The organism is Massilia agrisoli, assembly GCF_020831365.1.
In the GTDB taxonomy this organism is placed as follows: Bacteria; Pseudomonadota; Gammaproteobacteria; order Burkholderiales; family Burkholderiaceae_D; genus Telluria_A; species Telluria_A agrisoli.
The window spans coordinates 112084-169591 of record NZ_JAJHPV010000012.1; the positions used below are offsets into that span (position 1 = coordinate 112084).

Below are 57508 nucleotides of genomic sequence, written 5' to 3' on the forward strand. Positions count from 1 at the left end.
GCGTACTGCCAGTCGATCTCGATCGACTGGTCCAGCGCGATCATCACGCCTTCGAACCACGGCGCGCCGCACAGCACCGCATCTTCACGCACCAGCACGCGCGCACGCACGCGGACATCGTCCGGCACCAGCTTGCCCGTCAGGTCGCCGGTGCCGACGTCTTCCAGCAGCGCCGCCAGCAGGTTCTGCTCGAACGAAGCCTGCAGCTTCTCGTCAAAATCATCAAACGGGTTACGCAAGGTCGTCATGCAGGGCCAACTCCGGAGAACAGTGTGGATTCGGTCGCCAGGTCGCCGGTCGGCAGTGCCTTGGCCTTCTTCGCCGCTGCGAAATCGAGCATGCGGTCGATTGCCCGAACCGCCTGCTTGCCGATTTCAGGATCGACGAAGATCTCGTTCTTGCCGCTTTCGAGCACGTCGGCCAGGTTCTGCAGGCCGTTCATCGCCATCCACGGGCAGTGCGCGCAGCTCTTGCACGTCGCGCTGTTGCCAGCGGTCGGCGCTTCAATGAAGTGCTTGCCCGGAGCCGCCATGCGCATCTTGTGCAAGATGCCGTTGTCGGTAGCGACGATGAATTCGGTCGCGTCCAGCGTCTGCGCCGCGTTGATCAGCTGTGTGGTCGAGCCGACCACGTCGGCCATCGCCACCACGCTGGCTGGCGATTCAGGGTGCACCAGCACCTTGGCGTTCGGATGCTCGGCCTTCAGCAGCTCAAGCTCGACGCCCTTGAACTCATCGTGGACGATGCACGAACCCTGCCACAGCAGCATGTCCGCGCCGGTTTTTTTCTGGATATAGCCGCCGAGGTGCTTGTCCGGCGCCCACAGGATTTTTTTGCCCTGTGCGTGCAGGTGGGCCACGATGTCGAGGCCGATCGACGAGGTCACCATCCAGTCGGCGCGCGCCTTCACGGCCGCGCTGGTGTTCGCATACACGACCACCGTGCGGTCCGGATGCTGGTCACAGAAGGCGGCGAATTCGTCGGCCGGGCAGCCCAGGTCGAGCGAACAGGTCGCGTCCAGGTCCGGCATCAGAATGGTCTTTTCCGGGCTCAGGATTTTCGCCGTCTCGCCCATGAAGCGCACGCCTGCCACCACCAGCGTCTTGGCAGGGTGATCGCGGCCGAAGCGCGCCATCTCCAGCGAATCAGACACGCAGCCGCCGGTTTCTTCGGCCAGGTCCTGCAGGTCGCCATCAACGTAGTAGTGCGCGACGAGCACTGCTTCGCGCTCCTTCAGCAGCTTGCGGATGCGCTCCTTGAGCGCGATCTTCTCTTCTGGCGAAGGCGTGGCGGGCGTACGCGCCCACGCCTGGGCGGTGCAGCTCAGGCCACCCTGCGGGTGGTCGTACTCGACGGTCTTGATCGGAAGGACTCTCATGGTGATAACCCCATCATTGTTATTGCCAGACACCGTGGCTTAGTTAATACCCTGGCTTTGCAGGTAGTCTTCGTAGTTTCCGCGGAAGTCGATGATCTGACCATCCTTGATTTCGAGGACGCGGTTGGCCAGCGACGACACGAACTCGCGGTCGTGCGACACGAAGATGAGGGTGCCTGCGTACTTATCCAGTGCGATATTCAGCGACTCGATCGATTCCATGTCCATGTGGTTGGTCGGCTCGTCAAGCAGCATGACGTTATGACGGCCCAGCATCAGCTTACCGTACATCATGCGGCCCTTCTCGCCACCCGACAGCACCTTGACCGACTTCTTCACCTCGTCGCCGCCGAACAGCAGGCGGCCCAGGATCGAGCGCACGGCCTGGTCGTCGTCGCCTTCCTTGGTCCAGCGGCCCATCCAGTCGGTCAGGGTCAGGTCGTCCATGAATTCTTCGGTCGGATCCTGCGGCATGTAGCCGACGTTGGCGTTCTCGGCCCACTTCACCCGGCCGGTATCGGTGGTCATGCCGCACATCTCGCCGCAGATCGAACGCAGCAAGGTGGTCTTACCGGCGCCGTTAGGGCCGATGATCGCGATACGTTCGCCCGCTTCGACCATGATGCTGAAGTTCTTAAACAGCTGGACGTCGTACTTCTTCGAGATGCCTTCCACTTCCACCGCGAGGCGGTGCAGCTTCTTCTCGCCGTCGAAACGCACGAACGGATAGGCGCGCGAGGACGGCTTGATATCCTCGACCTTGATCTTGTCGATCTGCTTGGCGCGCGAGGTCGCCTGGCGTGCCTTCGACTTGTTGGCCGAGAAGCGGCGTACGAAGTCCTGCAGTTCCGCGACTTTTTCCTTGGCCTTGGCGTTGTTCGCCAGCTGCTGGTTACGCGCTTGCGTCGACGCCAGCATGTACTCGTCGTAGTTACCCGGGTAGATCTTCAGGGTGCCGTAGTCCATGTCGGCCACGTGCGTGCAGACCTGGTTCAGGAAGTGACGATCGTGCGAAATGATGATCATGGTCGAGTTGCGCTGGTTAAGCACGTCTTCGAGCCAGCGAATCGTATCGATGTCCAGGTTGTTGGTCGGTTCGTCGAGCAGCAGGATGTCCGGATTCGAGAACAGCGCCTGCGCCAGCAGCACGCGCAGCTTCCAGCCTGGCGCCACGTTGCTCATCGGGCCCTGGTGCTGGTCGATCGACACGCCTGCGCCCAGCAGCAGCTCGCCGGCGCGCGCTTCCGCCGAATAGCCGTCGTACTCGGCGACCTTGGCTTCCAATTCGGCCGCGTGCATGTAGTCGTCGTCGGTCGCTTCCGGATTCGCGTAGATTGCGTCACGCTCGCTGATCGCGTTCCACAATTCGGTGTGGCCCATCATGACCACGTCCAGGACGCGCTTGTCTTCGTAAGCGAACTGATCCTGACGCAGCTTACCGAGGCGCTCATTGGTGTCGAGCATGACGTTGCCGGCCGACGGTTCGAGGTCGCCGCCGAGGATTTTCATGAAGGTCGACTTGCCGCAACCGTTCGCGCCAATCAGGCCATAGCGGTTGCCATCGCCGAACTTGACGGAAATGTTTTCGAACAACGGCTTGGCGCCGAATTGCATTGTGATATTAGCTGTAGATAGCACTGGTAAAGCCCTTGCAAGCGATGATTTGATTAACCGTGTATTTTACCATCGTGCGGCGGATCACCGCTACCGAAGCGGCGATTGGAACCGCACGGCAGCAAGGTCTTACCAATTCACTACTAACGCATCTATACCCGCTTCGCCATCTTTCCACACAGCCCGTCATGCAGTGCGGGGACCTTCGCCTTCGGGCCCCGCCTCAGCTTGGCGCAAAATTTCATCTCGGGAAGCAACTCCCTTCGCTACACGATCGCGAACGGCAGGATCCTCATCGTGGCCGTAGCGGTCTTCAAGCAGCTGAAACGCCGCAACGGCCTCATTCAGCCTCCCTTCCGCCTTGAGCATAAGACCTTTAATGGTCAAGCCTGCGGCGATCTTACTCCGCACACTTGGCGAATCATCGTTCGAAAAACGTGCATACATTTCATCATATACAGCGATTGACTCATCATGTCGTCCCAACTGGCTTAAGGTAATCGTCCTACTGCTCATACTATTTGCCACCTGCTCGCGGACTGCTGGCGCAGCATCCGCCCCGAACTTCGCAAAAACAAGCTCGTAGACGGCGAGGGCCTCAGCCGCCTTGTCGAGAGTGTCCAACGTAATGCCCTTGAAATTCAAACTTTTAGCAACCTGTTGTCGGATCGAATCAGAAGTATCGAACTCAAAGCGTTTAAAAATGAGATCGTAGACCGCTATCTCCTCACCCGGCCTTTCTGCTTTGCTGAAAGCTAATGCTTTACTGATTAGTGCCCCGACGACGCGCTCTCGCAACTTCGGAGCGTCGTCGGCGCCGAACTGGGCATCAATTAGATTGAACGTGGAAACAGCGGCGTCGAAATCTCCCTGATTAGTCAAGGTAATGCCTTTAAAGTGGAGCGCTTTCGCAACTTGCTCACGGATATCAAGCGCCTCGTCTGAACTAAAGCGATTATACAAAGCGTCGTACACGCCTATCTCGTCGCTTAACGCCCCCATAGAACCGAGCTTAAGCGCTTTCGCGATCATTCCGCGGACAACGTATTCCCGGATTGTCACCAATACGTCATTCCCAAACTTACGATCAAGAACATCGAATGCTGCTAGAGCCTGTTCAGGCGTACCGACATCATTTAGCGTAATAGCCTTGTAGAGCTGCCCTTTCGCTAGTTGCTCACGTACGGCGGCATCGGTGCCAAAGTCGCGATCTAACCTATCGTATGCAGCAAGTTCCTCATCAGGTCTACCAAGACGACTTAGCGCGACACCCTTATTCACCAAGCCCCTCGCCAACTGGTCGCGCACTTCGGAACTGCCATTTTGACCAAAGCGACGATCAAGTAATTCGTAGACTGCAACCGCTTCCTCATTACGCCCGAGGGCACCTAAAGCTGATGCTCGGGCAACCAAATAACTCGCCTCCTCAGCAGGCGATACCCCAACGGATGCGTCTACGGCTGCGGTAAAGGAATCCAATGCGCTCTTCATATTCCCGTTCATGTAGAAGGAAACACCGCGTACATAGTGGTCGTTTGCATTGAAGTCTTGCTCAGGCTTGCGCTTTAGCTCGTCACTCGCAGCCCGAATCACGGTCGTCGCTGCGACATTCGGCTCGCTTTCACGGCTATCAAGGTTTGCATCTTGCGAATCCGGGTGCGACGAGAGATCGCGGATGAATGAGCTTGAAAGGACCATTTCCGCGGCTGCCTTTACCTGGTCTTCGGCGTCCTGAGCTGCCGCACTCACTCGCACTCGGTGCCCGTCGATCGCGGCGAGCGCAGTGGCGACCTTCTGTTCGACTTCGCTGATGAGGGCTGCAATACCGACCGCATTGTCGCGAAACCATTCATCAGCAACCTTGCGCGCCTCACTCCGGGCGCGCGCTGTCGCGCTTACATAAGTTGCCAATCCGGCAATTACCCCAATTAACGTAATGCCGATTCCCGTCATACCAACTAAATTCCCCACCCAGGTGGTCTGCGTGCCCTGTTGAGCCACATGGGTTCCATAATCCGCTAGCCGTTTATCGTTTGCTTCTATACTCAAATGAAGCACCTGCTTATGAACAATGAGTTCATTTTCAAGTTTCTCTATCTGCGCGCGGATAACCGCAAGCTCGGCGCCCCCGCCACCTTTGTCGGGTGTCGCCGAATCAGCATGTCCTACCACACTAGAAAATATTGCCGCCGCAGCTAATGTTCGAAATGTCATTATCGTTTACCAGGAATACACATCAGGTCTGTCTACGTAATTGCACACGATAGCATTCTCGGCAGCTTCATACAACCGAGCAACAGCTTAAGAGCCGAGCGGCGCAAAACCGGCAGATGAAGTGTGGGCAATCGGTCAATCGCATTTTTTGCAAGCGAACCGCCCAAACAAACGAGCGTGTCCAATTTCATGGCCCCTTGCGTCGGTAAAGTTGGTGATAACGGCTGCGTAGGTGGAGGCCAGATGAGATAATAGCGACTCGTCACACGCGAACGTCTCCCTACCAAACCCTATGACTCTGAGAATATCCAGGATCCTCCACGCCGGTTACGTCTTCGAGTGCGACGAAACGCGGATTGCCTTCGACCCGATTTTCGAAAATCCGTTCAGCACGAACTGCCATGCTTTCCCGGACGTGCGTTTCGACCACGAACAGATCCGGCGCGAGCGTTTCGACGCGGTCTTCATTTCGCATTTCCACGATGACCACTGCTCGCTCGACAGCCTGAACCTGCTCGACCGCACCACGCCCATTCACATCTACTGCCTGTTCGACGAGCTATTCGACATGGTCAGGGCGCTGGGATTCGTCAACTTGTACAAGCTGGAAACGAATGTCGCGGTGGACGTCGGACCGATCAAAGTGATTCCGCGCGAAGCGCTCGATTCCGATGTCGACTCGATGTTCCAGATCCGGGCCGGCGGGATGAACGTGCTGAACGTGGTCGACTCGTGGATTTCCCCGGTCGCCCTTGCCGAGCTGGCGAACGAAGGGCCGTGGGACATGGTGCTATGGCCATTCCAGACGATGCGCGAGATCGAGGTGCTGGCGCCATCGCGCGCCGACGCCGCCTCGCTCGAACTGCCGGCGGAGTGGATCGACCAGTTGAAGGTGCTCAATCCCCGCTTCGTGGTGCCGAGTTCATGCCAGTTTACGCAGGAATCGTGGTCCTGGTACCGGCACAGGTTCTTCCCGATCACCTACGCGCAGTTCAAGGCGGAGGTCGAGCACGCCTTGCCCAAGGCCCGCGTCGTCAGGCTTAATCCTTCGGTCTCAGTCGTGCTGGACGAACAGTCGCTTCAGGCTGCCGAGGCCTTGCCATGGGTCATACCGGTCGGTGAACAGGATGTCGACTATCGCTACGACGCCACTGTCGAGCCTCCGCATACATCCGACATCGCACGCCGGTTTGCGGCACTTACGCCGGGCGAAATGCAGTCAGTCCTTGACTACTGTCGCGAGGGCTTGCTGGAGAAATACCGCGAAATGGAGCTGCCGGAAGACAGCTTCTTTGAAGCGGAGCGCATTTGGCGCCTGTCGGTCTACGATCACGCTGGAACGAAAACAGACTTTCACTACCGGGTAAAAGGCGACACCATCGCGCTTCTTGAGGATAATGCCGATCCGCTCGCCTGGACCACCGAGGTTCCGGCGGCAAAACTGTTCGCAGCGCTGACGAAGGGCGAGGCGCTCACGTCTATGTACATGCGGATCAACGATACGGTCTTCGACGCCGATATCGACGAGAAGATCGAAGCGGCGGAACTCGTCGACGATCCGCTGATCCGTTGCCTGTTCAACGATGTATTCGGGGCCTATCAGGCAGCGCAGCTAAACAATATAAAAGGCGCCCGCAGACCAAACTGTATGTCTTCAGCTTTGCCAACACCAAACCCCAGCAAGCTTGATTGATCAAAATTGTGCCGTTAGGCAATGGATATACGTAGGCTTATGTTTGCTGATGCATCTTACGGCAGCAATACCGTTCCGATTCAAGCCTTTAAGCGCAACCGACATTCGCATATTGGCGCGCAGGTGCTACCAGCCGAAAAAGGTAGATATAGTCTCACGACTGCAAGTATCAATGCTATTCTTGCTAGAAATTAAGCCACCCTAGGTCCTAGTATGCATTCCATTCTCCAAAATGTCGTGAGCGAACTGGATCAGATCGCGACCGCCGTCAATTCAGGGATACCGAATGACGAGCCATTCAGCATTGCTCACAATAATTGGAGCTTTCCTGGAATTACACGCCGCGAACTGGTAGCAACCGTTGAATCCTTATCCAAGCTGATTAGAGAACGTGGTTCCGACGAACTGGGTGCGCACGACGGCCAAATCGCAGATTACGGCCGACGGCTTCAATTTCTACGATCACATACTGTTCCCCAGATATGGGGTAGCGCAGCCGCGGCAGTGCCAACATTCTTACATACACTTGATGGCCTTCGACAAGCTGTTGAGCCAGTACTTGTTACTGACGCAGGTACTGCCGGCGATACAGTAAAGCTGACCGCGCGCATTCGAACCAGAGCGACGGCACTGGAGGCGCGACTTAATGAGGTCGAGCCGCGTTCGGCTAGACTCATCGACATGGTCACTAGGATTGAGCACGCGTATGACGCGGCAGACCAGTTACCCGCTGATTTGGAACAGCTGGCTCAGGATCGCGCTCGAATGGCCGAGTTGCTGAAGGATGCGGAATCAGACCGTGTTAGCACGGCGGCTGCTAGAGAGACCGCCACTAAACATAGCGCGGACCTTGCAAGCAGGCTAAACGAAGCCGAGACCATACTGAAACAGTGCCATTTAGCATACGCAGCAGCGACGAGTCAAGGACTCGCGGCAGCCTTTACCGCGCGATCCAAAGCACTTGATATCTCGATGTGGATATGGGTGGGTGGATTCGTCGCCGCGCTCGCATTTGGTGCATTCGTCGGGTCGCAACGCCTGCACGAACTAAGTGAATTGATGAAGAATCCAAGTCTGACCATTGGCACCGCAATCTTGAACCTGTTGCTTGCCGCTCTTTCCCTAGGTGCGCCAATTTGGTTCGGCTGGCTTGCGAACAAACAAATCGGTCAACGTTTTCGGTTATCTGAGGACTACGCTTTCAAAGCATCTGTTTCGAGTGCTTACGAAGGCTATCGACGAGAAGCCGCGCGTTTTGACAAAGATATGGAAGCGCGGCTTCTTTCCTCCGCACTAACCCGCCTCGATGAACAACCGCTTCGCTTTGTAGAGGCAGATAGTCACGGTAGTCCATGGCATGAATTAGCGTCCTCAGACTTGATCAAGAGCGCAATGAATTCAGTTCCAGGGTTCACCGAAATAGTTCGAGAGTCAGCTAGAGACGCTTTAGGTGCGTTGAAGTCAGTCGCGCCCGCTGCGAAGGACTCAACACGAAGTCAACTAAACGACTCGAATTCGCCCGTTTCATGATTAGAGCTAGTCGAGGAAAGCGAACACTTGGCCCGAGCACTCTCGAATATTGACAGGTATCCTCGGCCAGATCGTTATACCTTCCTGACAAACTCCGACTTCAGGCTCATTGCACCAAAACCCTCGATCTTGCAGTCGATGTCATGGTCGCTATCGACCAGGCGGATGTTCTTGACCTTCGTGCCCATCTTGACGGTGCCGCCGGAGCCCTTGAGCTTCAGGTCCTTGATCACGGTGACAGTGTCGCCGTCCTGCAGCACGTTGCCAGATGCGTCGCGGTAGACCTTGGCGCCCTCTTCCTGCGCGCCGGCCACCTGCGCCGTCCATTCATTGCCGCATTCCGGGCAGACCAGCTGGGCGCCGTCTTCGTAGGTGAACTCTGAATTGCACTTCGGGCATTGAGGTAATGCGGTCATCTTGTTATCCTGGCGATCATAAGAAAGCGCAAGTATACCCTCCACCTCAGCGCCGGTACGTGTAACGCCTCCACAGCGCCTCCGCAGGACCCTGGTCGTGGCCGGACATCCACCACCGGCTCACGAGAACCTGGGCCAGCATGATCGCCGCGCTCAGCCCCATCAATTCGGCCCGCGACAGTACTGCACCAAGACCCAGTCCGTACGCCTGCAGCAGCAATCCGCACGCCAGCGACTGGCCAAGGTAGTTGGTCAGCGCCATGCGCCCGACCGGCGCGAGCCATCGTGCCACAGCGTCCATCGCACGCTGGCCAGCGAGCATGAATACGGCCACGTAAGCCGCAGCCAGCGCCGGCCCCGCAAGTTCGAGGACGAGCGATGCCATATGCACCGATCGGGAAGACGTTTCGGGTTCGAGCGCCCAGCTCAGTGCTTCGTAGCCCCACCAAACGTTAAGGGGAAGCGCGATGAATACGCCAACAAGCAGGATGCGGCGCCACAGCGCCCGGTGCTGCTCGGGATGCGTCAGCCATCCAAGCTGCACAGCCGCCACGCCGAGCAGGAACAGCAGCGCAATGCGGGGTACGAACAGCCAGAAACCACCGATGTTGAGGCCGAAATCTCCGATCCGCGCCATCGTCACCTCAAGCCATCGACCATGCGTGTATACCTCGTTGGCGAGCAGCGCTTCAGCCGCAGTCTCGGCGCCGTACTCCGGCATGTTGGCGATCGTCGCCATGATTCCGGCCGTCAGGAGCAGCATGGCGACGTTGACGATGACGGCGAACCTGATCGACCGGCGCACTTCCGGCCACGATTCCCCCGCCCGCCGCAGCAGCCAGAACGCCGTCAGCGCGTACGACGTTAGAATGTCGCCAAACCACAGCAAGGTACCGTGCAGCACACCCACCACGAGCAGCCACTTCAGCCTGCGAAGGTAAATCGCCTTCGCGCCCTCCAATCCCGATTTCTGTTCGAGCGAACGCATTTGCAGCGAGAAGCCAGCGCCGAACAGGAAGGCGAAGATGGGATAGAACTTCTGCTCCGCAAACGCCGCGGCGAAGAACACGGCGAGACGGTCGCCGGTGGTAGCCGATGGTTCGACGACGCCATAGCGCAGCGCTGTATAGCCGTAGACGAAACCCCAGACGTTAATCAGCAGGATGCCGAACACCGCAAGCCCCCGCAGCGCGTCGATCCGCGCCGATCGTGTTGATGACGGTGCGCCCATTACTGGCGCATCCAGTCGCGCAATTCGTAGTACCAGTAGGTCAGCTGCGCCGCAAACAGGCCTGCGCGACCGCCCGCGTGCGGCAGCCCCCACTGGTTGAAGTTAGCCAGCGTGCTCCCGTCACCGCGTAGCGCCGCCGCCAGCAGTTCGCCGGCCAGCGTCGTCGGCCCCACGCCGTGGCCGCCGAACCCCATGCCGTACCAGAGGCCTTCAGGCAGCCGGCCAACTTGCGGCATGCGATGGCGGCCGTAACTCATCATGCCGCTCCACGCGTAATCGACCCGCGTGCCAGCCAGTTGCGGATACACCTTGAGCATGTCCTGCTGGAGCAGGCGCGCGACCTCGGCGGGTTTCCGGTCGCGGATCGCGATGCGGCCACCCCACAGCAGGCGTGTGTCGGCCAGCGGCCGGTAATAGTCGAACGCAAAGCGCGTGTCGTACACGGCGGCGCCGGTACGTACCGACTCCTGAAGGCGCTCGCCCAGCGGCTCGGTGGCCATCACGTAGGTCGCAATCGGCAAAACCGCGCCGCCAAGGCGCGGATACAGGCGTTCGATGTAGCCGCCGCAGCAGACCACGACGTCCTTCGCGCGCACGGCTCCAGCCGCGGTCTGCAGCAGCCAGCCATGGCCTTCGCGCGAGATGCGCGCGACCCTGCTGCGCTCATGCACCGCGACACCCAGTCCGGCCAGCGCGCGGGCCAGGCCCTGGGCATATTTCAGGGGATGGAAATGGAAAGCCGACGGCTCGAACAGTCCGCCGAAGTATCGCTTGGTGCGCAGCCGGTCGCCAAGCTCGGCGCGGCCGATGCGCTGCCATTCCACGCCGAGGCGGTCGGCCATGAAGCGCTGCTGCTCGTCGAGGATGCGGTCGTCGTCGAACCAGTTGGCGAGGATGACGCCCTCGTAGCGCGCGTCGCAGTCGATGGCGTAGCGCCCGATGCGCTCGCGGATCTGTTCGACGGCGGCCAGCGTCAGCCGGTACAGCGCCCTTCCCGCCTCCTCGCCCGCGCTGTCAAGCAAGGCGCGCTCGCCGAGCGAAAAGCCGCCGAACACAAAACCGCCGTTACGGCCCGAAGCGCCGTGCCCGATCGCCTCTCCTTCGAGCAGCACGATGTTGGTCTCGCCGCGCTCCGCCAGCGACAGCGCGGTGGCCAGCCCTGCAAAGCCGCCGCCGATGATGCAGACCGCGGTCTCGACGTTCCCTTCAAGTGATGGATAAGAATCGCCTGCCGACGTAGCCTGGTAAAAGCTGTGCGCCGGCAGCGTGTCAGCCATGCGCTACCGTCGGGTAGTCGCTCATGGTCAGCGTGAAGCCCGCGTCGTTCGATACCAGCCGTGCGTGCGCGCCAAACGGAATCGTCACGCGGGTGCGGCCGTGCCCGAACGGCAGGCCGGTCAGCACCGGCACCGGCATCACGCCGCGCAGGTAGTCGACCATCACGTCGAAGTTGTAGCCGTTGTCGGCCGCGGTGATTCCGTAGGACGAGAAGTCGCCCAGCACGATCGCCTTCTGGCGCTCGATGACGCCAGCCTGCAGCAGCTGCAGCAGCATGCGTTCGATGCGGTACGGATGTTCGTTGACGTCTTCGAAGAACAGGATGCCGTCGTCGATCTTCGGGAAGTAGCTGGTGCCAAGCACCGACATCACCATCGCCAGGTTGCCGCCCCAGATCGTGCCGCTCGCTTCCACCGATGGATTGCCTGGCGCCGCAACCTCGATACGGTGGGTCGGCCCGGCCAGGCACCTCCAGAAGTCGTCCAGCGTGTAGCCGTCAGGTTCGGCGGCGCCAAAGTCGGGATAGAACATCGGTCCCGCATAGCTTTTCGCGCCCGTCTTCGCCATCAATCCCATCTGGAAAGCGGTGAAGTCGGAGAAGCCGACAAAGATCTTGCCGCTGGCGGCCATGGTCTCGAAATCGATGCGCGGCAGCAGGCGCGTGAGGCCATACTGCCCGCGCAGCGCCATCACGACCTCGACATCGGGGTCGCAGGCGGCCGCCTGCAGCTGCGCCAGGCGCGCTTCATCGGTGCCGCCAAAACGCTGGAAGGCCCGGGCCGTGTCGAAGTAGTTGTGGACGACGTGGCCGCGCGCTTCGAGCATCTGGATGCCGCGGGCGATTGCCGCGTCGTCGAGGGTGCATCCGCTGGGCGCAACGATGCCGATACCTGGTTTTGATGTGATCACTGTTTTTCGAAAAGCCGTGGTGTTGGGTCGGCTTCCATCTTACCGTGCGCATGCGCGTCGATCAAGGCAAGCAGCCGCTCGATCAGCTGGTCGGGCAAATCGTGCCCCATGCCCTCGATGATCTCCAGCCGCGCGCCGGAAATGTGGCGCGCCACGTCGATGCCGCAGGCGACGGGAATCAAGGGGTCGGCCGCGCCGTGGATGACCAGGCTGGGCACCCGGATGGCTTCGAGCCGCGCGGTCAGGTCGCCGGCCGCCGCTACCGCGACCATCTGGCGCGCGATGCCCGCGCCGCTGACGTTGCGCCGGATCGCGCGGGCTATGTTGTCGCGCAATTGCTTTTCGGGCGTTGGGTAGGCCGGGCTGCCGATCACCTTGTAGATGTTGGCGGTGTGCTCGATGATGGCTTCCATGTCGCGTGAATTGCGCGGGCGGCGCATCATCACGGCACGCGCCTCGCGCGTCGGCCCCGGCAGGCCGCGGCGCCCGCTGCTGGACATGATTGCCGTCAGGCTGAGGATGCGGTCGGGATACTTGGCGGCCATGATCTGCGCGATCATCCCGCCCATCGAGGTTCCGACCACGTGCGCCTTGGCCACGCCCAGCGCGCGCAGCACGCCGCGGGCGTCCTCGGCCATGTCGTCGAGCGTGTAGGCGGTTTTGATCGGCCAGCGCAGCAGCGATTTGAGGTAGGTGAGCCAGAGATTGGGCGTGCCGGCGTGGTCGAACTTGGTTGACAGCCCGCAGTCGCGGTTGTCGAAGCGGATGACGTAGAAGCCCTGCTCGACCAGTCCTTCGACGAAATCGTCGGGCCAGGCGATCAGTTGCATGCCGAGGCCCATGATCAGCAGGATGGGGACGTCCTTCGGGTCCCCTGCAGTTTCGTAGGCCAGGCGGATGCCGTTCGACTTCAAGGTAGGCATGGTATCGGTGTAGCTGATTTATCCTGATTCAGCATACCATCTTTGCGTGGCGAGGGTGTGCGCAACGCACCCCAACGCATGAGCGGCGCCAAGGCGGCGCCAGCGATTATTCCGGGACGATAACGCGGCGCGCGGCATTGCGCCGCTCGGCAAAGAATCCACGCAGCATCGCAGCAGCCTCGTCCGCCATGACGCCGCCAACGACTTCCGTGTGATGATTCAATTGTTCTTGCTCGAACAGGTTGACGACGGAGCCGGCCGCGCCTGTTTTCGGGTCTTGCGCTGCGTACACAACGCGCGCCAGCCGTGCATGCATCATGGCGCCGGAACACATGACGCATGGCTCCAGCGTCACATACAGCTCGCACCCGGGCAGCCGGTAGTTGCCGATCTTTTCGGCGGCCGCGCGCAATGCCACGATCTCGGCGTGCGCGGTCGGGTCATGCCGCCCGATCGGCTGGTTGTAGCCGACGGCAATCACTTCGCCGTCCTTGACCACCACCGCGCCGACCGGCACTTCACCGAGGGTCCACGCGTGCCGGGCCTGCTCGAGCGCCAGCTGCATGAAGTCGCTATCAGGCATCGGTAATTTCTGCCCAGCAGTTAGGGGTTTCGTGCAGCACCAGCTTGTGCAGGTGCAGGCCGGTGCCGTAACGGTCCTTGTAGGCGGCCTTCAGGATCGCGAAAGCGACCTGCGCCAGGTTCTCGACGGTGGGAATGCGGTCGATGACGACGGTCTTGTGGCCAGGCAGGCTTGCCAGGAACTCGCGCACCTTGTCGTCCTTTTCGTAGACGATGAAGGCGTGGTCCCACACGTCGACAAGGTGTTCCTTGGCCAGCGCCTTGATGTCGGAAAAGTCCATGATCATGCCGTTGTCGGAGTTGCCTTCGACTTCGATCACGGCGCCGGTCAGGGTAATTTCCAGGGTGTAGCGATGGCCGTGCAGGTTGCGGCACTGGCTTTTATGGTCGGGAATCCGGTGTCCGGCATCGAATTCAAGCTTGCGGGTAATGGTCAGCATCGTTCAGGGTATCTGGAGGAGTTTATGGGTTTGCAGGCTCAGCTTCCACTTGGGATTGCGCTTGCAGGTCTCGATGGCGAGACGGGTATTGAATTCGGCCAGCGGGCCGTCCATCGGCTGCACGAAAAAGTTCTCGAAGTCGAGATGCTCGTAGGCGCCAAGATCCTGGTTGGCCTGCGGGATGACCACTTTAAGCTCGTTGCCCTTCTCCACCACCAGCTTTGAGCCCATCTTGGGGCTGACGCAGATCCAGTCGACCCCCGCCGGCACCGGCAGGGTGCCGTTGGTTTCGATGGCGATCGTAAAGCCGACGGCGTGCATCGCGCCGATCAGCGCGGCATCGAGCTGGAGCAGCGGCTCGCCGCCAGTGAACACGACGTATTTGCTGGCGGGATAGGCGGCCGGCCACAGGCTGTCGATGCGCGCCGCGAGTTCGGCCGGGGTCGGGAATTTTCCGCCCAGCTCGCCATCCGTGCCGACAAAATCGGTATCGCAGAACTGGCAGACGGCGCTGGCGCGGTCGATCTCGCGCCCCGTCCACAGGTTGCAGCCGGAGAAACGGCAAAACACGGCCGGGCGCCCAGCGTGCGCGCCTTCGCCTTGCAGGGTGTAAAAAATCTCTTTGATGCTGTAAGTCACGGGGATTGCCTCAATCGTCAACCTTCCATTATACCGCGACCCGGCCGTCACCAGTAAACCACTAAGCCACGCCGCCGGCACGGTTTCTTCCCTCTGCGCAACGAGTTGATCGTGAACAAGAAGCTCAACCGCAGCCCACTGTACCTTGACATAAGTCGATTGAGCCAGCGCAGGAAGGATGCCATGAAACGCGTTCCCCGTACCCCCACCGCCGCCCTCGTCCTTGGCGCAGCATCGGCGCCTTGCCACGCATTCAGCCCTGCGGACTGGATTGGCCCGCCGCCCGGCCTGTGGCTGGCAGCGGTCTGGCTGCTGGCGATCGGCTGGGCTTTCCACGCCCTGCTGCGCTACCACCTGCGCTTTGACGACCGCATGATTGAGGCGCAGGCGCAACTCGGCGTGGAACGCCACGCCCGCATGCTGGCGGAACGGGCGCTGGCGGAGACCCACAAGGTGCTGTGCCGCCTGGTTGAACAACAGGAGGACGTGCGCGAGACCGAACGCCGGCGCATTGCGCGCGATATCCACGACGACCTCGGCCAGAACCTGATGGCGCTCAAGATTGAGCTGACCATGCTGCAGCACGCCACCCGCGCCAATCCCCAGGCGAGCGCCCGCATCGACCTGATGATCCAGAATCTCGACCTCGCCATCCAATCCTTGCGTGGCATTATCAACAACCTGCGGCCGCTGGCGCTCGACGCCGGCCTGCGCTATGCGATGGAGTGGCAGCTGGGCGAATTCACCCGGGTGAACGGCATCCGCCACCACTTCAGCGCAGACCCGGCCGCGTTTGACACCGACAAGACACTCGATGGGATGCTGTTCCGCATCCTGCAGGAGTCCTTGTCCAATGTGGCGCGGCATTCACAGGCGACCGAAGTGCGGGTGGTGCTCAGCTGCGCCGAGGGCCGGATCAGGCTGGCCATCCGCGATAACGGGGTCGGCTTCAACGCCAAGCCAGTTGCCCAGGGTTGCGGGCTGGGCGGCATTCGCGACCGCGTCGCCGCGCTGGGCGGCACGTTCGCCATCGACGGCCCGCCCGGCGGAGGATGCCAGTTGACGCTTGAAATCCCCCTAACCCAGCCATTCGCCCTTCACTGAACCCGGATCACCCGTTGCCTTGCTTAAAATCAATGGTCCACATAAGTTCCGGTAGGAAAATCAAGTCTTGCAGGCAGTCAATTACTTGCCCAGCGGCAGCCAGTTTTTAAGAACAGGGAACGGCCCATGACGAGCGCATCTACAATCCAATGCCTGACCGACAGCAGCGGCAAGCCAGAGCGGATTTTCGCCAACAAGTTGATGGAAATGCTGGCGGTTCCAGCCTTCGTGCTGGACACCGAACGGCGCGTAATGATCTGGAACCGGGCCTGCGAACGCCTGACGGGCGTTCCCGCCGAGGAGGTCCTGGGCACCAGCGACCATTGGCGCAGCTTTTACCAGGAACAGCGCCCCACCCTCGCCGACCTGGTCATCCAGAACCGCCCTGGCGAAGTGCTCCACCTGTACGGTTCAGTGCAGGGCGAGCCGCGGACCGGCTCCCAGATCTGCGCTGAAAGCTGGTGCGACATGCCGCGTGCGGGCCGCCGTTACCTTGCCGCCGACGCCAGCCCTGTCTTCGACGACAACAATACCCTGATCGCGGTGGTCGAGACCCTGCGCGACATGACCGACGAAAAGCAGGCGCAAATCGCGCTCGAACAGCTGGCCACGCGCGACGGCCTGACGGGCCTTGCCAATCGCCGCTGCTTCGATGACACCCTGCACGCGGAATGGTCGCGCGCCATGCGCCAGAAGCAGCCCTTGTCGCTGCTGATGGTGGACGTGGACAACTTCAAGGCCTACAACGACGCCAACGGCCACCTCGGCGGCGACGAATGCCTGAAGCGCATCGCGACGGCGGTCGCGTCCGAAATGCGCGCCAACGACCTGGTGGCGCGCTATGGCGGCGAAGAATTCGCCGTTATCCTGCCCAACCAGGCGCTCAAGGGCGCAGCCATCGTGGCCGAACGCATCCGCGCGCGCGTCGAGCAGCTGCGGCTGCCGAACCGGTTCTCGCGCGACGGCCGGATTACCGTCAGCATCGGCGCCGCCACCGCGCTGGCATCGAATGAGGCAGACGCTTCCGAACTGGTCGCCATCGCCGACGCCGCCCTCTACCGCGCCAAGCACATGGGCCGCAACCGCATCAGCCTCCCTACCACCGAAACCGTCTGAATCAGGCCCCGAACGGCGTGTAGGCAAAGCCATTGCCGATCACGCCGGCCAGGGCCTGCTGGTTTTCACCTGACTCCGAAAACGCCAGCAAGGTTTCATTGCGGCTGGCGACTCCCCGTTCCAGCAAGTCCAGGTGCCAGGCCAAGCCGCCCTCATCCGGTTGCCTTCCGAGCACGTTCAGGTACAGCCGCGTGACGTAAGCCATGTTGTCGAGCTGGCCGTAGCTGGACGCAAACTCCGGGCTGTCGATGAAGCCTTGCGCCACCACCGCCAGGCTCACGCCGCGGTCGCCAGCGGCGATCCAGTAGCCAAGTCCGGTCGGGTCGGGGGCACGGTCGAATGCGGCCTGGTAAAGCCGGTACACCTGGCCGGCAACGCCGTCGATGTCGAGCGCCACCAAGGTGTCGGCAAACCGGATGCGCTCTACGCTATCGAGCAGGTCGCGCCCCTCGCCTTCCACCACCCAGCCTTGCGCGCTTGCCGACAATTTGTATTGCGCCGCATGGCCGGCCAGGACCACGGTGTCCAGGCCGTCGCCGCCCGCAATCCGGTCGTTGCCGCTGCCGCCCTGGATGGCGTCTCGGCCCGCGCCAGCGTCGATCATGCTGCCCGCATCGCTGGCGCGGATCGTGTCGTCGCCGATGCCCGTCACAAGCTTGTGGATCGTCGCGCCGTAAGCAATGGCGACGTTGTCGAAGCCAGCGCAAGTCGAACTCATCTGGCCAGGGCGCAGGTCGACTACGGCGCCATCGATGCAGGCGGTGAAATCGAATGTATTCAGCCCGCCGCCATCCCAGACCGTGCGCGGGGCGCCGTCCGGGCTGAACGCATAGACGTCGTCGCCGCTGCGCCAGCCCGTGTTTGCGCCATACAGGTACTGGATCGCCTGGATGTCGAGCAGCATCGGCGTCAGGCCTTCCTTGCCGACCACTGCGTGGTTTGCCGACGGGTTGTAGGACATCTGCGTGTAGCCGCGCGTGTCGAACGCGGCCGGCAGGTAGGGGCCTCCCATCTCATCGAAGGCCTCGTGATACTCCCCCGGATGCTTGAGTCCGAGCGTATGGCCGATTTCGTGCAGCAAGACGGTAAAGCCGCCTTCGCCGGGCGCCAGCATGTCGTCCATCGGAAAACGGTTGTTGGTAAATACGGCGGTCGTATGACGGGTAAGCGCATCGGGAAGATAGGCATATGCATTGGTCTGGTCGCCCTGGTCGTTGGTCGCGAACACGAGATTGCCGCCAGACTCAACCTCGACAAAGACGATGTTTGCCACCGCCGCCCACTCGGCCAGCGCGGCGCGTACCCCCTGCTGCTGCATGGCCGGCATCGGCGCGAAGTCGTTGGCGTCGGCTTCCGGGGAGTTGGGCGGCAGCGTGCGCGGGAAACTGAAGGTCAGCGTGACGCCAGTGTGGGGACTGGTGTTCCAGCTCGAATAGACCAGCGCATCGATGGCATTGATTCCGCTTGAAAGGCTCATGGCGCTCGTTGTCCAGGCTGTGCAGGGATCAGGAATCCTAGCAAGCCGGGTTGCCGCGGCCATTGCGGGATTCGGCCTTTTTGCGACGCCGCGCTATTTTTCCCTGTCCTTTATCAAGCGATTAAATTATCCTTCCCGGCTTGTCAGTTACTCAAGGAGACAGTGTGTCAAAACTTATCCCGATTACCTTGCTCGCGCTCGGCCTGCCCGTGCTCGCTGGCGCAGCGCCGAAGAGCGCGCCGGCCAAAGGCGACGTGCTGCCCTTCACCGCGACCGAGAAGACCTTGCCGAACGGCCTGAAGGTCATCGTTGTGCCGACCGGCTTCCCGAACCTGGTGTCTGTACATATCCCGGTGCAGACCGGATCGCGCAACGAAATTGAACCGGGCAAGTCGGGCTTTGCCCACTTCTTCGAGCACATGATGTTCCGCGGCACCAAGGCCTACCCGCCCGAGAAATACCAGGAAGTCATCACCCGCTCCGGTGCGCGCCAGAACGCCTACACCAGCGACGACCTGACCAATTACTACACCACCTTCGCCAAGGAAGACCTCGAGACCATCCTGAAGGTCGAGGCCGACCGCTTCCAGAACCTGTCGTACGAGGAAGGTCCGTTCAAGACCGAATCGCGCGCCGTGCTGGGCGAGTACAACAAGAACAGCGCCAACCCGATCTCGAAGCTGATCGAGGTCCAGCGCGACGCCGCGTTCACCACGCATACCTACAAGCACACCACGATGGGCTTCCTCAAGGATATCGAGGACATGCCGAACCAGTACGCGTATTCGAAGGTGTTCTTCGACCGCTGGTACCGTCCGGAACGCACCGCGCTGATCATCGCCGGCGACGTCGATCCGAAGAAGACCATCGCCCTGGTCGAGAAATACTGGGCCAAGTGGCAGCGCGGCACCTACAAAGCGGAAGTGCCAGCCGAACCGGCCCCGCGCGGCGCGATCTACAAGCACGTCCCATGGACCAGCCCGACCCTGCCGTTCGTGACCGTGGCCTTCCGCGCGCCGGCGTTCTCGGACACAAACAAGGACCAGGCCGCCCTGTCGACCTTGCTGTCGCTGAAGTTCGGCCGCACCTCGCCGCTGTACAAGCGCCTGGTGCAGGACGAGCAAAAGGTCGACCAGCTGTTCGACTACAGCCCTAACCGGGTCGACGCCAACCTGGCAACCATCGCTGCGCGCGTCAAAAAGCCCGAAGACGCCGTGTACGTACGCGACGCCATCATGCAGACCGTGGCCGAGCTGCGCAATACGCCGGTATCGGCGAGCGAACTGGCCGACGCCAAATCGGCGCAAAAGTACGGCCTGGTGCGTTCGCTCGACAACACCGAGCAGATCGCCAGCACCCTGGCTTCCTACGTGCACTTCAACCGTTCCTACGGCACGCTCAACCGCTACTACCGGCTGGTCGATACGCTGACCCCGGCCGACCTGCAGGCCGCCGCGCGCAAGTACCTGACCGACGACGGCATGATCGTGACCACCCTGTCGCACCAGCCGATGCCGGCCGCGATGGCCACCCTGCCGAAGCTCGACCAGCTCGCCCCGCAAGCGGGCGAAGCGAAGTTCGACGTGCTGGTCCAGAAATCGGCGCTGCCGCAGATCCGCTTCAAGCTGCTGTTCACGGCTGGTTCGGCGCATGATCCGAAGGGCAAGGAAGGCCTGGCGGCGCTGACCGCAGCGATGGTTGCATCAGGCGGTTCAAGCCAGCGCAAGATCGACGAGGTCACCAAGGCGCTGTTCCCGATGGCCGGCAGCTTCAGCGAGCAGGTCGACAAGGAAATGACCACCTTCACCGGTTCGATCCACAAGGACAACTGGGCCGAGTACGCCGACGTCGCGCTGCCGCTCTTGATGTCGCCGGGCTTCCGCGAGGAAGACTTCCGCCGCCTGAAGGATGCGCAGAAGAACGCGCTGCAGCTGGACCTGAAGGACAACAACGAAGAGGAGTTCGCCAAGGAGCGCCTGCAAACCAATGTGTTCGACGGCACCCCTTACGGCCACCCTGTGCTGGGCACGCTGGCCGGCATCGAGTCGATTACGCTGGACGACGTCAAGGCGTTCTACAAGCAGGCTTATACCCAGGGCGCACTGCAAGTGGGCATCTCGGGCGATGTATCGGAAGCGCAGATCGCGTCGCTGAAGAAGTCGCTGGCCGCCCTGCCGCAAGGTGCGGGCGTGTCGTACGGCGCCGCGCCGAAGGGCCGCATGCCGAATGGCCTGGAAGTGGAAATCATCGAGAAGAACACGCGCGCGACGGCGATCTCATTCGGCCTGCCGACTGTCGTCACCCGTTCGCACCCGGACTTCCCGGCTCTGTGGCTGGCCAAGGCCTTCCTGGGCGAGCACCGTGCATCGAGTTCCTACCTGTACCAGCGCATTCGCGAAGTGCGCGGCATGAACTATGGCGACTACGCCTACATCGAAGCCTTCCCGCGCGGTATGTTCCAGTTCTTCCCGAACCCCAACCTGGGCCGCAAGGCGCAGCTGTTCGAAGTCTGGATTCGTCCGGTGGCCCCTGAAAACGCCCACTTCGCGCTGCGCGTCGCGCTCACCGAGCTGGACAAGTTCATCGCCCAGGGCCTGACCCGCGCGCAGTTCGAGACCACCCGCGACTACCTGATGAAGAACGTGTTCGTGATGACCGCCACCCAGGACCAGTACCTGGGCTACGCGCTCGATTCGAAGTGGTACGGCACGCCGGAGTTCACCAAGCTGATGCGTGATGGCTTGTCGAAGCTGACGGTGGACGACGTCAACGCGGCAGTGCGCAAGCACCTGTCGGCCAAGAACCTGTCGGTGGTGATGGTGACCAAGGATGCGGCCGGGCTGAAGGACAAGCTGGTCAGCGATGTGTTCTCGTCGATTAAGTACGATGCCGAGAAGCCGAAGGCGCTGCTCGATGAAGACAAGGCAATTGGCGCCACCAAGCTGAACATTCGTCCGGAGGCGGTGACGATTACGCCGGCAACCGCGGTGTTTGCGAAGTAACACAGTACGACACCGTCGTTCCCGCGCAAGCGGGAGCCCATGCAGAGCTGATATTTCGCACTCAGCATAGGTTCCCGCGTGCGCGGAAACGACGTATAAAACTCAGCTCGTCATACGATCCCACCCATGCCGCACCGCGGCCTTGAAGTTCTCCCAGGCCGAACCTGGATGCGTCCGCGTCCAGTCCGCCCGCAGGTCGGTCTCCACATCCTCGAACGGACGCCCGCGATACAGTTCGCTGCGCCGCATCTCACTGCCATAGCGGTAAGCCGGCGCATACTCGTCATAGGTCGTGCCCGTGCTGGCGTAGTTGCTGGTCCAGTGGTTGCGATAGTAGTCGTCGTCATCGGCGCCAGGGAGCTGCTCCACTTCCACCTCGGTACGGCGCAAGGTATCGGTGATGTGCTCTTCGCGGTTGGTTACTTCCTTGCCGACCACCACCTCCTCCACCACGCGGGCGGACTTGCTGACGACAGCTTCCTCGGCGGTCTCGCGCATCTCAAACGACTTTTCCTGGAACGCGGGAACCTCGGCCGGGTCGACCATCTTGTCGATGGCGCGGCGCTGCACCGTCACATGCTCTTCGCGCAGGTTGACGCTCTCATCGACCGGCGTTTCGACCACGTGCGAGTAGATGCGTACCCCGCCGCGCTGCACTTCGCGCTTGCCGACCTTGAGTTCTTCCTGCACCACCGGGATGGATTGCGACTCGCTACTGGCGTACTGCATGGACCCGGCGGTGCCGCCCTGGACCGAGCCCTGGCTGGCCTGCGACTGCTGCGACAGCGCGGCCGACTGCTGCCATGCGCCGATGCTGCCTGCCGTCGAGCCCGTGGCCCATGCCGACGAGCGCTCGTCGATGTCGACCGGGCCATAGCGCTCGACCAGGTCGGCCGCGCGCTCGACTTCCGGCTCGTTGGGCGCCGTGACCGTCAATACGTAGTGGCCACGCGAAATCGCTTCGTTGTACTGCGCCATGCGGTCGCTGCGGTCGCTGCCGAACAGGTCGCTGAAGAAGTGCTTGATGCTTTCGCCCATCGACTCGTCCTCGTGCAGCGCTCCGGAGGCCGTGGCGCCGGTGTGCGTGCCGCCTTCGGACAGGCGCAGGTCGGAGCGGTTGAAGCCCGACGCCAGCAGGTCGTCCATCGCTTTCTGGGCGTCGCTTCGATTATCAAATACGGCTACAAGTGTGTGTTGCATGATTAATTCCTCCAACTGTTGAAGTCACTCCCCGCGCACCGCAGGGCCTTCATCGAAACGCTCGACGCAGACCGTTTCCGACTTGAGGGGAACGGTCTCCGAGAAACGCTGCGGGCGCTTGCTGCGGGTGATATGGATCTCTTCCTTGATGCGCAGCCGCTTTTCGACTACGAGGATTTCCTCCAGTATTGGAACGATGAGCGTGTCGCCTTCGTAGCGCGAAGCGGGCGCCTCGGACAGGGCGACTATTTTGTCGACGGGCACGTGGCGCACGTCGACCTGGTCATGCATCAGGGTTTCCTCGATGCGTTGTTCGTGTTCGTCGACGGTCTTGCGTACCCGTACGCCGCGCCCGGTGTCGACAGTGCGAATGCCAACGTGCAGTTCCTCCTGGTGCACCGGCACGGCCATGCCCGCGCTATTTTCGACCCTGCCTTCGGTATCGCCTATCATTACATGCACTCCTCAACATTCGCTGTCATTTGCTATTTCGAGAGTACCCCAAAGAGCCGCGAACCTGCGCACCATTGACGTTGCTCAAGTTTGCATTTCGTATGGATAGGAAGCTGGAAATTTCCACATACCGCAGCACGGAGAACCCAATGCAATTGACCAAGCCAGCGCACGAGCACACCTCCCTCACGCTTGAAGTTGCGAACCCGCCGGCGGCCCGCACCGACATGGGCGGCGTGCGTCCCACCGACGTCGAACCGCCCAGCCATGTCGACCGCATGCTGCATGCCCTGATGGGGCACTACACCCAGGGCATCTCGCCCAACAGCCTGGCGCTCGCATGGACCGACTGGATGCTGCACCTGGCGCAGTCCCCCGGCAAATGGCAGCGGCTGGCGCAGAAGGCCTGGGACAAGGACCTGCGCTGGTTCGATTACGCACTGCGCAGCGCGGCCGACCCCAATGCCGAGCCGTGCATCGACCCGCTGCCGCAAGACCGGCGCTTCCGCAGCGAGGCATGGCAACGCTGGCCATACAACCTGATCCAGCAGGCCTTCCTGCTCAACCAGCAGTGGTGGCACAACGCGACCACCGGCATCGACGGCGTGACCAAGCACCATGAACAGGTGGTGTCGTTTGTCGCGCGCCAGCTGCTCGACCTGGTCTCGCCGGTGAACTTCGTCGCCACCAATCCGGAGGTCAGCGCGGCCATTGTCCGCGAGCATGGCGCCAACCTGGTGCGCGGGGCCTGCAACCTGATGGAAGACCTCAGCCTGCGCGCGCGCGGCTTGCCGCCGGAGGGCGCGGAGGCTTACCGGCCGGGGATCGAAGTCGCGGTGACGCCCGGCGAAGTGGTGTATCGCAACGACCTCATCGAACTGATCCAGTATGCGCCGGCGACGCCTAGTGTCCACGCCGAGCCGGTGCTGATCGTGCCTGCCTGGATCATGAAGTACTACATCATGGACCTGTCACCGCACAACTCGCTGGTGCGCTACCTCGTATCGCATGGCCACACGGTCTTCATGATCTCGTGGCATAACCCGACCGCCGGCGACCGCGACCTCGGCCTCGACGATTACCTGCATGAAGGCGTGATGCGCGCCTTCGACACCTTGCGCGAACGGATGCCGGGCAAGAAAGTCAATGCGGTCGGCTACTGCCTGGGCGGCACCTTGCTGTCGATCGCCGCGGCCGCCTACGAACACGACCAGCGCGCCTACCTCAATTCGATCACGCTGCTGGCGGCCCAGACCGACTTTTCGGAAGCCGGCGAACTGATGCTGTTCATCGACGAGAGCCAGGTTGCGTGGCTGGAAGACCTGATGTGGCAGCAGGGCTACCTCGACAACCGCCAGATGGCCGGCGCGTTCCGCCTGCTGCGCTCGAACGACCTGGTGTGGTCGGTGGCGGTCAGCCACTATTTGCTGGGCGAACCCGCGCCGATGAGCGACCTGATGGCGTGGAACGCCGACACCACCCGCATGCCTTACCGCATGCACAGCGACTACCTGCGCAAGCTGTTCCTCAACAACGACCTGTTTTCCGGGCGCTACCGGGTCAACGGCAGGCCGATCGCCTTGTCGGACGTGCACGTGCCGGTGTTCGCGGTGTCCACCATGACCGACCATGTCGCCCCCTGGCGCTCGGTGTACAAGGTGCACCTGATGTCGCACTGCGACGTCAACTTCGTGCTGGCCAGCGGCGGCCACAACGCCGGCATCATCAGCGAACCGGGACGGGCCGGGCGGCGCTATTACACCGCCTTGCACAAGCGAGGCGACCGCTACACCGACCCCGACAAATGGATCGAGCGTGCCGACGAAAAGGCCGGCTCATGGTGGCCCGAATGGCTGGCCTGGCTGGACCGCGTCTCGCCGGCGGGCATGGTGCCGGCGCAGCCAGTGACCGGTTCGCTCGGGCCGGCGCCGGGGCGCTATGTGCTCGAACGCTAGCCGGCGAAAGGGTTCTTTACCGTCTTCACCTGCGGCGGCGCCAGCGCCTCCGGCAGCGCCGACGCTTCGAGCCTGGCCACGATGGCGCCGAGCAGCTGGTGCAGCTCGCGGGCCCGCGCCAGCCCAGCCCGGTCCAGGGTCAGGTCGACGTCGCCGGCCAGGGTGATGCGGTCGAGCCGGTTCTCGATCATCAGCTTGCCGATGATGACGACATCGGCTTCGTTGGCATACGGTTCAAATTCCTTCTTGCTGGCCTTCATGGCAGTTCCTCCTGATTGCGCCGCTGGCGCTTTTGCTTGCGCTGGCGGACATGCGGCAAGCGCAGCATCGCCTCTTTCTCGCGCGCCGACAAGGACGGCATCAGGTCGATACCGATGGTCTTCTCCAGCTGCGCTATCGTCATCGTCTGGTACCGGGTGGTCGGCGCGTTTTCGATGAACCAGGCGCCGCCGGCCTTCTGCTGCGGATTCCACACCGCCTTGTACAGGTGGGTCGGCACCAGCACATTGCCCACCTTGCGCAGGCTGCCACCCAGGAACGCCGGCCCGGTCAGCACGTACAGCGCGCCTTCCCTGGCCGCCATCTTGCGCACGATGTGCTCGATCCCCGACCACACATGGCGGTTGTTCTCCGCATCCTGCGGGACCATGTTTGCCAGCGAAAAGCTCTCGCGCTGGCTGCGCCGGTCCGGCATATTGCCGTTGGGCGCCAGGTGGCCGCGGTCGAAACCGCTAAGCGCATAGTCGGACAGTTCGGCGCGCTGGGAACGCGGCAGGCGCGGCTCGGCGTGGAATGAATTGATGCGCGACTGGTCGCCGGCCGCCGCGACATTGTACGCACGCAGATGCTCGGCGGACCATAGCGCGGTGCGGGTCACGCCCGAATGCATCACGCCGAACACCCCATAGCACAACTCGCGGGTGGCAACGGCCAGCCTGGGATTGCGTATCTCGGGCAGGCGCCCGTCGATGTAATGGGCCGGGCAGCCTGCGGCGGCTGCGCCGGCGCTGCCAGGCAGCGCCGCGGCCAGCACGATGGCGGCCAAAATCTGTTGGAACATTGATGCTTGGTGAAAATTTTCAGGCGGCCATTCTAACCTTTAGGTCGCAAAAGATTATTCCTAGGATAAAATTCGCCCGCGCACGACGCGGTCCGTATCATGCGAGCGGACCAGCCCCTCCCTTTCGTGCAGTAAAGCAACGTTCGCACAATAGAAAAAGCGTTGCCAATTGGAATGTATTAGAATGCTTTTTTTATTTCACTACCTGCGACGGTCAGTCCCCTAATGGCGCAGCAAGCGATCCCCGAAGACATACGCCGGTTTGTGCTCACAAGCATCCCGTCGGTGCCTCACCTCGAAGCCCTGCTGCTGCTGCGCGGGACGCCCGGCCCATGGAGCACCGCAAAGCTGGCCGAACGCCTCTACCTTGGCGAGAAGCTGGCCACCGGCCTGCTGGACGACCTGTGCAATTCAGGCATGGCCACCGGCGGCGCCGAGCCTGCCAGCTACTGCTACCAGCCTGCCAGCGACCTGCTGGCGGCGACGATCGACAGCCTGGCCGAGTTCTACTCGCGCCACCTGGTCGAAGTCACCCACCTTATCCACTCCAAGCACGACCGTAAGGCACAGCAGTTTGCCGACGCGTTTAAATGGCGAAAGGATTCTTAAATGGCCCAGATCATCTACATTTTATGCATCCTCACGTCGCTTGCCTGCGCCTGGTTGCTGCTCGGAAGCTACAGCCGCACGCGCCACCGCCTGCTGTTCTGGAGCGGCATGTGCTTCGTGGTGATTTGCTTGAACAACGTGCTGCTGCTGGTCGACCGCGTCGTATTCCCCACCTCGGTCGACCTGATGCCCTACCGGCTGGGATCGGCATTGCTGGCCCTGCTTTTGCTGCTGTACGGCCTGATTTACGAAAAGGAGTGATGACCGAATGAACGATATTCTCGTTGGCGCAATCGCCATGGCATCGCTGGTCATCAGCATGGTGTTTACGCGCTACTGGCGCAATACCGGTGACCGCTTCTTCCTGTACTTCGCGCTCTCGTTCGGCATCGAAGGAGCGCACCGCATCTATTCCAGCGTCGCGCAGAGCATGAACGAGGAAAGCGCCCTGCACTACCTGATCCGGCTGGTCGCCTACGGCCTGATCCTGTGGGCGATTTTCGAGAAGAACTGGCCGCGCGGCAAGGCCAAGCGCTAGCCCGACGCGCGCCCCCAAGCGATCCACCTGCATTGCCCCATCCGGCCCGCGAGGGCCGGAACCATTTTCGCCGGCAGAAATCCAAGCACTTCGCAATCCTGCCAGTGGATACCTCCCTATGCCCGAACGTTGCCTTGCTTCTGTTTTATCGCAGCACGAGTCGGCCGAGCTGTTCCGCCTGATGGTGGCCGGCATCCGCGAATGCGGCGTGATGATGCTCGACCCCGAAGGAACCATCACCACCTGGAACCAGGCTGCCCAGGAAATGACCGGGTACGCCTCCGAACAGGCCATCGGTGCCGGCTACGCCCTGGTCTACACCGACGACGACCGGCAACAGCAGCTGCCAGGGCACGACCTCGACCTGGCGGCACGCACCGGCTTTGTCGGCAATGAGGTGTGGCGCCGCCGCCGCGACGGCAGCCTGTTCTGGGCGCATACTTCGCTGACCGCGCTGCGCGACGCTGGCGGCGCCTTGCTCGGTTATTCCGCCACACTGGTCGACATGACGCATTTGTGCAGGCTGAAGCAGTGCGAGCGCGAACGCCAGGAAATTGAACTGATCCTGGGGGCGGCCTGGTGCGGCATCTGGAAGTGGGACATCGGGCGCGATGAAGTGACCGTGTCGCGCCACCTGCGCGAATTGCTGGGCTACGATAGCGGCGAACGCACCTTGCGGTTTGCCGACTGGATGCTGTGCGTCCTCGAGGACGACCGCCGCCGCATCGAAGCGCAGCTGACCGCGCTGCGCGACAAGCCCGCCCTCGCGCCGCTCGACACCGAACTGCGCTGCCGTACCCGTGAAGGGCCAGCGCGCTGGTTTTTCCTGCGCGCTAACTGGGAGCACGATGTCGATGGACGCGGCCCCGTGCTAGTGGGCGCCTGCGTCGACATCGACAACCGCAAGCAGGCCGAAAACGAGAAAATGCGCCTGTACCACCAGCTGCGCCAGGAACGCGCGCGCTTTGCCAACATCCTCGAGCAGCTGCCGTCCGGCGTCATCCTGGCCGAGGCGCCGTCAGGCAAACTTATCTACCAGAACCGGGCCGGCGAAGCCATGCTGGGCCGCGGCATCGATGGCGTCGCCAGCACCGAGGACTACGGCAGCTACGTGCTGTACGACGCCAAGGGACGGCGCATGCGTACCGAAGACCTGCCGCTAACCCAGTCCATCAGGGAAGGCAGGCCGGTCGTCCAGGAGCTGCAGTACGACCGCGGCGACGGCAAGCGCGTGCATTTCGCCGTGACCACGGCGCTGATCGCCGACCCCGACGGCAGCGCCCGGACCGCCGTCGCCGTGATGCAGGACGTCACCGAACTAAAGCAGGCGCAACTGTGCGCCGCCACCGAAAAGGAACGCGCACTGGTCACGCTGGCCGCCATCACCGACGGCGTGGTGACGCTAGGCCGCGACGGCCTGGTGACCTCCGTCAACCCGAGTGCCGAGCGCTTGCTCGGCCGCACCGAAGCCGCAGCGGTCGGCCATCCGGTGGCGGACGTGCTCTCGGTCGATGAGCCAGGCGGCGAACAAGCCATCCAGGACGCCGTGATGCAATGCCAGCAGGAGCGGCGCCCGATACCCGGGCTGCCGCACCTGACCGCGCACGGCCGCGACGGGCGCCGCTTTTCGATCGATAACGCAGTCGCGCCGGTGACCCTGGCCGACGGCGAGCTGATCGGGGCTGTGCTGGTGATGCACGACGTGACGGAATCGAAGCGCCTGGTGCGCAAGCTGGGCTTCGAGGCCAGCCACGATTCGCTGACCGGCCTGTTCAACCGGCGCGAGTTCGAGCAGCGCCTCCAGCGCGCGCTCGACCACTCGCGCCAGGATGGCAGCGCCGGGTCGGCCCTGCTGTACCTGGACCTCGACCAGTTCAAGATCGTCAACGACACCTGCGGCCACAGCGCCGGCGACGACCTGCTGCGCCTGCTGGCGCAGTCCTACGTATCGCACGTGCGCGAGCGCGACACCCTGGCGCGGATCGGCGGCGACGAGTTCGCGCTGATCGTCGAACACTGCGATGTCGACGAAGCGCTCGGCGTGGCCTACAAGCTGCTCGACGCCACCCGCAACCTGCGCTACGCCTGCAAGGGCCGCATGTTCCAGCTTGGGGTGAGCATCGGGATCACCCCGATCGACACCGGCACCGCGACCGTCGAAGAAGCCTTGCGGCGCGCCGACCATGCCTGCTACATCGCCAAGGAACGCGGGCGCAACCGCGCCTACGTCCACGACACCAGCGACCACGACTTCGCGCAGCGCCGCAGCGATATGCACTGGGTCACCAGGCTGGCGCACGCGTTCGACCATGACCAGTTGCAGTTGTACCGGCAGCCGATCGTGCCGATCAGCGACGCCGGCGGCGCTGCGCGGCACTACGAGATCCTGTTGAGGCTGGGCACCGGCCAGGGCGCGCCGATCGGGCCCGCCAGCTTCCTGCCGGCGGCCGAGCGCTACGACCTGATCCTGAAGATCGACCGCTGGGTGCTGATGCGCACGCTCGACTGGATGTCCAACCACCGCGACGACACCGAGCACCTTGACATGTGCAGCATCAACCTGTCGCGCCGCTCGCTGGGCGACCAGAGCTTCCACAAGTTCGCTGCCGAGCTGATCGACCGCTCGGACGTGCCCCCGCACAAGCTGTGCTTCGAGATCACCGAGAACGGCGCGATCGCCAACATGAACAAGACCACCAACTTCATCCGCACCCTGTCGGCGCGCGGATGCCGCTTTTCGCTGGATGACTTTGGCAGCGGCATGACCTCGCTGTCTTACCTGAAGGAGCTGCCGGTCGACTTTATCAAGATCGACGGCGCTTTCATCCAGACCATGTCGTCAAGCGAGGTGGACTACGAGATGGTGCGTTTCACCAACGAAATCAGCCACATGATGGGCCGCAAGACCATCGCCGAGTATGTCAGCGACCCCGCCATCCTCGGGACCCTGCACGCCATCGGCGTCGATTACGCGCAGGGTTTTTGGGTCGGCAAGCCGCGGCCGCTGATGGCGTAAGCCCGGCGCGGTCCGCCGCGCCTCGGGCGCCAAACCTCAGTCGCCGGCCACGGCGTCGACCGCGACAGTGCCAATGCCAATCGCCGCCAGCGCATCGCGCACGTCCGCGATCTCGGCCTCCAGGTCGGCGCCGACATCGAGCGGCTTCTCGACCGTAGCCAGCAGCGCGCCGTCCTGCGACAGCAAGGACACGCGCATCACCAGGTCGTCGTCGCTGGCCGCTGCCGCGACCCTGGCGCTGGCCTCGGCAGGTGCGACGCCGCTGCCCTCCAGCGCCTGGTTCAGCTGGGTCATCATGCGCAGGGTCGCCAGCTCTTCGACGCCGTGTTCGAACGCGCCGAAGAACAGGTCCTGGTACAGGAAGTTGACGTCGATGGCATCGGGATCCGCGGCCAGGCAGCGGCGCACCAGCGGCACCGCCTGTTCGGTCCAGGCGCGGTAGCGCGCCATGCGCTCGTCGAAATAGGCCTCGGCGCGCGCATCCTCATCGGGAATGGCGTAGAAGGGATCGTCGACCCGCTTCAGCGCAAAGCCCACCAGGAAACGCAATTCAACGGTCGGCTCGCCGGCCGCCGCGGTATTGGGCGCCCAACCCGTCATGGTGCGGTCCAGCGCGGGCGTTGCGGTAAGCTTCTTCGCCGTCATCGATGCGTGCACCTCGCGCACGATCTCGTTCAGTTCGCAGTAGGTGATCCGCGCCGCCTCGCGCGGGTCGTAGGCGTGCGCCACCAGTACCACCTTGGCTTCCTCGCTTTCCAGCCCGCCGCTGCGCAGGCTGTCGACCAGCGCCTCGAACGCGTCGGGGTCGGCGAACGCGGCGCTCTGGTCCAGCCCGCCCCTGCCGTGGACGAACAGGGGAATCGCGAACGCGTTGATTTCCATCGCCGGCGCGCCCTCGCGCCGCATCACGGCCACGCCGCTGGCTTCTTCTATGCTTGAGCGCAACAGCAGGTAGGCCGGGATGTCCGAATAGCGCGCGCGCTCGACCGCGTCGTACAGCACGTCGTCGTTCTTCTTGCGCAGCGCATTGAGGATCATCCGGTTCAGCTCCTCCTGCTTCTGGCCGGGATGCGCCTCGTCGCCGTCCTCCGGCACGGCGATGTCGAGGGCCAGGTCCGCCATGGCCTGTGCGACGAGGTCGTCATCGTCCTGGGGGGCGGAAGTGGCGGCTGGCTTGCGTGGAACGGGGCGCTTGTTTTTTGGCATGGCTGTTTCTGGTGAGGTGGCTATGCGCCATGTTAGCAAATCGCCAGCAGCGGCGCGACTGCCGCTTTCGATCCCGGCTCAGCAGCGAACGCGGTATGATCTTGATAAGACGGCAAGGCCCATGATCGGGCCTGCGTAACAAACCATACGGGAGAGCACAGTGTCACTGCTGAACAATTATTTCAAACTGCAGGAAAGCGGAACCAACGCCCGCACCGAGGTCATCGCCGGCGTGACCACCTTCCTGACCATGGCCTACATTATCTTCGTCAACCCGTCGATCCTGGGCGACGCGGGCGTGCCGAAGGACGCCGTGTTCGTTGCCACCTGCCTGGCCGCCGCGCTCGGCAGCCTGATGATGGGCCTGTACGCGAACTATCCGATCGGCATGGCGCCTGGCATGGGCCTGAACGCCTACTTCGCCTACGCGGTGGTGCTCGGCATGGGCGTGCCGTGGCAGACTGCGCTGGGCGCGGTATTCATTTCGGGCTGCCTGTTTATCCTGGTCAGCGTGTTCGGCCTGCGCGCGATGATCGTCAACGGCATTCCCCACTCCCTGCGCACCGCCATTACGGTAGGGCTCGGCTTGTTCCTCGGGCTGATCGCGCTCAAGAGCGCCGGCATTGTCGTCGCCAGCCCCGCCACGATGGTCACCGCCGGCGACCTGCGCTCCGCGCCGGCCATCATGGCCATCATCGGTTTCCTGCTGATCGTCACGCTGGACCGCCTGCGCGTGCGCGGCGCCATCCTGATCGGCATGATGGCCGTTACCGTCGCCAGCTTCTTCTTCGGCGGTAATACGTTCAAAGGGCTGGTGTCGGCGCCGCCGTCGCTGGCCCCTACCCTGATGCAGCTCGACATCAGCGGCGCGATCGGCGTCGGCATCCTCAACGTGGTGCTGGTGTTCTTCCTGGTTGAACTGTTCGACGCCACCGGCACCCTGATGGGCGTGGCCAGCCGCGCGGGATTGCTGGTCGACGGCAAGATGGAGCGCCTGAACCGGGCACTGCTGGCCGACAGCGCGGCCATCGTGGCCGGCTCGGCGCTGGGGACGTCCAGCACCACCGCCTACATCGAGAGCGCCGCCGGCGTGCAGGCGGGCGGGCGCACCGGGCTGACCGCCGTCGTCATCGCCCTGCTGTTCCTCGCCTGCCTGTTCATCTCCCCGCTGGCCGGCGTGGTCCCCGCCTACGCAACCGCACCGGCACTGTTGTTCGTGGCCTGCCTGATGCTGCGCGACCTTGGCAACATCGACTGGGAAGAAACGACTGAAAGCATCCCGGCGGCAATTTGCGCGGTGGCGATCCCGTTCACGTATTCGATTGCGCACGGCATTGCATTTGGCTTCATCACCTACGCGATGCTCAAACTGCTCACCGGCAGGGCCCGCGAAGTGAAGGTCATCGTGTGGCTCATTGCCGCGGCATTCACTTTCAAATACGCCTATGTCGGCGCTTGAGCTCGACAATAAATTATCATCTTGACACCGTGTGGTACCGAACAGAGATGACTCCTCCCAGCGCGCATAATTGTCTAAACGCTAACGAGGAGCAACATCATGAACTGCAAAGCCATCCGCCACACACTGTTTGTCGCAGGCATGGTGTTCGTTTCGAACACCTTCGCAGGAACCGAAGTCATCAAATGCACGGACCAGTCGGGCCATGTCACCCTGACCGACCAGCCATGCAAAGGCGAGGCAGCCCAGGTGGTGCTGTCCGCCGCGACCGCACCGGCGGCCGCGGCCGATGAGGCGGCCCCGGCCGCGTCAGGCGGAACCGACCGCTACCAGCTGACCAACCTGCCGCCATCGTCCCGGATGCGCGCCGCCCCGTTCACGCAGGTGCAGGCGCCGGGCCGTTCGCTGGCGCGCGATGTCGCCACCCTGAAGGAAGCGCGCCGCACCCTGATGCTTCTCGACAGTTCGATGGCCGCCAGCCGCCAGCGTGGCTTCGCCGCCAACCCCTGAGCTTTCGGATTGGGGTTTTAATAGCGCGCGTTAGCGCGTATTGACCGCAAGTTGCAGTCAATTGCAGCAAGCCGTGACGGCTTTTCGGGAGTTGTTCGGGTACAATACGCCACACCGACAGCAGCTCCGACACGCACATGAAACTCTTTTCGCTTCTCGCGCTCGCGGCCGTGACTCACGGCAGCGCCTTCGCGGGCGACATCGCCCCCTCGTGGAACACCTCTGCCGAACTCGGCGCGATCACCACGTCCGGCAATACGGCAGGTACTTCCGTCACCGGCCGGATCGACGCGCGCCAGGAGCTGGAGGACTGGAGTAACCAGTACATCCTGTCGGGCTACTTCAAGGAAGACGAGAAAACCATCAGCAACGGCGATACCGTTACCGTGAAATCGGCCGAGCGCGTGTCGATGTCGGCCAAGGCTGCTTACAAGCTGATGGAGGACGGCAAGAAGCTGTTCGTACTCGGCACCTACGTCGACGACAGGTTTGGCGCCTACACCACCTACTCGACGATGGCAGTCGGTCACGCCTGGGGCTGGGAAGATTCCAAGGACCGCCGCATCGACCTGGAAGTGGGCCCGGGCTACTTCACCGGCACGCGCGCCAATGGCGACGAGGAAAACGGCTTCACCGTCCGCGGGGCCGCTGCCGTCCGCTGGCGCCTGAGCCCTTCGGCCACGTTCTCGAACTCGGTGAGCGTGGAACGGGGCACCTCCAACGTCCACTCGATCGCCGAGGCCTCGGTGTCGACCAAAATCAACGACACCATGCAGATGAAGGCGGCCTTCGCCGCCCGCAATGACACCAACGTGCCGGTGAACAAGAAGAACACCGATACGCAAACGTCGGTAACCCTGGTGTATTCGTTCTGAGCCGCTAGGCCACCCGCGTGTAGCGCGCGCTCATGAATTCATGCCACCTGCCGTCCTCGCGCAGTGCGTATGAGCTGAACATGCGCTGCGATTCGCTGACAATCTCGATCACATCGCGGTAGCGCGCCGTCGCGCCGGCGCCATTCATGCTCGGCCCGGTCGACTCCAGGGTCAGGATGCGGCGGGTTGCGTCCAGTTCGCCGTCGTAGTGCCACAGGTAGCTCATCATCGAATGAATGAAGGTCCCGGTGAAGCGCTTGCGCCGCGGATCATAGCCCAGCGTCACTACCATGCGGGCCGGTCCGTCGCCGGGAAACTCGCCTTCCCCTTCCGCGACAATCCAGAATTCCCCCAGGGCCTTGACCCGATCCGTGCCGGTGAAGGTCTGGGTGTCATCGGGGCCGGCCGCCACGGTCGATTCATAGGTCCAGTCGCCGACGAGTTGCTGCAGCCAGCGGTGTTGCTCGGTAACGGTTTCTTTTTCCATTGCATCTCCTGTTCATGTTCCCGCACCTTCGGCCCGACTGCGTGGAAACTCGGGAAGGCCATCGCCGGGAACCATCCAGCTCAGGCGGTATTGTACAAACGTGTGGTCGTCAGGCCGGGTCGTCTCGGGGTCGTCGAGGCTGCACAGCGTGATATCGATATCGTTCGGGAAGTCGTCGTGCTGGTAGGTCAGCTGCGTGCCGCACTCGGCGCAGAAGCCGCGCGTCACATGCAAGCTGGACTGGTAGTGCGCCAGGCTCCCGGAAATGATGTCGAAATCGGACAGCACCACACTGAACCAGGCAACGCAGGGCGCGCCGCTGGCCTTGCGGCAGGTCGGGCAATGACAGATGGTGGCATGGAACACCCGCTCCGTCGTTTCATAGCGCACCGCACCGCAACAGCATCCACCGCTCAGCACCATGGCAACCTCCGCGTGTATCAGGCATGCCGCCAGTGTAAGCCAGTTCGTGCCGCGCACGGATGGCCGCGCGCCGCCCACATGCAGGGAAAATAGTCGATTCGAATAACTAAAAGCCGGCTATCTACATATTTCCTTTGCGGCGATATACCCACGCGATAAAAGATACGGCGTGAAATGAATGTAGCCTACTCGTCAGTGGCTGCGCCAGGCCGCGTCCGGGCGTCGTCACGCGAGCCAGCCCGCAAGTTGGAACGCCGGCAAGCCCGATGTAGAATATGTCTCCTTTCTCCACCACCGGCGCGACGTCATGCTCCAAGCAGTACCGTTCCCGATACGCGTAGAGTGCCCGCCAGGCGCCTGCGTTTGCGACCGCGACAGTTTGCTGGCCGAGCCAGGCGCCGACATGCGCGTGCTGCGGCTGACCCGGGAAGAAGAAAAGAAGCTGATTGCGCGCATCGACAGTATCGAGACCTACGACGAGCTGCAGCGCATCGGCGCCAGGATGCAGGAGCTGCTCGGCATCGGCCTGACCATTACCCCCAGCGCGCGCGGCGTGCGCACGGTGCGCGGCTTTACCATCGCGCTCGACGAGCGCCCGGGACTGTGCCGCAAGACGCGCCAGACCATCCCCGCGGCCGTGCGGAAATGCCTGGAACGCCATCCGGACATCGCCTACGCGATCCTGGATGCCCATGACCTGCTGGGAAATCCTTAACGCGCCCATTTAGACCGAAGTCATTCTCCGGTCATTTTGCGGTACTACCATGGGGGCGTTGGAGGCCTGCACGCGCAAGCCCCGCAGGTTAGTCCGGTGGCCTCAAACACCGGCACCAATTCCCGTTACACCTGCATCTGCGTGATTCCTGTATGCTTCGGCAGTAAACCATTGCCGCACACAATACACGCACATGCGCCTGACCACCTTCACCGATTACACCCTGCGGACGCTGATCCATCTCGGCATGCACCGCGACCGCCTGGTGACCATCCAGGAAATCGCCGACCTGCACGCGATTTCCAAGAATCACTTGATGAAGGTGGTGTACCAGCTCGGCCTGGCGGGCGTGGTGGAGACCCTTCGCGGCCGCAATGGCGGCCTGCGCCTGAAGCTCGAACCCGACCAGATCAACATCGGCGCCATCGTGCGCGCCAGCGAAACCGACTTCTACATGGCCGAGTGCTTCAATCCGGCTGGCACTTCCTGCGGGTTAAGCGGCGCATGCGGCCTGCAATACGTGCTCGGCCACGCCACCAACGCCTACCTCGACATCCTTGACCGCGAGACCCTCGCTTCGGTGCTGCCGCGCCCGCGCGGCGGCGCCGTCCCGGTCCAGTTCTACGCCAACCCAGCCACGGAACAGCTGGCCTGATGTCGCAAATTTAGCGACGTCGTATTTCTTCCTATAAGAAACATCCATATTGCCCACGCATTTATAATGTGGCATCTGATTTCCATGTTAACTGGATGCCATGCATGCTGAACTCACCCGGGCCGCGATAGCGCAGCTGGTCCACGAATTTTACGACGACGTCAGGCGTGATCCGCAGCTGCAGCCGATTTTTGAAGCGGCCATCGGCGACAACTGGGAACCCCACCTTGCGCGCATGGTGGAGTTCTGGTCGACGGTGATGATGGCCACCCACGAATTCCAGGGCAATGTGTATGGCAAGCATATGGCGCTGGACGGCGTCGTGCCGGACCATTTCCAGCGCTGGATCGCCCTGTTCGAAACTACCGCCCAGCGCCTCTTCACGCCCGAGCTCGCCGACGAATTCATGCTCGTCGCGCGCCGCATCGCCGCCAGCCTCCAGTACGGCTTCTTCGGGCGTATCGTGGTCCACTGAGCCAAAGCGGCGATTCAATGCTGGTACGCCCCGATGTCATAGCCTGTCCTCGCATTGCGCGCCCGGCCTTCGAAATCGGTGCTGGCCGCATGCGTCGCCGTGGCCTGCCCCACCGCCGGTGAACTGCGGCTTGGCTTCAGGTTGGGCAGGTTCGCGTCTTCGGCCACGAACAGCGGCGGGGAGCTGACCGTGCCGGTATGGGTCAGGCCATTCTTCAGGCTCCAGTTGAAGCGCGAGTTCCGGTACACCAGGTTGTTGCGGTAGCTGTTGTTCTTGCCTGTCCTGCCCTGCTCCGAAATACCCATCTTGTTGTCGTACACAATATTGCTGTAGACCAGGGTGTGATCGTTGGGGCCCTTGGTGTGGTAGAAGTTCCCGCCGCCGACAATGATGCCCGTGTTCGATTCCGTGACCGTGTTATTGGTGATAATCACGCGGTTGGCGTCGTGCCACAGGTGGATGCCGGCCTCGGCCACGCGGTAGATCACGTTGTTCTTGACGCTGCCCGAGGTGCTGACGTAAATGCCCTGCACATAGTGGCAGCCTGCCGGGCCTATGTCGTGCACGAGATTGGCGATGGCGTCCGATTTGACCCCGCGGTAGTAACTGTCGATGCCGATCGCGGCCCCGCCGCCCGAGGTGCAGCCGATTTTCTGGGCAATGTGGTGGACATGATTATTGCGGATCGAATCGTACGAGCCACCGTTATAAATGCCGTGGGTCCAGCGCGCCCCGCCCTGCCAGTTGCGCCCGTCGACCTCGAAGCCGATCACATCCACGTAATCGCCCCGGTTGTCCCAGCCAACCTTGCTGCGCGAGTTGGGCGGCGGCACGATGCGGGCGCCCCATTTGGTGGACGAGATGTAGGTGATGCGGGCATCCGCCCTGCCGCTGGCATTGGTGCGGAATCCACCGTAGTAGGTGCCGGGGGCCACATACACCGTGGTCCCGGGGCGCACCGCGCGCGCGGCCTTGGCCAGCGAACGGAACGGCCGGTCGGAGGTGCCCGGGTTATTGTCCGATCCCCGCGGCGACACATACAGCGCCTCGCGGTTGGCCCTGGCCAGCAATACCGGCTCCGGCGTCTCTTCCAGCGCACCGGCGGCGCTGGTTCCGGCCATGCCGGGAAATACCGCCGGCTCAGGCGCTGTTGCCGGCGCTGGCGAATAAGCTGACAGCAGGTAATCGTCGGCCGTGCCGGGCGCCGGCGCCCCTGCGGCAGGGTCCGGGGCCCCGATAATCGGGATGCTGCCCGCTGGCAGCTCACCGTTGTCCGGCACGACCGCAGCCGCCACCAGCACCGGCGCCGCCTGCGGCCTGCCCTCGGCGCCGCTGCCGCCGCTGCAGGCGCCAAGCATTGGAAGCCAGCCAGCCGCGCACAGCAGTACGGTCCGGCACGCCATTACAAAAATCACCTTCTTCATCTTTTTCCCCTCGGCGCGCGGGCCTGTCTTCAGGCGCCGCGACTCAGAAATAGCATTCAATGAGATCGGCAGGCATGGCGCGGCGCAAAAAAAGCCGCGCGCCAGTCCTGCCGCGTCAATTCCCGAGCGCCAGGGGGGATCGGGCAAGCTCTGCCCGCCTGGAAGCTCTACAGTGTTCTAGACTGGCGAGCCGGTCATTTAGTTCGCATGAGTGCGCTAGGCTATGGCGCAGCGCAATATGAAAACTTGCGTGATTTGCATGCCAAGGCAGGCACAATTTGGTATTCTTTCGGCGCACCACCTTACCAAGGGGAAGCAATAATGAGCCAGAGTAAGCCTCTGTCGCTGCATGTACCGGAGCCTACCGGCCGGCCGGGATGCAAGACCGATTTTTCCTACCTTCGCCTGAATGCTGCCGGCGAAACCAGGCGTCCGCCCGTCGACGTGGCGCCGCCCGATACCGCCGACCTCGCGTGGGCGCTGATCCGTGTGCTCGATGAGTCCGGCAATGCCGTCGGGCCGTGGGCGCCCGAAGTCGACAGCGATCTGCTGCGCTTCGGCCTGCGCACCATGATGAAGACGCGCATCTTCGACGCCCGCATGGTCATTGCCCAGCGCCAGAAGAAAATGTCCTTCTACATGACCTCGCTCGGCGAGGAAGCCCTGGGCACCGCCCAGGCCCTCGCGCTGGAAGACGGCGACATGCACTTCCCGACCTACCGCCAGCAAAGCCTGCTGATGGCGCACAAGGTCTCGATGGTCGACATGATCTGCCAGCTGCTGTCGAACGAGCGCGACCCGCTCAAGGGCCGCCAGCTGCCCGTCATGTATTCGGTGCGCAAGTCCGGCTTCTTCACCATCTCGGGCAACCTTGCCACCCAGTTCGTGCAGGCGGTCGGCTGGGGCATGGCCTCGGCCATCAAGGGCGACACCAAGATCGCCTCCGGCTGGATCGGCGACGGCGCCACCGCCGAGTCCGACTTCAACACCGCCCTCACCTTTGCCCACGTGTACCGCGCGCCGGTGATCCTCAACGTCGTCAACAACCAGTGGGCAATCTCGACCTTCCAGGCGCTGGCCGGCGGCGAGAGCGTTACCTTCGCGGCGCGCGGCGTCGGCAGCGGCATCGCCTCGCTGCGGGTCGACGGCAACGACTTCCTGGCCGTCTACGCGGCCTCGCGCTGGGCCGCCGAACGCGCGCGCAGCAACCTCGGGCCCACCCTGATCGAATGGGTTACCTACCGCGCAGGACCGCATTCCACCTCGGACGACCCGTCCAAGTACCGTCCCGCCGACGACTGGACCCACTTCCCGCTGGGCGATCCGATCGCCCGCCTGCGCCTGCACCTGACCTTGCGCGGCCTGTGGTCGGACGAGGAGCATGAGGCGACCCAGAAGGAACTGGAAGCGGAAATCGTGGCGGCCCAGAAGGAAGCCGAACAGTACGGCACCCTGGCCAACGGCCGCGGACCCAGCGCCGCGTCGATGTTCGAGGATGTCTACAAGGACATGCCGGAACACCTGCGCCGCCAGCGCGAACAATCGGGAGTGTGACGTGGCGAGAGACAAGGAAAGCAAAACCGTGCCAATGACCATGATCCAGGCCCTGCGTTCGGCCATGGACGTGATGCTCGAGCGCGACAACAATGTGGTGATCTACGGCCAGGACGTCGGCTATTTCGGCGGCGTGTTCCGCTGCACCGATGGCCTGCAGGCCAAGTACGGCAAGTCGCGCGTGTTCGACGCGCCGATCTCCGAAGGCGGCATCGTCGGCACCGCGGTCGGCATGGCCGCCTACGGCCTGCGCCCGGTGGTCGAGATCCAGTTTGCCGACTATTTCTACCCCGCCTCGGACCAGATCGTGTCGGAAGCGGCGCGCCTGCGCTACCGCTCGGCCGGCGAGTTCACCGCCGCGATGACCATCCGCATGCCCTGCGGCGGCGGCATCTATGGCGGCCAGACCCACAGCCAGAGCCCGGAAGCGATGTTCACCCACGTCTGCGGCCTGCGCACGGTGATGCCGTCCAACCCGTATGACGCCAAGGGCCTGCTGATCTCTTGCATCGAAAACGACGATCCGGTCATCTTCCTCGAGCCCAAGCGCCTGTACAACGGCCCGTTCGACGGCCACCACGACAAGCCGGTGGTGCCGTGGTCGCAGCATCCGCTGGGGGAGGTCCCGGAGGGCTATTACACGGTGCCGCTCGACACGGCCTCGGTGTTCCGCCCCGGCGAAGACCTGACTGTGATCACCTACGGCACGATGGTGTTCGTGGCCGAGGCGGCGGCGCGCGAAACCGGCGTCGACGCCGAGATCATCGACCTGCGCAGCATCTGGCCGCTTGACCTCGACGCCATCGTCAACTCGGTCAAGAAGACCGGCCGCTGCGTGGTCGTGCATGAAGCGACGCGCACCAGCGGCTTTGGCGCCGAACTGGTCGCGCTGGTGCAGGAGCACTGCTTCTACCACCTCGAAGCGCCGGTCGAGCGCGTCACCGGCTGGGACACGCCTTACCCGCACGCACAGGAATGGGCTTATTTCCCCGGCCCTGACCGTGTTGGTGCGGCATTCAAACGTGCGATGGAGGCGTAATGGGAATTCATGTGATTAAGATGCCCGACCTGGGCGAAGGCATTGCCGAAGTCGAAGTGGTGCAATGGCGCGTGCAGCCGGGCGATGCGGTAACCGAAGACCAGGTGCTGGCCGACGTCATGACCGACAAGGCCACCGTGGAAATTCCGTCGCCGGTGCACGGCACCGTGCTGGCCCTTGGCGGGGCGATCGGCGAAGCGCTGGCGGTGGGCGCCGAACTGATCCGGCTGGAGGTGGAAGGCGAAGGCAATGCCGTCGCCGGCGCCCCCGCCCCGTCCCGTGCGGCGCCGGCTGCGGTCGCCGCGCCAGCGCCTCCTGCGCCCGCCCCCGCGGCCGCGGCGCCGGCGCCCGCACCGGCGGCGCTGAAGGCCGTCCGGGCCCCGGCCCCGGCGGCTGTGGCTGTGGCCGAGCCAGCGCCAGTGGCCCGGCATGACAAGCCGCTCGCATCGCCATCGGTACGCCAGCGTGCGCGCAACCTTGGCATCGACCTGCACAGCGTCACAGCCACCGGGCCGGCGCGCCACATCACCCACGCCGACCTCGACGCCATCATCGCCGGCAGCAAGCCGCGCGCCGCCGAAGCGGCAAGCCGTTATGCGCCGCACGAAGGCGTGCACGCGGTGCCGCTGCTCGGCTTGCGCCGCAAGATCGCCGAAAAGATGCAGGACGCGAAGCGCCGCATCCCGCATTTCACCTATGTGGAAGAAGTCGACGTCACCGACGTCGAGGCGCTGCGCGTCCAGCTCAACGCCCAGCACGGCAAGGAGCGCGGCCGCCTGACCCTGCTGCCGCTGCTGATGCGCGCCGTGGTGCAGGGAGCGGCCCGCTTCCCGCACGTGAATGGCCGTTTCGATGACGACGCCGGCGTCGTCACCTACCACAAACCGGTTCACATCGGCATCGCCACGCAGACCGACGCCGGCTTGATGGTGCCGGTCGTCCGCCATGCCGAGGCGCGCGACCTGTGGGCCAGCGCGGCCGAAGTGGCGCGGCTGGCGGAAGCCGCGCGCACCAGCAAGGCCGCGCGCGACGAGTTGTCCGGCTCGACGATCACCATCACCAGCCTGGGCGCGCTGGGCGGGATCGTCACCACGCCGGTGATCAACCATCCGGAGGTGGCCATCGTCGGCGTCAACCGCATGGTCGAGCGCCCCGTGGTGCGCGACGGCGCCGTGGTCGTGCGCAAGATGATGAACCTGTCCTGCTCCTTCGACCACCGGGTGATCGACGGCATGTACGCAGCCCAGTTCGTGCAGGCGCTGCGCGCCTACCTGGAGTGCCCGGCCACCCTGTTCATCGACTGAACACGGTCAGAAAGCGCGCAACGCCAGCGGCACCAGCCATGGGGCCAGCAACGCGGTCAGTATCGCGTTGAGCCCCATGCCCAGCCCGGCGAAGGCGCCCATCTCGGCACTGACCTGGAACGCCCGCGCCGTGCCGATGCCGTGCGAAGCGACGCCCAGCGCAAAGCCACGCACCCGGGGCGAGCCGATGCCCATCCAGTTGAACAGCGCGCGCGCCACCACCGCGCCGAACACCCCGGTGCCCACCACCAGCGCGGCCGTCACGGCGCTCATGCCGCCCAGCCGCTCGGCGACCGCCATGGCAATCGGCGTGGTCGCCGACTTCGGCGCCGCCGACACCGCCAGCAGTTCCGAGCCGCCCAGCGCCATCACCAGCGCCACCGCCGACAAGATGGCGCACACCGATCCCGCAAACAGCCCGGCGAACAATGGAAGGAAAACCCGGCGTATCGTCGGCACCTGGCGCGCCAGCGGAATGGCCAGCGCCACTGTGGCGGGGCCGAGCAGGAAATGGACGAACTGCGCCCCGGCGAAATACTCCTGGTACGACATGCCGCTCAACGCCAGCACCAGCGCCACCAGCGCGATCGCGATGGCCACCGGGTTAGCCAGCGGCGACATGCGGCAGCGCAGGTGGATGGCCTGGGCAGCCGTATAAGCGCACAAGGTGAGTGTGAGGCCAAGCAGCGGGGTGGCGGCCAGGTAGACCCAGAACGCGCCGATTTCAGGGAGCTCAGTCATCGCGCGTCATGGCGCGCATCACGGCGGCCGTTACGGCGAGGGTGACGAGGGTGCTGCCCACCATCGCCACCACAAGCGCCAGCCAGTTGCTGCCGATGGCGGATCCGGCGGCAACGATGCCCACGCCGGCGGGCACGAACAGCAGCGACAGGTGCTTGAGCAGTTCGCTGCCGGCCGGCTCGACCAGCGCATGCAGCCTGGGCCACGCCAGCAGCGCCGCAAACAGCAGCAGCATGCCGGCCACCGGCCCCGGAAGCGGCAGCTGCAGCAGGAACACCAGTCCTTCGCCGAGGCACTGGAACACCAGCAGGATCGCAAAGGTCTGCAGCATCAGGCGCCGCGCCCGCGGTGGATCGTCTCAACTGTCATGCCGGCTCCGCTTGTGGTCAGGAGGTCAACTGTACCTGAAGCATATCACGGACGTTTTGCCCTCCCACCAAACCGGCGCTTACCGCCACCCGCGGTGGCCGTGATGGGCACCCCGGTGCCCGCGGCCGTGATGCCCGCGCAAGCCTTGGTGGTGGCCGTGGTGGCCGTGGTGGACGCGGTGCCCGCGGTGATAGGCGCGGCCGAAGTCGTAGAAGCCGAATCCAAGGTCGAGGGAGACCGGCGGCCCGACATACGTCGGCGGGCCGTAGGCATACGGAGCGGGACCGTAGGCGGCGGGCGGATGGCCGTAGACTGCGCAACCGCCCAGCGAGCCCGCCAGCAACAGCGAAAATATCAGGCGTTTCGCGGCGCCCTTTGCGAGGATCTTCATGACCGTACTGAAAGCAACACGCTTACAGTGTAGCCGCCCGCGCCGTGCTTGCAATGCCTGCATGGCCGGGCTCGTTTGCTGCAATGCATTAAAATGCTGCGTTTCGCGTCCTGGACCACAACAATGGCTGCACACGGCAACAATGAACTCAAGCGCGGCCTCAAGAGCCGCCACATCCAGCTGATCGCGCTGGGCGGCGCCATCGGCACCGGCCTGTTCCTCGGCATTGCCCAGACGATCCAGCTGGCCGGCCCGTCGGTACTGCTGGGCTACGCGATCGCCGGCATGATCGCCTTCCTGATCATGCGCCAGCTGGCGGAAATGGTGGTCGACGAGCCGGTGGCGGGCTCGTTCAGCTACTTCGCCGACAAATACTGCGGCCACCTGGCGGGCTTCGCGTCAGGCTGGAATTACTGGGTGCTGTACATCCTGGTCAGCATGGCCGAGCTGACCGCGGTCGGCATCTACGTGCAGTACTGGTGGCCCGGCATTCCCACCTGGATGTCGGCGCTGGCCTTCTTCGTCATCATTAACAGCATCAGCCTGGCCACGGTCAAGGCCTTCGGCGAGATGGAATTCTGGTTCGCCGTCATCAAGGTGGTCGCCATCGTGGCCATGATCGGCTTCGGCATTTACCTGCTGGTGTCCGGCGGCGCCGGCCCGGAAGCGGGTGTCGCCAACCTGTGGCAGCACGGCGGCTTCTTCCCCAACGGGGTCGGCGGGCTGGTGATGGCGATGGCGGTCATCATGTTTTCGTTTGGCGGGCTCGAACTGGTGGGCATTACCGCGGCCGAGGCCGAGAACCCGTCGGAGACGATCCCGCGCGCCACCAACCAGGCCATCTACCGCATCCTGATCTTCTACATCGGCGCGCTGGGCGTGCTGCTGTCGCTGTACCCGTGGCAGAAAGTGGTCACCGGCGGCAGCCCGTTCGTGCTGATTTTCCACGCACTTAACAGCAACGTCGTGGCCAACGTCCTCAACATCGTCGTGCTGACGGCCGCCCTGTCGGTCTACAACAGCTGCGTCTACGCCAACAGCCGCATGCTGTACGGCCTGGCGCTGCAGGGCAATGCGCCGCGCGCGCTGCTGAAGGTCAACCGCCGCGGCGTGCCGCTGGCCGCGCTGGGCGTGTCCGCCGTCGCGACCGGGCTGTGCGTCACCCTGAACTACTTCATGCCGGGCGAAGCGTTTGGCGTGCTGATGGGACTGGTGGTGTCCGCGCTGGTGATCAACTGGTCGATGATCACCTGGATCCACCTGCGCTTTCGCGCCCGCAAGAAGGAACTTGGCGAAACCACCGCGTTCCCGAGCCCGGCCTGGCCGATATCGAGCTACCTGTGCCTGGTGTTCCTGGCCGGTATCCTGCTTGTGATGTTCATGACCCCGGGCCTGCGCTTGTCGGTCTACATGATTCCAGCCTGGCTGGCAGTGTTGGGAATCGGCTACTGGGCCAGGCAGCGCAACGCGCTCAGCGGCCCAGGTCCAGCTTGATCCAGGTCGGCGCGTGGTCGCTGGGCTTCTCGCGGCCGCGCACCTCGCGGTCGACGCCGGCCGCCCTGAGCGATCCGGCCAGCGCCGGGCTCAGCAGCAGGTGGTCGATGCGCAGCCCGGCATTGCGTCCGTAGGCATCGCGGAAGTAATCCCAGAAGGTGTAGATGCGCTCGTCGGGATGCATGGTGCGCAGCGCGTCGCACCAGCCCTGCGCGACCAGCCGGTGGAAGGCTTCGCGCGTCTCGGGCCGGAACAGCGCGTCGTTGACCCAGCGCTCGGGTTTGTAGACATCCAGCTCGGTCGGCATCACATTGAAGTCTCCCGCCAGCACCACCGGCGCGCCGCTTTCCAGCAATTCGGCCGCGCGCAGGATCAGCCGCTCGAACCATTGCAGCTTGTAGTCGAACTTCGGCCCCGGCGCCGGATTCCCGTTCGGCAGGTACAGGCAGCAAACCATCACCCCGTTCACGGCCGCCTCGATATAGCGGCTTTGCTCGTCGGCCGGATCGCCCGGCAAGCCGCGCCCGATTTCCTGCGCCGCTTCGCCCCGCGTCAGGATCGCCACGCCGTTCCAGCTCTTTTGCCCGTGCCAGATCGCGTGGTAGCCAATTTCCTTCAATGCCGCCTCCGGGAACTTTTCCTGTGGCGCCTTCAGCTCCTGCAGGCAGGCGACGTCCGGCTGTTTTTCCTCCAGCCATTGCAGCAGGGCCGGTAGCCGGCTGGTGATGCCATTGACGTTGAAGGTGGCGATAAGCATGTTTTCTCCGCAGTTAATATTCTCCGCTATTTTGACCTCAGACGGGCTTGGTCCGCCGCACGAATGCCCAACGCGCGCACGGATGAAATTACCCGCAAAGCATCAACGTTGCTGCTGATATAATTTCCCGCCGCAAGACTCCCCTCCCCCCTTCAACCACGCAGAAATGGCCCGCAGATGAGCGTCGATCCAACCCCAGCTTCGACCCCGGAAATCCGTTTCCGCGAAGTGTTCGACCAGGCGCCCATCAGCATGCAGCTGGTCGCCGCCGATGGCCGCACCCTGCAGGTAAACAAGGCGTGGGAGGCCATGTGGCAGGGTTCGCTCGGCGACGCGCTCAAGGAATATGTGCTGCACGGCGGCTACAACCTGCTGTCCGATCCCCAGCTCGAAGCCAAGGGCGTCACGCCCTACCTGCGGCGCGCGTTCGCCGGCGAAGCGGTGAATGTGCCGGCCATCCTGTACGACCCGGCCGAGATGGGCATCATCGCGCGGCCGCGCTGGGTGACTTCGCGCGCGCAGCCGATCAAGGACGCGCAAGGCCGCGTGGCCGAAGTCATGCTCATGCATGAGGACATCACCGACCGGGTCGAGGCTGACGACTCGCTGCGCCTGAGCGAGCAGCGTTTTCGTTCGCTGGTGACGGCCAGCAGCCAGATCGTCTGGAACAGCGACAGCGAAGGCCTCATCATCGACGATTCGCCCAGCTGGCGCCTGTTTACCGGCCAGACCTACGAGCAGTGGAAAGGCGTGGGCTGGCTGGACGCGATCCATCCCGACGACCGCCAGCGCGCCGCCAGCATCTGGACCAGCGCCATCGCCAACAAGGCCGTTTACCAGACCGAGTACCGCATCATGCACGCCGACGGCGACTACCGCTGGACCAGCGTGCGCGCGGTGCCCCTCTACCATGGGGACGGCTCGATCCGCGAATGGATCGGCACCAACACCGACATCACCGAACAGCGCCGCGCCGAAGAAGCGCTGCGCAACAACGAGCAGCGCCTGCGCTTCATGTTCGACTCGATGCAGCAGAAGATCTTCACCGCCACGCCGGACGGCAAGGTGGACTACTTCAACCCGGCCTGGATCCAGTTCAGCGGCTTGAGCCCGGAGTCCATCCGCGACTGGGGCTGGACGCAGATGATCCACCCGGACGACATCGACGAGAGTATCCGGGTGTGGACCCGTTCGCTCGAACATGGCGAGGCATTCCAGGTCGAGCAGCGCTGCCGCCGCGCCGACGGGCAATACCGCTGGCACCTGTCGCGCGCGGTGCCGATGCGCGACGAAGCGGGCCGGCTGGCGATGTGGATCGGCTCCAATACCGACATCCACGAGGTCAAAATCGTCGAGTCGGAACTGGCGCGCCGCCTGCAGGCCGAACGCAGGCACTCCGCGGTGCTGGCCAAGGTGGCCGCGGCGTCGAACCAGCTGCACACCGCCGTCTCGGTGGACGACATCGCGCGCGACCTGGTCGGCATCGTGCGCGACATCCTCGGCGTCCACCAGGCCGTCATCTCGCTCAATGCGGGCGACAACTGGGCCCAGTCGATCAATGCGGTGTCGATGTCGGACAAGTATGCGCGCTACGCCGGCTACACGGCCCCGCCGGACGGCACCGGCATCTACGCGACCGTGTGCCGCACCAATAAAGCCATGCGCATGACCCAGGACGAGCTGGAACGGCATCCGGACTGGAAGGGTTTCGGCGCCCACCGCGGCCAGCACCCGCCGATGCGCGGCTGGCTGGCGGTGCCGCTCAAGGCCCACGACGGCGCCAACATCGGGCTGCTGCAGGCGTCCGACAAGGAGGACGGCGAATTCACCGAAGAAGACGAGGCGATCCTGACCCAGCTGGCGTCACTCGCCGCGACCGGATTCGAGAACGCGCGCTTGTACGACACGCTGCAGGAACAGCACCGCCGCAAGGACGAATTCCTCGCCATGCTCGCGCACGAACTGCGCAACCCGCTGGCGCCGATCCGCGCCGCCGCCGACCTGCTGTCGATTGCCAACCTGGGCGAGGACAGGATCCGCCAGACCAGCGCCGTCATCAGCCGCCAGGTGCAGCACATGTCCAGCCTGGTCGACGACCTGCTCGATATCTCGCGCGTCACCCGCGGCCTGGTCGAACTGGCTGGCGCCGACCTCGATATCAAGCGGGTGGTGGCCGACGCGGTCGAACAGGTGCGCCCGCTGGTCGAGGCCAGGCTGCACGAACTGACGGTCACGTCCTCGGCCGAACCGGCGCATGTCAGGGGCGACCACAAGCGCCTGGTGCAGATCGTGGCGAACATCCTCAATAACGCCGCCAAGTACACCCAGCGGGGCGGGCGCATCGTGGTGCGCACCGAGACCACCGGGAGCGACGTGGTGATCAGCGTCGAGGATAACGGCGCCGGCGTTCCGCCCGAGCTGCAACCCTACGTGTTCGACCTGTTTTCGCAGGCCGAGCGCAGCGCCGACCGCGCCCAGGGCGGCCTTGGCATCGGCCTGGCGCTGGTCAAAAGCCTGGTCGGCCTGCACGGCGGCCAGGTCACCTGCCACAGCGACGGGCCGGGCACCGGCAGCCGCTTCACCGTAACGCTGCCGCGGCTGGCCTCCGATGCGGCGGCCAGCGTGCAGGACGGTCGCAAGCTCCCTGTGCAGCCAACCCACCGCCTGCGCATCCTGGTCGTGGATGACAATGTGGATGCCGCGCGCATGCTGGCCATGTACCTCGAAGCGGCGGGCCATGAGGTGATGGTCGAACACAAGGCGCTGGCCGGTTTGCAGCGGGCGCTGCGCGACAAGCCCGCGGTCTGCATCCTCGACATCGGCTTGCCTGACATGGACGGCAATGAGCTTGCGCGCGCCCTGCGCCGGCATCCGGACATGGCGGGCGCGTTGCTGGTGGCGGCCACCGGCTACGGCAGCGAGCGCGACAGGGAGAATGCGCTGGCCGCCGGCTTCGACCACCACCTGGTCAAACCTGTCAATTCGTCGGTGCTCTCCGGATTACTGGCGGCGACGCGGGCAAGATAGACAAAAAGGCAATGCGAACTGTGTCGCGCGATTGCTATTTTTTCACGTTTAGCGTCGCAGGGGCTGTTTCCGCACGACACTAACTGCTAGACTCCTAACTTTCATTCCCACCGCATACAAATGTTGACAACACGCACGGTGGGACGGGCAACCGGTGGTTCGCCGGAGCCCTGACAAGGCTGGGGAGCGCTTCAATGTCTATTCGCCGGGTTCGCCTGAACCCTACACTTCTGGCCGTTTCAATGTCGGGCATCGCCTGGACCGCGGCCCACGCACAGGCAGTTCAATCACCGCATGCCGGCCAGGCCGCCAGCGACGGACAAATCCATGAAGTTGTCGTTACGGCGCAACGCATGCCGTCCGACGAATCGCGCACGCCTGTCGCCATGAGCGCCATTGCCGGGGAACGCCTGCGCGAGGCGGGCATCGACCGGCCGTCCGACCTGTCCGCACGCCTGCCGAATGTACACCTCGACGGTGCGGCGGACGGGCTGAAGATCACGATCCGCGGCGTGTCGAACGCCGATACGACGGAAAAAGGCGATCCATCGGCGGCGTTCCTGATCGACGGCATTTACATCGCCCGGCCACAAAGCCAGAACCTCCCCTTCCACGACATCGCCCGCGTCGAGGTGCTGCGCGGGCCGCAAGGCACCCTGTACGGCCGCAATGCGACCGCTGGCGTCGTCAACGTCATCTCGAACGCGCCCGTCCGGAAACTGGAAGGCGCGGCAAGCGTGGGAGCTGGAAACCACGGCAGCCGCAAGGGCAGCGCCATGCTCAACGTACCGGTCAGCGCTGCGCTTGCCCTGCGCGCCGCGGTGGCCTACAACAAGCACGACAGCTATCTGGACAACGCGCAGGGAACGCCGCACGCCCTCGGGCTTGACCGCGACGACCGCTCGGCGCGCGTATCTGCCCGGCTGGCGCTCGGCAGGTCCGCTTCGCTGCTGCTGCGCCATGACCGCAGCACGATCGGCGACAACAACGACAGCTTTGTCCCGGATACCAATTTCTATCTTGGCGTCGCCAGCGGCAAGCCGCAGTGGTACGGCGCCAGCACAGGCCAGCGCCTGACCAATGCCTTCGTGCCGCCCAACACGGTGCCGCAGCAGGGATTCAGCGACAAGACAACATCCGGCACCGCCGTCGACCTGTCCTGGGACCTCGGTCCGGTCTCGCTGTCCTATCTCGGTTCGCACCGCGATTACCAGCACGACGCACTGGCCAACTTCTACTACCGGGTGGCGCCGGCTTTTGCGCTCGGCGTGCGCCAGGCTTTCAGCGGCGACTACGAGCAGGATTCGCATGAGTTGCGCGTCGCCACCAACGGCAGCGGCCCGTTGACCGCCCAGGCCGGCCTGTATTACTTCAGCGAAGAGTCGAACTCGCGCTACAGCTTCCGCGACCTGGAGCTGGTTGGCCTGCCGCCGTTCTACGTATTCCCGACCGGGCCGACCTTGTCGCGCAGCCGTGCCGTCTTCGGACAGGCGACATACAGCCTAACGCCGCAACTGCGCGCCACCGTGGGCGCCCGCTACACCGAAGACGACAAGTCGCGCGTCGGCTCCACCAACTTCCAGCAAACGCCGGTGTTCAACCCGGCCACCGACCTGAGGATGCTCAACGCGGCCTCGCTGGCCACGCACAAGACGACCTGGCGCCTCGGCGCCGAATACGACGTGGCCCCGTCGACGTTTGTCTACGGCGCCATGTCGACCGGCTACAAGGCGGGCGGCTTCAATGAAGGCTGCCTGGCCGGCTCCAGCGGCATGGGCATGGCCTGCCCTGCCGCCCTGGCAGTGCCGGCCGAAACGCTGCTGTACCAGCCGGAGCAGCTGCGCGCGTACGAGGCGGGCCTGAAGACGCGCTTCTGGCACAAGCGCGCCAGCCTGAACGTGACCGCGTTCGACTACGACTACACCAACCTGCAGCTGTCGGGCGTGGCGATCGTGCGCGGCGCCCCGCGCTATGTGACCAACAACGCCGGCTCAGCCAGCGTCAAGGGGCTCGAGGTCGAAGGCGTGGTCAGGGCAACGTCGTCGGGCAGCTTCAACTACGCGCTCGCCCTGCTCGACGCCCACTACGTGTCATACATGCCTGACGGCGTGCATTCCTGGGCCGGCGAAAAGCTGGACCGCGCGCCCAGCAGGGTTGTCACGCTCGGCTATGAGCACCGCTTCCGCGCCGCCGGCGGCGAGTTGAAAGCCGGGCTGTCCGCGCGCTCTGCCAGCGCCTACACGATCGCCGTGCCGAGCCAGCTGCTGCAGTACCCGATCCCTGCGCGCACCACGGCCGACGCCAGCCTTGCCTTCCGTCCCGATCGCGCCCGCTGGAGCGTGCACGCGCTGGTGAAGAACATCGGCGACAAGGTCGCGCCGATTGCCATCGACAGCTTCGGCATGCTGGTGCCGAGCGATCCGCGCACGGTCGACGTGCGCCTCGATTACCGCTTCTGATCCCCGGATCCGGCGCCCATGACCCGACTTTCGCACCAACTTCCGCGCCTGGCAGGCGTCCTGCTGCTGGCCTTCCTGGCAGCGATGCTGACCCGCGGCCACGGCGACACGACGCGCCTGTTGATCGCCAGTTCGGTGCTGATGTTCGCCTGCTGCTGGGCGAGCGCGGCCCACCTGCTGGGCGCGCGCGCGGCGCTGCGCTTTGTCGTGATCGGCGTGGCGGTCGGCTGGATCGCCGAACAGCTGGGCGCTTCGTACGGCTGGTTCTTCGGCAGCTATACTTACACGGAGGTCCTCGGGCCGCGCATCGGCGATGTGCCGGCCGTGATCCCCCTGATGTGGTTCGCGCTGTGCTACGCGGCCTACGTGATCGCCAACCTGATGGTCTGGCAGGCGCCGTCCGACGGCGCCGCGCCGCTGGTCCAGGCCATCGCCATGTCGGTGCTGGCCGCGATGATCGTCACCGCCTACGACCTGGGCGCCGATCCCTACATGGTCTACAAGCTCAAGGCGTGGATCATGGCAAAGACCGATGGCTGGTGGTTTGGCGAGACCGTGCAGGGATTCGCAGGCTGGGCGCTGGTTTCCTTCGTCATCGTATTTGGCTTTCGCCTCAGCCTGCGCGGGCGCGCGCCGCGGCCGGCCATGCCCGTGGCGCGGCGCCATGCGCTGGTCCCGCTGGGCATCTACGGCGGCAGCATGCTGTTCCAGGTGATCGAGGGCTATCCGGTCGAGACGCGCACGATCGCGCTGTTCGCAATGGGCATTCCGCTGCTGACGGCCTTGTGCGGCTTCGCGCGCTGGCCGTCTTCGAAGGTGGCCGCATGATGTCCGCCCGCCTGCGCGCCGACCCGCTTGCCGACGATACCATCGCCCGCATGCTGGGCGGAGGCGAAGGGCCGCAATGGGAAACCCTGGCCATCGTCAACCGCCAGCTCGCCCAATGGCAAACCAACGCCGGGCTCGCAGGCTGGAAGGCCGGCGCAGGCGTGCCGGCGCCGGTGGCAGCGGCGCTGGAAGACTATGCCGCCGCCGCAATGAAGCTGCCCGACTGGGCCGACCCGGCGAAAATCGCGCGCGCCGAGACCCTGTTCATGGACATGAGCATGACGTCCTGCACCCTGCTGTTTTGCGCCAGCCTGCCGGAGTGCTATGTGGTTCCCGAGCTGGCAGGCGTGCTGCACGCCGCGGGTCAGCTGGAACAGCACACCGATTACCGCATCCGCGCCACCGCGGCGATGATCTTCCCGGTGATGCTGCACGGCGGCTTGCTCGGCGCGGGCGGCGGGGTTGCGCAGGCGCTGAAGGTCCGGCTGATCCACGCCACCATCCGCTACCTGATGCTGCGCGGCGACCCGGCTGGGGCCTTGCAGCACGGCGGCGCGGTCATTCCAGCGCAGCCGCCGCAGGGCGAAGGCCTGCACCAGAAATTGTCCGCCATCGGCTGGGACGTGCCGCGCAACGGACTGCCATGCAACCAGGAAGAGCTCGCGTACACGCTGCTCACATTCGGTTATGTGTTCCTGCGCGGCCTGCGCCGGCTCGGCATCGGCCTGCCTGACGCCGACGAGCAGGCCTACCTTCACACCTGGAATGTCCTCGGCCACCTGATCGGCATCGAGCGCGCGCTCATGGCCGACACGATGGAGCAGGCCGAAGCCATGTTCACCCGTATCCAGGCGCGCGCCGGCGCCACCTCGTTTGCCCCCGATTCGCGCCCGGCGCTGGCCGCCGCGCTGATGCAGGAGATGGAAAACGAGATTCCCTTCACGCTGCTCAAGCCCTTCCCGGTGCTGCTGACCCGTTACCTGTGCGGCCCCGGCGCGGCGCAGTCGCTCGGGCTTACGGCACGGGTATCGTGGATCTCGCGCGCCCTGTTCGCCATCTCGATGGGCGCCGTGCGCGCCATCGACGCCACCGTGCGGCTGCTGCTGCCGCAGTTCTCAATCGCGCGCCTGCTGACCCGCATCGCCGGCTACCGCTTCACCTCCAGGGTATTGATGGACCAGACACGCCCCCTCAAGCTTCCCGACGCGCTGCTCCACCAGGTTGGCCATGCGCTCGGCGCCTGGCAGGCCGACCCGAAAGCGCCGGACTGGATGAACGCCGTCGAACGGCGCATGACCGGGCGCGCCACTACGCCGGCCGCGCAAGGAACCGTCAAATGCTGATGTTCCTGCGCATCGCGCTCCTGCTGCTGGCGCTGATGCCAGCCCTCGCCCCTGCCGCGCCGGGGCCGCTGGTGCTTGAAGACCGCCTCGGACGGGTCGACGCCTGGCCTGCGGTCACCGTGCTGGAAGACCCAGGCGGCAAGCTGCGCGCCGAAGATGCGATGGCAGCGGCCGCCAGCTTCGCCATCCCGGCATCGGCCTATGCCACGCTCGGCGTCAACAAAGGCGTGGTGTGGATCCGCATCCCTGTCGCGCTGTCCGCGCAAAACGGCGCCGACTGGATCCTCGATATCGATTATGCGGTGATCAACCGGGTCGACGTGTATGTCGCCACCGACGGCCAGCTTCAGCGCCACGCCGTGCTGGGCAACCTGCAGCCGGACAACGGCCGCGGTGGGCGTGCGCCCGCGGTCATGCTGCCGCTGAAACCCGGCCAGCAGCAGCTGATCCTGCTGCGCGTCGAGAACGCCGGCACCATGATCCTGCCGATCCGCCTGTCCAAGCCGGGCCCTTTCCATGCCGACGCGCTCAATGAGCAGATGCTGCAAGGGATGCTGATCGGCCTGTCCATCTGCCTTTTGCTGTATAGCTTCGCGCAGTGGATCAACCTGCGCGAACCGCTGTTCGGCAAATACGCGCTGCTGATCGGCGGGACGACGATGTTCTCGGTGGGCTTTTTCGGCCTCGGCACCCAGTACATCTGGAAAGACAACGCCTGGATGAACCTCCATGCGGGCGGCCTGTTCGCCCTGATGGCGTCCTGCGGCGCCTACCTGTTCGTCGAGCAGGCGCTGGCCCGTCCGGGCGCCGACCGCATCTTCAGCCGCCTGATGAAAACCGGCGCGGTACTGTGCGTGATCAGCGCGGTGGCATACGCGACCGACCTGATCGACGTCAAAATCCTGGTGGGCATCGTCAGCACGCTTGGCGTGATGCCAATGCTGCTCGGCCTTCCTGGCGCCTTCGCGCGCGCCCGCCGCGGCGACGCCGTCGGCCTGTACTTCCTGGTGGGATGGGCGGTCGCCTTCGCCTCCTCGGTGATCTGCAGCCAGGTGATCAATGGCGCCCTGCCTGCCAACTTCTGGACCATGCACGCACTCCAGTTCGGCAACCTGTTCGACATGCTGGTCTTCATGCGCATCCTCGGCCTGCGCACCAAGGAGATGCAGGACGCGATGCTGCGCGCCGAATCGGCCACCCGGCTGAAGTCGGATTTCCTGGCCAATATGAGCCACGAGATCCGCACCCCGCTCAACGCGATCATCGGCATGAGCCGCCTGTCGCTGATGGGCGACCCGTCGCCCAGGCTGCGCAACTACCTGAACAAGATCCTCGGCTCGGGCGAGCACCTGCTCGGCATCCTGAACGACATCCTCGACTTCTCCAAAATCGAAGCAGGCAAGCTGACGCTGGAAGCGGTGCCGTTCGACCTGCACGAGATGCTGGAGCACCTGTCGAGCCTTACCGCCGTCAAGGCTGGCGCCAAGCCGGTCGAACTGGTGTACCGGGTCCAGCGCGGCGTGCCGGCCCGGCTGGTGGGCGACCCGCTGCGCATCGGCCAGGTGCTGATCAACCTGACCAACAACGCGGTCAAGTTTACCGAGCAGGGCGACATCGTGGTCGCCGTCGAAGTGGCCGAACACGGGGCCGACAAAGTCACCTTGCGCTTTTCGGTCACCGACACCGGCATCGGCATGAACCAGGAACAGCTGGCGCAACTGTTCCAGTCGTTCAGCCAGGCCGACAATTCGATCACCCGCAGGTATGGCGGCACCGGCCTTGGCCTGAGCATCTCGAAGCAGCTGGTCGAACTGCTGGGCGGCGCCATCGATGTGGCGAGCACGCCGGGCGCGGGCAGCCGCTTCTCGTTCACCGTGCCGCTCGGGATCGGCGACCCGGCCGCCGCCGCGGTGACCTTGCCGGCGGCCGCGCTGCTGCAGGCGCGCGTGATGGTGGTCGACGACAGCGCCACCGCGCGCGACGCGCTGGTCGAGATGCTGGCGTCGCTGGGCGTCACCGCGCACGCCGCCAGTTCGGGCGAACAGTCGCTGGCAATGCTGGCGCGCGCGGTCGAGGCGGGCGAGCCGTATGAAGTCGTGCTGATGGATTACATGATGCCGGGATGGGACGGGGTTGAAACCATCCGCCGCATCCACTCCGACCAGCGCTTCGCGGCCCCGCCCGCGATCCTGATGGTCAGCGCCTCGACGCGCGACGCAGTGTTGCAGAACGAGGGCGAGGTGCCGCTGCACGCCTTCCTCACCAAGCCGGTCGGCCCCGCCCTGCTCTATCACACCCTGCTGCAGGTGCTGCGTCCCGGCTTGGCTGTTGTCGGGCACGACGCGCCGGTCCTTGCGCAGGCCAGCGGGCGCGCAACCGACCTGCCCGACCTGTCGCGCCTCGACGGCGCGCGCATCCTGCTGGTGGAAGACAATGCCAACAACCGCGAGGTGGCGCTGGACTTCCTGGCGGCGGCGCGCATGCAGGTGGACGTGGCCGTGCATGGCGGCGAAGCCGTGCAGATGATGCAGGAGGCCGACTACGACCTGGTGCTGATGGATATCCAGATGCAGGAGGTGGATGGCTTGACCGCGGCGCGCCGGATCCGCGCCATCAAGCGCCTGCAGCAGGTGCCGATCATCGCGATGACGGCGCACGCCATGGCGGGCGACCGCGAAAAGAGCATGGCCGCGGGAATGAACGACCACGTCACCAAGCCAATCGACCCGGCGCTGCTGTTCCGCACCCTGCTCAAGTGGATTGAGCCGGCGCGCCTGGCCGGCCGCGCGCTGCCGCCGGCGCCGCCAAGGCGCGCCTCCAACGACGAAGCTGCCGCCCTGCCGGCGATCCGCGGCATCGACTGGCAGCAGGCGCTGGCCAACGTCGACCGCCAGCATGGCCGCCTGCACAAGCGTATCCGCGGCTTCCTGCTGGAGTACCGGGATGCGCCGCAGACCCTGCGCGAGGCGTTCGCGGGCGGCCACTACGGCACAATCGAAAGCCTCACCCACAACCTGAAGTCGAGCGCCTTCTACCTTGGCGCGCCGGGCCTGTCAGCGCTGGCCAATACCGTGGAACTGGAACTGCGCGCCGGCCGCCTCGAGCGCATCGGCGCGCTGGTTACGGAGCTGATGGAAGCCCTCGACACCATGCTGACAGGCCTGCAGCAGGTCGAAGCGCCGGTTACGGCGACCAGTTACGCCAGCGCCGACGGGCGCAGGCTGGCGCACCGCCTTGAAACGCTGCTGAAGGCAGAGGACGCGCGCGCCGAAGACGCGCTGCAGGAGCTGCAGGCGCTGCTGGCCGGATCAAGGCATGCCGGCGTGCTGGCGTCGGTGCAGCGCGCGGTCGACGACATCGAATACCACGCGGCCCTGGCGCCGCTGGCGGAGCTGGCGCGCGCGCTGGACACGGACTTGAAAGAGAACGCATGACTTTTGGCGAAATGCAGAAGGTCCTGGTGGCCGACGATGACGCGATCAACCGGATGGTGCTGGGCGAGCTGCTCAAGCCCGAATACACGGTGATCCTGGCCAAGAACGGCGCCCAGACGCTCGAACGGGCGGCGCGCCACTCCCCGGACCTGATCCTGCTCG

51 protein-coding genes (2 of these 51 running past the window's edge) are annotated in these 57508 nt (G+C 64.0%); 26 read left to right on the forward strand and 25 right to left on the reverse strand.

What is annotated here, in order from left to right; genetic code table 11:
• The 4 genes from nadC to LMJ30_RS07900 form a co-directional block, all read right to left on the reverse strand.
• Positions 1-248 carry the 5' end (the start) of a carboxylating nicotinate-nucleotide diphosphorylase gene (nadC, locus tag LMJ30_RS07885; protein WP_229431794.1) on the reverse strand. Its footprint begins 616 nt before the window's first position, so the window shows 248 of its 864 coding nt (coding positions 1-248); it begins with the start codon at positions 246-248; its stop codon lies off the left edge, out of view.
• Positions 245-1378, reverse strand: a complete 1134-nt coding sequence (nadA, locus tag LMJ30_RS07890; protein WP_229431795.1) for a quinolinate synthase NadA — start codon at positions 1376-1378, stop codon at positions 245-247. Before nadA ends, nadC begins: the two co-directional genes overlap by 4 nt.
• Before the next feature lie 39 nt (positions 1379-1417).
• The gene (locus tag LMJ30_RS07895) at positions 1418-3016 is read right to left on the reverse strand and encodes an ABC-F family ATPase (RefSeq protein ID WP_371872987.1); all 1599 of its coding nucleotides are present in this window, start codon (positions 3014-3016) and stop codon (positions 1418-1420) included.
• Between the two features lie 162 nt (positions 3017-3178).
• Entirely contained in the window at positions 3179-5206 is a 2028-nt protein-coding gene (locus tag LMJ30_RS07900) for a tetratricopeptide repeat protein (protein WP_229431797.1), read from the reverse strand.
• A gap of 292 nt (positions 5207-5498) precedes the next feature.
• Between LMJ30_RS07900 and LMJ30_RS07905 the strand changes: the two genes are divergently transcribed.
• Together LMJ30_RS07905 and LMJ30_RS07910 are read left to right on the forward strand one after the other, a co-directional pair.
• On the forward strand, positions 5499-6899 hold the full coding sequence (locus tag LMJ30_RS07905) for an MBL fold metallo-hydrolase (protein WP_229431798.1): 1401 nt from the start codon (positions 5499-5501) through the stop codon (positions 6897-6899).
• Positions 6900-7136: 237 nt separating this feature from the next.
• Positions 7137-8429, forward strand: coding sequence for an FUSC family protein (locus LMJ30_RS07910; protein ID WP_229431799.1), 1293 nt, complete (start codon positions 7137-7139; stop codon positions 8427-8429).
• 74 nt (positions 8430-8503) lie between these two features.
• On the opposite strand, the gene LMJ30_RS07915 is transcribed toward LMJ30_RS07910, so the two are convergent.
• The 8 genes from LMJ30_RS07915 to queE form a co-directional block, all read right to left on the reverse strand.
• Entirely contained in the window at positions 8504-8845 is a 342-nt protein-coding gene (locus LMJ30_RS07915; RefSeq protein WP_229431800.1) for a zinc ribbon domain-containing protein YjdM, read from the reverse strand.
• Positions 8846-8891: 46 nt separating this feature from the next.
• A complete protein-coding gene (locus LMJ30_RS07920) occupies positions 8892-10076 on the reverse strand; it encodes a DUF418 domain-containing protein (protein WP_229431801.1) in 1185 nt (394 codons plus the stop codon).
• Positions 10076-11353, reverse strand: coding sequence for an NAD(P)/FAD-dependent oxidoreductase (locus LMJ30_RS07925; protein ID WP_229431802.1), 1278 nt, complete (start codon positions 11351-11353; stop codon positions 10076-10078). The genes LMJ30_RS07920 and LMJ30_RS07925 overlap by 1 nt, the downstream gene beginning before the upstream one ends.
• Positions 11346-12263 (reverse strand): muramoyltetrapeptide carboxypeptidase, encoded by a 918-nt coding sequence (gene ldcA, locus LMJ30_RS07930; RefSeq protein ID WP_229431803.1) that lies wholly within the window; start codon positions 12261-12263, stop codon positions 11346-11348. Before ldcA ends, LMJ30_RS07925 begins: the two co-directional genes overlap by 8 nt.
• A complete protein-coding gene (locus LMJ30_RS07935; RefSeq protein ID WP_229431804.1) occupies positions 12260-13186 on the reverse strand; it encodes an alpha/beta fold hydrolase in 927 nt (308 codons plus the stop codon). The genes ldcA and LMJ30_RS07935 overlap by 4 nt, the downstream gene beginning before the upstream one ends.
• Positions 13187-13292: 106 nt before the next feature.
• Positions 13293-13769, reverse strand: a complete 477-nt coding sequence (tadA, locus tag LMJ30_RS07940) for a tRNA adenosine(34) deaminase TadA (RefSeq protein WP_229431805.1) — start codon at positions 13767-13769, stop codon at positions 13293-13295.
• Positions 13762-14208: a 6-carboxytetrahydropterin synthase QueD gene (gene queD, locus LMJ30_RS07945; protein ID WP_169463826.1), complete on the reverse strand. Its 447-nt coding sequence runs from the start codon at positions 14206-14208 to the stop codon at positions 13762-13764. The genes tadA and queD overlap by 8 nt, the downstream gene beginning before the upstream one ends.
• Positions 14209-14211: 3 nt before the next feature.
• Complete coding sequence (gene queE, locus LMJ30_RS07950; protein WP_229431806.1) at positions 14212-14847, reverse strand: 7-carboxy-7-deazaguanine synthase; 636 nt, start codon at positions 14845-14847, stop codon at positions 14212-14214.
• A gap of 183 nt (positions 14848-15030) precedes the next feature.
• Here queE and LMJ30_RS07955 point away from each other — a divergent pair, with 183 nt between their 5' ends.
• A complete protein-coding gene (locus tag LMJ30_RS07955; RefSeq protein ID WP_229431807.1) occupies positions 15031-15951 on the forward strand; it encodes a sensor histidine kinase in 921 nt (306 codons plus the stop codon).
• A gap of 126 nt (positions 15952-16077) precedes the next feature.
• The gene (locus LMJ30_RS07960; RefSeq protein ID WP_229431808.1) at positions 16078-17067 is read left to right on the forward strand and encodes a sensor domain-containing diguanylate cyclase; all 990 of its coding nucleotides are present in this window, start codon (positions 16078-16080) and stop codon (positions 17065-17067) included.
• 1 nt (position 17068) lies between these two features.
• On the opposite strand, the gene LMJ30_RS07965 is transcribed toward LMJ30_RS07960, so the two are convergent.
• Complete coding sequence (locus tag LMJ30_RS07965; protein ID WP_229431809.1) at positions 17069-18544, reverse strand: DUF4214 domain-containing protein; 1476 nt, start codon at positions 18542-18544, stop codon at positions 17069-17071.
• Positions 18545-18708: 164 nt separating this feature from the next.
• Between LMJ30_RS07965 and LMJ30_RS07970 the strand changes: the two genes are divergently transcribed.
• Positions 18709-21546 carry a M16 family metallopeptidase gene (locus tag LMJ30_RS07970; RefSeq protein ID WP_229431810.1) on the forward strand — a complete coding sequence of 946 codons (2838 nt, stop codon included), beginning with the start codon at positions 18709-18711 and terminating at the stop codon, positions 21544-21546.
• Between the two features lie 102 nt (positions 21547-21648).
• Here LMJ30_RS07970 and LMJ30_RS07975 read toward each other — a convergent pair whose 3' ends face one another.
• Positions 21649-22746, reverse strand: coding sequence for a YsnF/AvaK domain-containing protein (locus LMJ30_RS07975; RefSeq protein WP_229431811.1), 1098 nt, complete (start codon positions 22744-22746; stop codon positions 21649-21651).
• A gap of 24 nt (positions 22747-22770) precedes the next feature.
• Positions 22771-23199 carry a YsnF/AvaK domain-containing protein gene (locus tag LMJ30_RS07980; RefSeq protein WP_229431812.1) on the reverse strand — a complete coding sequence of 143 codons (429 nt, stop codon included), beginning with the start codon at positions 23197-23199 and terminating at the stop codon, positions 22771-22773.
• Between the two features lie 149 nt (positions 23200-23348).
• Between LMJ30_RS07980 and LMJ30_RS07985 the strand changes: the two genes are divergently transcribed.
• The gene (locus LMJ30_RS07985; protein WP_229431813.1) at positions 23349-25154 is read left to right on the forward strand and encodes a PHA/PHB synthase family protein; all 1806 of its coding nucleotides are present in this window, start codon (positions 23349-23351) and stop codon (positions 25152-25154) included.
• Here LMJ30_RS07985 and LMJ30_RS07990 read toward each other — a convergent pair.
• Together LMJ30_RS07990 and LMJ30_RS07995 are read right to left on the reverse strand one after the other, a co-directional pair.
• Entirely contained in the window at positions 25151-25414 is a 264-nt protein-coding gene (locus LMJ30_RS07990; protein WP_229431814.1) for a hypothetical protein, read from the reverse strand. The genes LMJ30_RS07985 and LMJ30_RS07990 overlap by 4 nt on opposite strands.
• On the reverse strand, positions 25411-26214 hold the full coding sequence (locus LMJ30_RS07995; protein ID WP_229431815.1) for a DNA/RNA non-specific endonuclease: 804 nt from the start codon (positions 26212-26214) through the stop codon (positions 25411-25413). Before LMJ30_RS07995 ends, LMJ30_RS07990 begins: the two co-directional genes overlap by 4 nt.
• Positions 26215-26478: 264 nt before the next feature.
• Between LMJ30_RS07995 and LMJ30_RS08000 the strand changes: the two genes are divergently transcribed.
• From LMJ30_RS08000 to LMJ30_RS08015, 4 genes are all read left to right on the forward strand, one after another.
• Positions 26479-26823: a hypothetical protein gene (locus tag LMJ30_RS08000; RefSeq protein WP_229431816.1), complete on the forward strand. Its 345-nt coding sequence runs from the start codon at positions 26479-26481 to the stop codon at positions 26821-26823.
• The gene (locus tag LMJ30_RS08005; protein ID WP_229431817.1) at positions 26824-27084 is read left to right on the forward strand and encodes a DUF5985 family protein; all 261 of its coding nucleotides are present in this window, start codon (positions 26824-26826) and stop codon (positions 27082-27084) included.
• Positions 27085-27091: 7 nt separating this feature from the next.
• A complete protein-coding gene (locus tag LMJ30_RS08010) occupies positions 27092-27361 on the forward strand; it encodes a DUF5985 family protein (RefSeq protein ID WP_229431818.1) in 270 nt (89 codons plus the stop codon).
• 118 nt (positions 27362-27479) lie between these two features.
• Positions 27480-30377 carry a bifunctional diguanylate cyclase/phosphodiesterase gene (locus tag LMJ30_RS08015; RefSeq protein WP_229431819.1) on the forward strand — a complete coding sequence of 966 codons (2898 nt, stop codon included), beginning with the start codon at positions 27480-27482 and terminating at the stop codon, positions 30375-30377.
• A 36-nt stretch (positions 30378-30413) separates the two neighbouring features.
• Here the strand turns inward: LMJ30_RS08015 and LMJ30_RS08020 are convergent, their stop codons facing one another.
• Positions 30414-31583 carry a hypothetical protein gene (locus LMJ30_RS08020; RefSeq protein WP_229431820.1) on the reverse strand — a complete coding sequence of 390 codons (1170 nt, stop codon included), beginning with the start codon at positions 31581-31583 and terminating at the stop codon, positions 30414-30416.
• Between the two features lie 166 nt (positions 31584-31749).
• On the opposite strand from LMJ30_RS08020, the gene LMJ30_RS08025 reads away from it, so the two are divergent.
• The 3 genes from LMJ30_RS08025 (at position 31750) to LMJ30_RS08035 (ending at position 34427) form a co-directional block, all read left to right on the forward strand.
• Positions 31750-33042 (forward strand): NCS2 family permease, encoded by a 1293-nt coding sequence (locus LMJ30_RS08025; protein ID WP_267869604.1) that lies wholly within the window; start codon positions 31750-31752, stop codon positions 33040-33042.
• A gap of 99 nt (positions 33043-33141) precedes the next feature.
• Positions 33142-33552, forward strand: a complete 411-nt coding sequence (locus LMJ30_RS08030) for a DUF4124 domain-containing protein (RefSeq protein ID WP_229431822.1) — start codon at positions 33142-33144, stop codon at positions 33550-33552.
• 137 nt (positions 33553-33689) lie between these two features.
• Positions 33690-34427, forward strand: coding sequence for a DUF481 domain-containing protein (locus LMJ30_RS08035; protein ID WP_229431823.1), 738 nt, complete (start codon positions 33690-33692; stop codon positions 34425-34427).
• 4 nt (positions 34428-34431) lie between these two features.
• Here the strand turns inward: LMJ30_RS08035 and LMJ30_RS08040 are convergent, their stop codons facing one another.
• Positions 34432-34914 (reverse strand): DUF1579 domain-containing protein, encoded by a 483-nt coding sequence (locus LMJ30_RS08040; RefSeq protein WP_229431824.1) that lies wholly within the window; start codon positions 34912-34914, stop codon positions 34432-34434.
• A 12-nt stretch (positions 34915-34926) separates the two neighbouring features.
• Complete coding sequence (locus LMJ30_RS08045; protein ID WP_229431825.1) at positions 34927-35337, reverse strand: GFA family protein; 411 nt, start codon at positions 35335-35337, stop codon at positions 34927-34929.
• 307 nt (positions 35338-35644) lie between these two features.
• On the opposite strand from LMJ30_RS08045, the gene LMJ30_RS08050 reads away from it, so the two are divergent.
• The 3 genes from LMJ30_RS08050 to LMJ30_RS08060 all read left to right on the forward strand — a co-directional run bounded on the left by LMJ30_RS08050 (position 35645) and on the right by LMJ30_RS08060 (position 37182).
• Positions 35645-36052: a hypothetical protein gene (locus LMJ30_RS08050; RefSeq protein WP_229431826.1), complete on the forward strand. Its 408-nt coding sequence runs from the start codon at positions 35645-35647 to the stop codon at positions 36050-36052.
• A gap of 193 nt (positions 36053-36245) precedes the next feature.
• Positions 36246-36707 (forward strand): RrF2 family transcriptional regulator, encoded by a 462-nt coding sequence (locus LMJ30_RS08055; protein ID WP_229431827.1) that lies wholly within the window; start codon positions 36246-36248, stop codon positions 36705-36707.
• Positions 36708-36807: 100 nt separating this feature from the next.
• Positions 36808-37182: a group III truncated hemoglobin gene (locus tag LMJ30_RS08060; protein ID WP_229431828.1), complete on the forward strand. Its 375-nt coding sequence runs from the start codon at positions 36808-36810 to the stop codon at positions 37180-37182.
• Positions 37183-37196: 14 nt separating this feature from the next.
• Here the strand turns inward: LMJ30_RS08060 and LMJ30_RS08065 are convergent, their stop codons facing one another.
• Complete coding sequence (locus tag LMJ30_RS08065; protein ID WP_229431829.1) at positions 37197-38606, reverse strand: right-handed parallel beta-helix repeat-containing protein; 1410 nt, start codon at positions 38604-38606, stop codon at positions 37197-37199.
• 321 nt (positions 38607-38927) lie between these two features.
• Here LMJ30_RS08065 and LMJ30_RS08070 point away from each other — a divergent pair, with 321 nt between their 5' ends.
• Genes LMJ30_RS08070 through LMJ30_RS08080 form a run of 3 tightly spaced genes read left to right on the forward strand, consistent with a single transcriptional unit; the run spans position 38928 to position 42503 of the window.
• Entirely contained in the window at positions 38928-40160 is a 1233-nt protein-coding gene (locus tag LMJ30_RS08070) for a 3-methyl-2-oxobutanoate dehydrogenase (2-methylpropanoyl-transferring) subunit alpha (RefSeq protein ID WP_229431830.1), read from the forward strand.
• Between the two features lie 34 nt (positions 40161-40194).
• A complete protein-coding gene (locus LMJ30_RS08075; protein WP_229431992.1) occupies positions 40195-41199 on the forward strand; it encodes an alpha-ketoacid dehydrogenase subunit beta in 1005 nt (334 codons plus the stop codon).
• Complete coding sequence (locus LMJ30_RS08080; RefSeq protein ID WP_229431831.1) at positions 41199-42503, forward strand: dihydrolipoamide acetyltransferase family protein; 1305 nt, start codon at positions 41199-41201, stop codon at positions 42501-42503. Before LMJ30_RS08075 ends, LMJ30_RS08080 begins: the two co-directional genes overlap by 1 nt.
• A gap of 6 nt (positions 42504-42509) precedes the next feature.
• Here LMJ30_RS08080 and LMJ30_RS08085 read toward each other — a convergent pair whose 3' ends face one another.
• From LMJ30_RS08085 to LMJ30_RS08095, 3 genes are all read right to left on the reverse strand, one after another.
• Positions 42510-43244 carry an LrgB family protein gene (locus LMJ30_RS08085; protein ID WP_229431832.1) on the reverse strand — a complete coding sequence of 245 codons (735 nt, stop codon included), beginning with the start codon at positions 43242-43244 and terminating at the stop codon, positions 42510-42512.
• Positions 43237-43575, reverse strand: coding sequence for a CidA/LrgA family protein (locus tag LMJ30_RS08090; protein ID WP_229431833.1), 339 nt, complete (start codon positions 43573-43575; stop codon positions 43237-43239). The genes LMJ30_RS08085 and LMJ30_RS08090 overlap by 8 nt, the downstream gene beginning before the upstream one ends.
• Before the next feature lie 117 nt (positions 43576-43692).
• A complete protein-coding gene (locus LMJ30_RS08095) occupies positions 43693-44004 on the reverse strand; it encodes a hypothetical protein (protein ID WP_229431834.1) in 312 nt (103 codons plus the stop codon).
• Between the two features lie 123 nt (positions 44005-44127).
• Between LMJ30_RS08095 and LMJ30_RS08100 the strand changes: the two genes are divergently transcribed.
• Positions 44128-45498, forward strand: a complete 1371-nt coding sequence (locus LMJ30_RS08100; protein WP_229431835.1) for an amino acid permease — start codon at positions 44128-44130, stop codon at positions 45496-45498.
• Here the strand turns inward: LMJ30_RS08100 and xth are convergent.
• Entirely contained in the window at positions 45476-46255 is a 780-nt protein-coding gene (xth, locus tag LMJ30_RS08105; protein WP_229431836.1) for an exodeoxyribonuclease III, read from the reverse strand. The two genes, LMJ30_RS08100 and xth, sit on opposite strands and share 23 nt — an antisense overlap.
• A gap of 177 nt (positions 46256-46432) precedes the next feature.
• Between xth and LMJ30_RS08110 the strand changes: the two genes are divergently transcribed.
• The 6 genes from LMJ30_RS08110 to LMJ30_RS08135 all read left to right on the forward strand — a co-directional run.
• Positions 46433-49282, forward strand: a complete 2850-nt coding sequence (locus tag LMJ30_RS08110; RefSeq protein WP_229431837.1) for a PAS domain S-box protein — start codon at positions 46433-46435, stop codon at positions 49280-49282.
• A 242-nt stretch (positions 49283-49524) separates the two neighbouring features.
• Complete coding sequence (locus LMJ30_RS08115; protein ID WP_229431838.1) at positions 49525-51741, forward strand: TonB-dependent receptor; 2217 nt, start codon at positions 49525-49527, stop codon at positions 51739-51741.
• A gap of 18 nt (positions 51742-51759) precedes the next feature.
• A complete protein-coding gene (locus LMJ30_RS08120; protein WP_229431839.1) occupies positions 51760-52569 on the forward strand; it encodes a carotenoid biosynthesis protein in 810 nt (269 codons plus the stop codon).
• Complete coding sequence (locus LMJ30_RS08125) at positions 52566-53912, forward strand: oxygenase MpaB family protein (RefSeq protein ID WP_229431840.1); 1347 nt, start codon at positions 52566-52568, stop codon at positions 53910-53912. Before LMJ30_RS08120 ends, LMJ30_RS08125 begins: the two co-directional genes overlap by 4 nt.
• Positions 53906-57346, forward strand: coding sequence for a hybrid sensor histidine kinase/response regulator (locus LMJ30_RS08130; RefSeq protein ID WP_229431841.1), 3441 nt, complete (start codon positions 53906-53908; stop codon positions 57344-57346). Before LMJ30_RS08125 ends, LMJ30_RS08130 begins: the two co-directional genes overlap by 7 nt.
• Positions 57343-57508 carry the 5' end (the start) of a diguanylate cyclase gene (locus tag LMJ30_RS08135; RefSeq protein ID WP_229431842.1) on the forward strand. 746 nt of this gene lie beyond the right edge of the window, so 166 of the gene's 912 nt are visible here — the first part of the coding sequence; its start codon is at positions 57343-57345; the stop codon falls past the right edge of the window. Before LMJ30_RS08130 ends, LMJ30_RS08135 begins: the two co-directional genes overlap by 4 nt.

Bases quoted from the DNA above. Each gene is read 5' to 3' on its own strand.
- nadA (WP_229431795.1), bottom strand. From the start codon at position 1,378: ATGAGAGTCCTTCCGATCAAGACCGTCGAGTACGACCACCCGCAGGGT.
- LMJ30_RS07900 (WP_229431797.1), bottom strand. From the start codon at position 5,206: ATGACATTTCGAACATTAGCTGCGGCGGCAATATTTTCTAGTGTGGTA.
- LMJ30_RS07905 (WP_229431798.1), top strand. From the start codon at position 5,499: ATGACTCTGAGAATATCCAGGATCCTCCACGCCGGTTACGTCTTCGAG.
- LMJ30_RS07915 (WP_229431800.1), bottom strand. From the start codon at position 8,845: ATGACCGCATTACCTCAATGCCCGAAGTGCAATTCAGAGTTCACCTAC.
- LMJ30_RS07920 (WP_229431801.1), bottom strand. From the start codon at position 10,076: ATGGGCGCACCGTCATCAACACGATCGGCGCGGATCGACGCGCTGCGG.
- LMJ30_RS07925 (WP_229431802.1), bottom strand. From the start codon at position 11,353: ATGGCTGACACGCTGCCGGCGCACAGCTTTTACCAGGCTACGTCGGCA.
- LMJ30_RS07935 (WP_229431804.1), bottom strand. From the start codon at position 13,186: ATGCCTACCTTGAAGTCGAACGGCATCCGCCTGGCCTACGAAACTGCA.
- tadA (WP_229431805.1), bottom strand. From the start codon at position 13,769: ATGCCTGATAGCGACTTCATGCAGCTGGCGCTCGAGCAGGCCCGGCAC.
- queD (WP_169463826.1), bottom strand. From the start codon at position 14,208: ATGCTGACCATTACCCGCAAGCTTGAATTCGATGCCGGACACCGGATT.
- LMJ30_RS07955 (WP_229431807.1), top strand. From the start codon at position 15,031: ATGAAACGCGTTCCCCGTACCCCCACCGCCGCCCTCGTCCTTGGCGCA.
- LMJ30_RS07960 (WP_229431808.1), top strand. From the start codon at position 16,078: ATGACGAGCGCATCTACAATCCAATGCCTGACCGACAGCAGCGGCAAG.
- LMJ30_RS07965 (WP_229431809.1), bottom strand. From the start codon at position 18,544: ATGAGCCTTTCAAGCGGAATCAATGCCATCGATGCGCTGGTCTATTCG.
- LMJ30_RS07975 (WP_229431811.1), bottom strand. From the start codon at position 22,746: ATGCAACACACACTTGTAGCCGTATTTGATAATCGAAGCGACGCCCAG.
- LMJ30_RS07980 (WP_229431812.1), bottom strand. From the start codon at position 23,199: ATGATAGGCGATACCGAAGGCAGGGTCGAAAATAGCGCGGGCATGGCC.
- LMJ30_RS07985 (WP_229431813.1), top strand. From the start codon at position 23,349: ATGCAATTGACCAAGCCAGCGCACGAGCACACCTCCCTCACGCTTGAA.
- LMJ30_RS07990 (WP_229431814.1), bottom strand. From the start codon at position 25,414: ATGAAGGCCAGCAAGAAGGAATTTGAACCGTATGCCAACGAAGCCGAT.
- LMJ30_RS07995 (WP_229431815.1), bottom strand. From the start codon at position 26,214: ATGTTCCAACAGATTTTGGCCGCCATCGTGCTGGCCGCGGCGCTGCCT.
- LMJ30_RS08005 (WP_229431817.1), top strand. From the start codon at position 26,824: ATGGCCCAGATCATCTACATTTTATGCATCCTCACGTCGCTTGCCTGC.
- LMJ30_RS08010 (WP_229431818.1), top strand. From the start codon at position 27,092: ATGAACGATATTCTCGTTGGCGCAATCGCCATGGCATCGCTGGTCATC.
- LMJ30_RS08015 (WP_229431819.1), top strand. From the start codon at position 27,480: ATGCCCGAACGTTGCCTTGCTTCTGTTTTATCGCAGCACGAGTCGGCC.
- LMJ30_RS08020 (WP_229431820.1), bottom strand. From the start codon at position 31,583: ATGCCAAAAAACAAGCGCCCCGTTCCACGCAAGCCAGCCGCCACTTCC.
- LMJ30_RS08030 (WP_229431822.1), top strand. From the start codon at position 33,142: ATGAACTGCAAAGCCATCCGCCACACACTGTTTGTCGCAGGCATGGTG.
- LMJ30_RS08035 (WP_229431823.1), top strand. From the start codon at position 33,690: ATGAAACTCTTTTCGCTTCTCGCGCTCGCGGCCGTGACTCACGGCAGC.
- LMJ30_RS08040 (WP_229431824.1), bottom strand. From the start codon at position 34,914: ATGGAAAAAGAAACCGTTACCGAGCAACACCGCTGGCTGCAGCAACTC.
- LMJ30_RS08045 (WP_229431825.1), bottom strand. From the start codon at position 35,337: ATGGTGCTGAGCGGTGGATGCTGTTGCGGTGCGGTGCGCTATGAAACG.
- LMJ30_RS08050 (WP_229431826.1), top strand. From the start codon at position 35,645: ATGCTCCAAGCAGTACCGTTCCCGATACGCGTAGAGTGCCCGCCAGGC.
- LMJ30_RS08055 (WP_229431827.1), top strand. From the start codon at position 36,246: ATGCGCCTGACCACCTTCACCGATTACACCCTGCGGACGCTGATCCAT.
- LMJ30_RS08060 (WP_229431828.1), top strand. From the start codon at position 36,808: ATGCATGCTGAACTCACCCGGGCCGCGATAGCGCAGCTGGTCCACGAA.
- LMJ30_RS08065 (WP_229431829.1), bottom strand. From the start codon at position 38,606: ATGAAGAAGGTGATTTTTGTAATGGCGTGCCGGACCGTACTGCTGTGC.
- LMJ30_RS08070 (WP_229431830.1), top strand. From the start codon at position 38,928: ATGAGCCAGAGTAAGCCTCTGTCGCTGCATGTACCGGAGCCTACCGGC.
- LMJ30_RS08075 (WP_229431992.1), top strand. From the start codon at position 40,195: ATGACCATGATCCAGGCCCTGCGTTCGGCCATGGACGTGATGCTCGAG.
- LMJ30_RS08080 (WP_229431831.1), top strand. From the start codon at position 41,199: ATGGGAATTCATGTGATTAAGATGCCCGACCTGGGCGAAGGCATTGCC.
- LMJ30_RS08085 (WP_229431832.1), bottom strand. From the start codon at position 43,244: ATGACTGAGCTCCCTGAAATCGGCGCGTTCTGGGTCTACCTGGCCGCC.
- LMJ30_RS08090 (WP_229431833.1), bottom strand. From the start codon at position 43,575: ATGCTGCAGACCTTTGCGATCCTGCTGGTGTTCCAGTGCCTCGGCGAA.
- LMJ30_RS08095 (WP_229431834.1), bottom strand. From the start codon at position 44,004: ATGAAGATCCTCGCAAAGGGCGCCGCGAAACGCCTGATATTTTCGCTG.
- LMJ30_RS08100 (WP_229431835.1), top strand. From the start codon at position 44,128: ATGGCTGCACACGGCAACAATGAACTCAAGCGCGGCCTCAAGAGCCGC.
- xth (WP_229431836.1), bottom strand. From the start codon at position 46,255: ATGCTTATCGCCACCTTCAACGTCAATGGCATCACCAGCCGGCTACCG.
- LMJ30_RS08110 (WP_229431837.1), top strand. From the start codon at position 46,433: ATGAGCGTCGATCCAACCCCAGCTTCGACCCCGGAAATCCGTTTCCGC.
- LMJ30_RS08115 (WP_229431838.1), top strand. From the start codon at position 49,525: ATGTCGGGCATCGCCTGGACCGCGGCCCACGCACAGGCAGTTCAATCA.
- LMJ30_RS08120 (WP_229431839.1), top strand. From the start codon at position 51,760: ATGACCCGACTTTCGCACCAACTTCCGCGCCTGGCAGGCGTCCTGCTG.
- LMJ30_RS08125 (WP_229431840.1), top strand. From the start codon at position 52,566: ATGATGTCCGCCCGCCTGCGCGCCGACCCGCTTGCCGACGATACCATC.
- LMJ30_RS08130 (WP_229431841.1), top strand. From the start codon at position 53,906: ATGCTGATGTTCCTGCGCATCGCGCTCCTGCTGCTGGCGCTGATGCCA.